At 74.6% G+C, this 55,520-nt stretch carries 52 protein-coding genes, 3 tRNA genes and 1 pseudogene (1 of these 56 running past the window's edge); 11 read left to right on the top strand and 45 right to left on the bottom strand.

The annotated features are described in order from the left end of the window. The 9 genes from lepB (ACYVO2_RS27475) to proS all read right to left on the bottom strand — a co-directional run. Positions 1 to 1,049, bottom strand: the 5' portion of a protein-coding gene (gene lepB / locus ACYVO2_RS27475) for a signal peptidase I (protein ID WP_461010700.1). It extends 139 nt beyond the left edge of the window; 1,049 of the gene's 1,188 nt are visible here — the first part of the coding sequence; it begins with the start codon at positions 1,047 to 1,049; the stop codon falls past the left edge of the window. Then, positions 1,042 to 1,854, bottom strand: a complete 813-nt coding sequence (gene lepB / locus ACYVO2_RS27470) for a signal peptidase I (protein ID WP_461010699.1) — start codon at positions 1,852 to 1,854, stop codon at positions 1,042 to 1,044. The genes lepB (ACYVO2_RS27475) and lepB (ACYVO2_RS27470) overlap by 8 nt, the downstream gene beginning before the upstream one ends. 55 nt (positions 1,855 to 1,909) lie before the next feature. After that, on the bottom strand, positions 1,910 to 2,257 hold the full coding sequence (rplS, locus tag ACYVO2_RS27465; protein ID WP_461010698.1) for a 50S ribosomal protein L19: 348 nt from the start codon (positions 2,255 to 2,257) through the stop codon (positions 1,910 to 1,912). Positions 2,258 to 2,458: 201 nt separating this feature from the next. Then, positions 2,459 to 3,274 (bottom strand): tRNA (guanosine(37)-N1)-methyltransferase TrmD, encoded by an 816-nt coding sequence (gene trmD / locus ACYVO2_RS27460; RefSeq protein ID WP_461010697.1) that lies wholly within the window; start codon positions 3,272 to 3,274, stop codon positions 2,459 to 2,461. 21 nt (positions 3,275 to 3,295) lie between these two features. Further along, positions 3,296 to 3,811: a ribosome maturation factor RimM gene (gene rimM, locus ACYVO2_RS27455; RefSeq protein WP_461010696.1), complete on the bottom strand. Its 516-nt coding sequence runs from the start codon at positions 3,809 to 3,811 to the stop codon at positions 3,296 to 3,298. Between the two features lie 126 nt (positions 3,812 to 3,937). After that, on the bottom strand, positions 3,938 to 4,177 hold the full coding sequence (locus ACYVO2_RS27450; protein WP_461010695.1) for an RNA-binding protein: 240 nt from the start codon (positions 4,175 to 4,177) through the stop codon (positions 3,938 to 3,940). Positions 4,178 to 4,179: 2 nt separating this feature from the next. Continuing rightward, a complete protein-coding gene (gene rpsP, locus ACYVO2_RS27445; protein ID WP_461010694.1) occupies positions 4,180 to 4,623 on the bottom strand; it encodes a 30S ribosomal protein S16 in 444 nt (147 codons plus the stop codon). 187 nt (positions 4,624 to 4,810) lie between these two features. Continuing rightward, positions 4,811 to 5,401: a hypothetical protein gene (locus tag ACYVO2_RS27440; RefSeq protein WP_461010693.1), complete on the bottom strand. Its 591-nt coding sequence runs from the start codon at positions 5,399 to 5,401 to the stop codon at positions 4,811 to 4,813. Positions 5,402 to 5,806: 405 nt separating this feature from the next. Continuing rightward, complete coding sequence (gene proS / locus ACYVO2_RS27435) at positions 5,807 to 7,219, bottom strand: proline--tRNA ligase (RefSeq protein ID WP_461010692.1); 1,413 nt, start codon at positions 7,217 to 7,219, stop codon at positions 5,807 to 5,809. A gap of 254 nt (positions 7,220 to 7,473) precedes the next feature. On the opposite strand from proS, the gene ACYVO2_RS27430 reads away from it, so the two are divergent. After that, the gene (locus ACYVO2_RS27430) at positions 7,474 to 8,358 is read left to right on the top strand and encodes a class I SAM-dependent methyltransferase (RefSeq protein WP_461010691.1); all 885 of its coding nucleotides are present in this window, start codon (positions 7,474 to 7,476) and stop codon (positions 8,356 to 8,358) included. A gap of 90 nt (positions 8,359 to 8,448) precedes the next feature. Here the strand turns inward: ACYVO2_RS27430 and ACYVO2_RS27425 are convergent, their stop codons facing one another. The 6 genes from ACYVO2_RS27425 to nsdA all read right to left on the bottom strand — a co-directional run bounded on the left by ACYVO2_RS27425 (position 8,449) and on the right by nsdA (position 16,809). Next, positions 8,449 to 8,964: a GNAT family N-acetyltransferase gene (locus tag ACYVO2_RS27425; RefSeq protein WP_461010690.1), complete on the bottom strand. Its 516-nt coding sequence runs from the start codon at positions 8,962 to 8,964 to the stop codon at positions 8,449 to 8,451. Between the two features lie 62 nt (positions 8,965 to 9,026). Next, the gene (gene ffh / locus ACYVO2_RS27420; RefSeq protein WP_461010689.1) at positions 9,027 to 10,577 is read right to left on the bottom strand and encodes a signal recognition particle protein; all 1,551 of its coding nucleotides are present in this window, start codon (positions 10,575 to 10,577) and stop codon (positions 9,027 to 9,029) included. Between the two features lie 118 nt (positions 10,578 to 10,695). Next, positions 10,696 to 13,143, bottom strand: a complete 2,448-nt coding sequence (locus ACYVO2_RS27415) for a [protein-PII] uridylyltransferase (protein ID WP_461010725.1) — start codon at positions 13,141 to 13,143, stop codon at positions 10,696 to 10,698. Between the two features lie 182 nt (positions 13,144 to 13,325). Then, on the bottom strand, positions 13,326 to 13,664 hold the full coding sequence (locus ACYVO2_RS27410) for a P-II family nitrogen regulator (RefSeq protein ID WP_461010688.1): 339 nt from the start codon (positions 13,662 to 13,664) through the stop codon (positions 13,326 to 13,328). Beyond that, complete coding sequence (locus tag ACYVO2_RS27405; protein ID WP_461010687.1) at positions 13,661 to 15,046, bottom strand: ammonium transporter; 1,386 nt, start codon at positions 15,044 to 15,046, stop codon at positions 13,661 to 13,663. Before ACYVO2_RS27405 ends, ACYVO2_RS27410 begins: the two co-directional genes overlap by 4 nt. A gap of 320 nt (positions 15,047 to 15,366) precedes the next feature. Further along, positions 15,367 to 16,809 (bottom strand): transcriptional repressor NsdA, encoded by a 1,443-nt coding sequence (gene nsdA / locus ACYVO2_RS27400; protein WP_461010686.1) that lies wholly within the window; start codon positions 16,807 to 16,809, stop codon positions 15,367 to 15,369. Positions 16,810 to 17,503: 694 nt separating this feature from the next. Between nsdA and ACYVO2_RS27395 the strand changes: the two genes are divergently transcribed. Continuing rightward, positions 17,504 to 18,184 (top strand): bifunctional DNA primase/polymerase, encoded by a 681-nt coding sequence (locus tag ACYVO2_RS27395; protein WP_461010685.1) that lies wholly within the window; start codon positions 17,504 to 17,506, stop codon positions 18,182 to 18,184. Positions 18,185 to 18,393: 209 nt separating this feature from the next. Here ACYVO2_RS27395 and ftsY read toward each other — a convergent pair whose 3' ends face one another. Next, positions 18,394 to 19,638: a signal recognition particle-docking protein FtsY gene (gene ftsY / locus ACYVO2_RS27390; RefSeq protein ID WP_461010684.1), complete on the bottom strand. Its 1,245-nt coding sequence runs from the start codon at positions 19,636 to 19,638 to the stop codon at positions 18,394 to 18,396. Positions 19,639 to 19,790: 152 nt separating this feature from the next. Between ftsY and ACYVO2_RS27385 the strand changes: the two genes are divergently transcribed. Beyond that, on the top strand, positions 19,791 to 20,789 hold the full coding sequence (locus ACYVO2_RS27385; protein ID WP_461010683.1) for an LLM class flavin-dependent oxidoreductase: 999 nt from the start codon (positions 19,791 to 19,793) through the stop codon (positions 20,787 to 20,789). A 27-nt stretch (positions 20,790 to 20,816) separates the two neighbouring features. On the opposite strand, the gene ACYVO2_RS27380 is transcribed toward ACYVO2_RS27385, so the two are convergent. Continuing rightward, entirely contained in the window at positions 20,817 to 21,602 is a 786-nt protein-coding gene (locus tag ACYVO2_RS27380; RefSeq protein WP_461010724.1) for an AraC family transcriptional regulator, read from the bottom strand. A 150-nt stretch (positions 21,603 to 21,752) separates the two neighbouring features. Between ACYVO2_RS27380 and ACYVO2_RS27375 the strand changes: the two genes are divergently transcribed. Continuing rightward, positions 21,753 to 22,163 (top strand): DUF2000 family protein, encoded by a 411-nt coding sequence (locus ACYVO2_RS27375; protein WP_461010682.1) that lies wholly within the window; start codon positions 21,753 to 21,755, stop codon positions 22,161 to 22,163. Positions 22,164 to 22,230: 67 nt separating this feature from the next. Here ACYVO2_RS27375 and ACYVO2_RS27370 read toward each other — a convergent pair whose 3' ends face one another. The 4 genes from ACYVO2_RS27370 to ACYVO2_RS27355 all read right to left on the bottom strand — a co-directional run bounded on the left by ACYVO2_RS27370 (position 22,231) and on the right by ACYVO2_RS27355 (position 28,818). Next, positions 22,231 to 23,658: a sugar porter family MFS transporter gene (locus ACYVO2_RS27370; RefSeq protein ID WP_461010681.1), complete on the bottom strand. Its 1,428-nt coding sequence runs from the start codon at positions 23,656 to 23,658 to the stop codon at positions 22,231 to 22,233. Positions 23,659 to 23,889: 231 nt separating this feature from the next. Further along, positions 23,890 to 27,450 (bottom strand): chromosome segregation protein SMC, encoded by a 3,561-nt coding sequence (gene smc / locus ACYVO2_RS27365; RefSeq protein ID WP_461010680.1) that lies wholly within the window; start codon positions 27,448 to 27,450, stop codon positions 23,890 to 23,892. A 486-nt stretch (positions 27,451 to 27,936) separates the two neighbouring features. Beyond that, positions 27,937 to 28,140, bottom strand: a complete 204-nt coding sequence (locus ACYVO2_RS27360; RefSeq protein WP_461010679.1) for a hypothetical protein — start codon at positions 28,138 to 28,140, stop codon at positions 27,937 to 27,939. A 399-nt stretch (positions 28,141 to 28,539) separates the two neighbouring features. Beyond that, the gene (locus ACYVO2_RS27355) at positions 28,540 to 28,818 is read right to left on the bottom strand and encodes an acylphosphatase (protein ID WP_461010678.1); all 279 of its coding nucleotides are present in this window, start codon (positions 28,816 to 28,818) and stop codon (positions 28,540 to 28,542) included. A 141-nt stretch (positions 28,819 to 28,959) separates the two neighbouring features. Between ACYVO2_RS27355 and ACYVO2_RS27350 the strand changes: the two genes are divergently transcribed. Continuing rightward, positions 28,960 to 29,868, top strand: a complete 909-nt coding sequence (locus ACYVO2_RS27350) for a CAP domain-containing protein (protein WP_461010677.1) — start codon at positions 28,960 to 28,962, stop codon at positions 29,866 to 29,868. 85 nt (positions 29,869 to 29,953) lie between these two features. Here ACYVO2_RS27350 and mutM read toward each other — a convergent pair whose 3' ends face one another. The 10 genes from mutM to ACYVO2_RS27300 all read right to left on the bottom strand — a co-directional run bounded on the left by mutM (position 29,954) and on the right by ACYVO2_RS27300 (position 40,073). Then, positions 29,954 to 30,817 carry a bifunctional DNA-formamidopyrimidine glycosylase/DNA-(apurinic or apyrimidinic site) lyase gene (mutM, locus tag ACYVO2_RS27345; protein ID WP_461010676.1) on the bottom strand — a complete coding sequence of 288 codons (864 nt, stop codon included), beginning with the start codon at positions 30,815 to 30,817 and terminating at the stop codon, positions 29,954 to 29,956. A gap of 3 nt (positions 30,818 to 30,820) precedes the next feature. Beyond that, positions 30,821 to 31,645 (bottom strand): ribonuclease III, encoded by an 825-nt coding sequence (rnc, locus tag ACYVO2_RS27340; protein ID WP_461010675.1) that lies wholly within the window; start codon positions 31,643 to 31,645, stop codon positions 30,821 to 30,823. A gap of 19 nt (positions 31,646 to 31,664) precedes the next feature. Next, the gene (gene rpmF / locus ACYVO2_RS27335; RefSeq protein WP_461010674.1) at positions 31,665 to 31,838 is read right to left on the bottom strand and encodes a 50S ribosomal protein L32; all 174 of its coding nucleotides are present in this window, start codon (positions 31,836 to 31,838) and stop codon (positions 31,665 to 31,667) included. 2 nt (positions 31,839 to 31,840) lie between these two features. Further along, a complete protein-coding gene (locus ACYVO2_RS27330; RefSeq protein ID WP_461010673.1) occupies positions 31,841 to 32,425 on the bottom strand; it encodes a YceD family protein in 585 nt (194 codons plus the stop codon). Between the two features lie 315 nt (positions 32,426 to 32,740). Beyond that, positions 32,741 to 33,895 carry a cell division initiation protein gene (locus ACYVO2_RS27325; RefSeq protein ID WP_461010672.1) on the bottom strand — a complete coding sequence of 385 codons (1,155 nt, stop codon included), beginning with the start codon at positions 33,893 to 33,895 and terminating at the stop codon, positions 32,741 to 32,743. A 182-nt stretch (positions 33,896 to 34,077) separates the two neighbouring features. After that, a complete protein-coding gene (gene coaD / locus ACYVO2_RS27320) occupies positions 34,078 to 34,557 on the bottom strand; it encodes a pantetheine-phosphate adenylyltransferase (protein ID WP_461010671.1) in 480 nt (159 codons plus the stop codon). 47 nt (positions 34,558 to 34,604) lie between these two features. Beyond that, positions 34,605 to 35,186: a 16S rRNA (guanine(966)-N(2))-methyltransferase RsmD gene (gene rsmD / locus ACYVO2_RS27315; RefSeq protein ID WP_461010723.1), complete on the bottom strand. Its 582-nt coding sequence runs from the start codon at positions 35,184 to 35,186 to the stop codon at positions 34,605 to 34,607. Between the two features lie 166 nt (positions 35,187 to 35,352). Next, positions 35,353 to 35,871, bottom strand: coding sequence for a hypothetical protein (locus ACYVO2_RS27310; RefSeq protein ID WP_461010670.1), 519 nt, complete (start codon positions 35,869 to 35,871; stop codon positions 35,353 to 35,355). 216 nt (positions 35,872 to 36,087) lie between these two features. Continuing rightward, complete coding sequence (gene recG / locus ACYVO2_RS27305; RefSeq protein WP_461010669.1) at positions 36,088 to 38,334, bottom strand: ATP-dependent DNA helicase RecG; 2,247 nt, start codon at positions 38,332 to 38,334, stop codon at positions 36,088 to 36,090. A 74-nt stretch (positions 38,335 to 38,408) separates the two neighbouring features. Next, a complete protein-coding gene (locus tag ACYVO2_RS27300; protein ID WP_461010668.1) occupies positions 38,409 to 40,073 on the bottom strand; it encodes a DAK2 domain-containing protein in 1,665 nt (554 codons plus the stop codon). A gap of 239 nt (positions 40,074 to 40,312) precedes the next feature. Between ACYVO2_RS27300 and rpmB the strand changes: the two genes are divergently transcribed. Further along, positions 40,313 to 40,498 (top strand): 50S ribosomal protein L28, encoded by a 186-nt coding sequence (rpmB, locus tag ACYVO2_RS27295; RefSeq protein ID WP_461010667.1) that lies wholly within the window; start codon positions 40,313 to 40,315, stop codon positions 40,496 to 40,498. Between the two features lie 171 nt (positions 40,499 to 40,669). On the opposite strand, the gene thiD is transcribed toward rpmB, so the two are convergent. Then, the gene (gene thiD, locus ACYVO2_RS27290; RefSeq protein WP_461010666.1) at positions 40,670 to 41,482 is read right to left on the bottom strand and encodes a bifunctional hydroxymethylpyrimidine kinase/phosphomethylpyrimidine kinase; all 813 of its coding nucleotides are present in this window, start codon (positions 41,480 to 41,482) and stop codon (positions 40,670 to 40,672) included. A gap of 47 nt (positions 41,483 to 41,529) precedes the next feature. Continuing rightward, entirely contained in the window at positions 41,530 to 42,489 is a 960-nt protein-coding gene (locus ACYVO2_RS27285; RefSeq protein ID WP_461010722.1) for a thiamine-phosphate kinase, read from the bottom strand. A gap of 143 nt (positions 42,490 to 42,632) precedes the next feature. On the opposite strand from ACYVO2_RS27285, the gene ACYVO2_RS27280 reads away from it, so the two are divergent. Beyond that, positions 42,633 to 42,866 (top strand): Lrp/AsnC ligand binding domain-containing protein, encoded by a 234-nt coding sequence (locus ACYVO2_RS27280; RefSeq protein ID WP_461010665.1) that lies wholly within the window; start codon positions 42,633 to 42,635, stop codon positions 42,864 to 42,866. A 140-nt stretch (positions 42,867 to 43,006) separates the two neighbouring features. Continuing rightward, positions 43,007 to 43,540, top strand: coding sequence for a DUF3515 domain-containing protein (locus tag ACYVO2_RS27275; RefSeq protein WP_461010664.1), 534 nt, complete (start codon positions 43,007 to 43,009; stop codon positions 43,538 to 43,540). A 19-nt stretch (positions 43,541 to 43,559) separates the two neighbouring features. Here the strand turns inward: ACYVO2_RS27275 and ACYVO2_RS27270 are convergent, their stop codons facing one another. The 3 genes and pseudogenes from ACYVO2_RS27270 to ACYVO2_RS27260 all read right to left on the bottom strand — a co-directional run. After that, a complete protein-coding gene (locus tag ACYVO2_RS27270; protein WP_461010663.1) occupies positions 43,560 to 44,711 on the bottom strand; it encodes a D-alanine--D-alanine ligase family protein in 1,152 nt (383 codons plus the stop codon). Positions 44,712 to 44,745: 34 nt separating this feature from the next. Further along, complete coding sequence (locus ACYVO2_RS27265; protein WP_461010662.1) at positions 44,746 to 45,747, bottom strand: NAD(P)H-dependent glycerol-3-phosphate dehydrogenase; 1,002 nt, start codon at positions 45,745 to 45,747, stop codon at positions 44,746 to 44,748. Between the two features lie 299 nt (positions 45,748 to 46,046). Beyond that, positions 46,047 to 46,757 (bottom strand): annotated as a pseudogene (locus ACYVO2_RS27260) (lysophospholipid acyltransferase family protein); the annotation flags it as partial. Positions 46,758 to 47,061: 304 nt separating this feature from the next. On the opposite strand from ACYVO2_RS27260, the gene cofC reads away from it, so the two are divergent. Together cofC and ACYVO2_RS27250 are read left to right on the top strand one after the other, a co-directional pair. Continuing rightward, on the top strand, positions 47,062 to 47,733 hold the full coding sequence (gene cofC, locus ACYVO2_RS27255) for a 2-phospho-L-lactate guanylyltransferase (protein ID WP_461010661.1): 672 nt from the start codon (positions 47,062 to 47,064) through the stop codon (positions 47,731 to 47,733). 10 nt (positions 47,734 to 47,743) lie between these two features. Beyond that, a complete protein-coding gene (locus ACYVO2_RS27250) occupies positions 47,744 to 47,965 on the top strand; it encodes a hypothetical protein (protein WP_461010660.1) in 222 nt (73 codons plus the stop codon). 85 nt (positions 47,966 to 48,050) lie between these two features. Here the strand turns inward: ACYVO2_RS27250 and ACYVO2_RS27245 are convergent, their stop codons facing one another. From ACYVO2_RS27245 to leuC, 4 genes are all read right to left on the bottom strand, one after another. Then, the gene (locus tag ACYVO2_RS27245) at positions 48,051 to 48,698 is read right to left on the bottom strand and encodes an HU family DNA-binding protein (RefSeq protein WP_461010659.1); all 648 of its coding nucleotides are present in this window, start codon (positions 48,696 to 48,698) and stop codon (positions 48,051 to 48,053) included. 125 nt (positions 48,699 to 48,823) lie between these two features. Beyond that, the gene (locus ACYVO2_RS27240) at positions 48,824 to 49,060 is read right to left on the bottom strand and encodes an SCO5555 family protein (RefSeq protein ID WP_461010658.1); all 237 of its coding nucleotides are present in this window, start codon (positions 49,058 to 49,060) and stop codon (positions 48,824 to 48,826) included. A gap of 257 nt (positions 49,061 to 49,317) precedes the next feature. Next, the gene (gene leuD / locus ACYVO2_RS27235) at positions 49,318 to 49,926 is read right to left on the bottom strand and encodes a 3-isopropylmalate dehydratase small subunit (protein ID WP_461010657.1); all 609 of its coding nucleotides are present in this window, start codon (positions 49,924 to 49,926) and stop codon (positions 49,318 to 49,320) included. Between the two features lie 6 nt (positions 49,927 to 49,932). Continuing rightward, positions 49,933 to 51,354, bottom strand: a complete 1,422-nt coding sequence (gene leuC / locus ACYVO2_RS27230) for a 3-isopropylmalate dehydratase large subunit (RefSeq protein ID WP_461010656.1) — start codon at positions 51,352 to 51,354, stop codon at positions 49,933 to 49,935. 175 nt (positions 51,355 to 51,529) lie between these two features. Here leuC and ndgR point away from each other — a divergent pair, with 175 nt between their 5' ends. Next, complete coding sequence (ndgR, locus tag ACYVO2_RS27225; protein WP_461010655.1) at positions 51,530 to 52,243, top strand: IclR family transcriptional regulator NdgR; 714 nt, start codon at positions 51,530 to 51,532, stop codon at positions 52,241 to 52,243. Positions 52,244 to 52,422: 179 nt separating this feature from the next. Here the strand turns inward: ndgR and ACYVO2_RS27220 are convergent. The 5 genes from ACYVO2_RS27220 to ACYVO2_RS27200 form a co-directional block, all read right to left on the bottom strand. Next, positions 52,423 to 52,498: transfer RNA gene (locus ACYVO2_RS27220), tRNA-Glu, on the bottom strand. Positions 52,499 to 52,565: 67 nt separating this feature from the next. Then, positions 52,566 to 52,638 (bottom strand) — tRNA-Glu (locus tag ACYVO2_RS27215). A gap of 81 nt (positions 52,639 to 52,719) precedes the next feature. Then, a tRNA-Gln gene (locus ACYVO2_RS27210) sits at positions 52,720 to 52,791 on the bottom strand. A 199-nt stretch (positions 52,792 to 52,990) separates the two neighbouring features. Next, a complete protein-coding gene (gltX, locus tag ACYVO2_RS27205) occupies positions 52,991 to 54,502 on the bottom strand; it encodes a glutamate--tRNA ligase (protein WP_461010654.1) in 1,512 nt (503 codons plus the stop codon). Continuing rightward, the gene (locus ACYVO2_RS27200) at positions 54,495 to 55,310 is read right to left on the bottom strand and encodes a fumarylacetoacetate hydrolase family protein (RefSeq protein ID WP_461010653.1); all 816 of its coding nucleotides are present in this window, start codon (positions 55,308 to 55,310) and stop codon (positions 54,495 to 54,497) included. Before ACYVO2_RS27200 ends, gltX begins: the two co-directional genes overlap by 8 nt. Positions 55,311 to 55,520 lie beyond the last annotated feature (210 nt).

Below are 55,520 nucleotides of genomic sequence, written 5' to 3'. Positions count from 1 at the left end.
TGCCCTCCGGCTCTCCCGACCCGGACCGTGCGCCGACCACCAGGTCCCCCACAGCATCTCCTCCCGCTTGTCGCCCCGCGCCCGCCAAGGGCGTCACGTCCTGCCGAGCGGGCCGCTCCCCTGCGCGTGAGCGCGCCCATCACTGTCATAACGATCGGGAGTTCCACGGGAACCGGGGGCACGGTCGATTCACGCGGATGGTTCGCGGGGCCGATGGCGGTGGTCGCGCCGTCGCGGTCCGGCACCGAAGCATAGATCTCCGGCTCGGACAGGCTGCGCCAGTGGCTGGTGGGCCAGGCGATGGCGAACGCGCGGCCCACCACCAGGTCCTCGGATATCGTGCCCTGTCCCGGCTCGTCCAAGTGCAGCCGGGAGTCGGCCGAGTTGGCGCGGTGATCCCCCATCACGAACAGCCGCCCGGGCGGCACCCGCACCCGGAACGGGATCGCCGACGGCTCGTTGCCGGCCCGCACGTACGACTCGTTGAGCGCGAACCCGTTGACGGTGACCCGCCCGCCGGCGTCGCAGCACTCCACGGTGTCGCCGCCGACCGCGACCACCCGCTTGATCAGGTCCTGCTCGTCGGCCGACGGCAGCAGCCCGATGAAGGTGAAGAAGGACTTGACCTGCTTCACCCCGGGCGGGTCCTCCTTCGGCCGGGGCTGGCCCTCCAGCCAGCCGCCCGGGTCCTTGAAGACCACCACGTCGCCGCGGGACGGCTTGGCGCCGAACCACGGGGTGAGCTTGTCCACCACGACCCGGTCGCCGACCCGGATGGTGTTCTCCATCGACCCGGAGGGGATGGAGAACGCCTGGAGCAGGAACGTCTTGAGCAGCAGCGCGATCAGCAGGGCCGCGCCGAGCAGGATGGGCAGCTCCTTGGCCAGCGACCTGCGCCGCCGCCGCTTGACGCGCTTGGCCACGCGCCGCCGCTCCGCCCGTCCGCCCTTCAGCCGCGGTCCCGGCGGCGGGCCCGCGTCCTCGGCGGGCCCCGGCGGCGGGGCCGGGGGCCGGGCGCGCCCGTGGCGGGGTTTGCCGCGGTTACCCATGGGCTCCGTCCGGGACGCGGTCGAAGGCGCCGGTCCGCTCCAGCCGCCCGATCCGGCCCGGCGGCCAGACGATCGCCTCGGCGCGCCCGATCACCTTGTCCACGGGGACCATGCCGCCTCCCGGTTCACCCAGATGGTCGCGCGAGTCGGAGGAGCGGCGGCGGTGGTCGCCGAGCACGAACAAGGTCCCCTCGGGGACCACGACGTCGAACGGCACCGACGAGGCCGCGTCGCCCGGGAACAGGTACGCCCGCTCGTCCAGCGCCACGCCGTTGACCGCTATGCGGCCCCGCCCGTCGCAGCAGGTCACCCTGTCACCGCCGACCCCGATCACCCGCTTGGTGTAGTCGGTCTCCCCGGGCCGGGCGAACCCCACCAGGCCCGCGGCCCCGCGGAGGAACTCCGCCACGGGGGCGGATCCGGTCTCCTGCCCCTCCCGGACGAAGGAGCCGGTCCCGTCGAAGACGATGACGTCGCCGCGCCGCACCTCGCCGCCGAAACGGTACGCCAGCTTGTTCACCACGATCCGGTCGCCGGAGCGCAGGGTGTGCTCCATCGAGCCGCTCGGCACCAGGAACGGCTGCGCGACGAGCGCGTTCACCGGCACCAGCGCCACCGCGCAGCAGGCGAACGTCCACAGCAGCCTGCCGAGCCTGCTGCCCGCGCCGGGCAGGGCGCGGGCCTGCGCGCGCAGTTCGGCCAGGGCGCGGGCGGCGGCAACGGCGAAGCGCGACCGCCGCCGCGGCTCCGGAGGGTCCGGGGCCGGGGCGCGGTCGCGCTCCGTGGTGAGATCGCCGGTGTCCATCGGGCCAGAGCCTATCCGGCCGCCCGCGGACACCTCGGCCGGTTGCGCGACGAGGTCAGTTGTCGCGCTTCTCCTTGATCTTGGCGGCCTTGCCGCGCAGCTCGCGCAGGTAGTACAGCTTGGCGCGGCGCACGTCACCGCGGGTGACGACCTCGATCTTCTCCACGATCGGGGTGTGCACCGGGAAGGTGCGCTCCACCCCGACGCCGAAGCTGACCTTGCGGACGGTGAACGTCTCACGCACCCCGGAGCCCTGGCGGCGGATGACGACGCCCTTGAACTGCTGCACACGGGAGCGGTTGCCCTCGATGACGCGCACGTGGACGTTCACCGTGTCGCCGGGGCGGAAGGCGGGGATGTCGTCGCGCAGCGAAGCGGCGTCAACGGTGTCGAGAAGGTGCATGACCGTCTGCTTTCCTCGCTGATGCCACAGGTCATCAGCGGTGTCGTGGCTGAGTTGGGTGCTGCCGGTTCCGGCCGGCGTCCGGCGTTCCCCCTGTGGCAGGGCGCCGGGCGCTGACGGGCCGAGTGCGCGCCGGGTGCGGTGAGGGCTCCGGCCGCTACGGCGTCCGAAGCTCGTTCGACGGCCCCGGACAGCAGCGGCCTATTCTTCCACAGCCGCCTGCGGGCGCCAAAACCGTCCCTCCGGGTCCGGTGACCAGCCCAGTTCGGCCAGCAGCGCGCGGTCGTGGCGGTCGAGGGCCGCCGGGTCGCAGCGCTCGATCAGGTCGGGGCGCACGGCGGCGGTGCGGCGCAACGCCTGGTCGCGCCGCCAGCGGGCGATGCGGCCGTGGTGGCCGGAGAGCAGCACCTCGGGGACCTCGCGGCCGCGCCAGGCGGGCGGCTTGGTGTAGACGGGGCCTTCGAGCAGGTGCGCCATGGGCCCGGGGGCGAAGGAGTCGTCGCGGTGGGACTCGGCGTTGCCGAGCACGCCGGGCAGCAGCCGGGCCACGGCCTCGACCATGACCAGCACGGCGGCCTCGCCGCCCGCGAGGACGTAGTCGCCGATGGACAGCTCCTCCACCGGCATGCGGGCGGCGGCGTCGTCCACCACGCGGCGGTCGATGCCCTCGTAGCGGGCGGGGGCGAACACCAGCCACGGCCGCTCGGACAGCTCGACGGCGGTGCCCTGGGTGAACGGGCGCCCGCTGGGCGTGGGCACCACCAGGGTGGGCGTGGCCGCGCCGGGGCCGTCCGCGACCACGGTGTCCAGCGCCTCGCCCCACGGCTCGGGCTTCATCACCATGCCGGGGCCGCCGCCGAACGGGGTGTCGTCCACGGTGCGGTGCCGGTCGTGGGTGAAGGCCCGCAGGTCGTGCAGGCGCACGTCGAGCAGGCCGCGGGCGCGCGCCTTGCCGACCAGGGAGACGTTCAGCGGCTCGAGGTACTCGGGGAAGATCGTGACGATGTCGATGCGCATGGCGGGGGTGGGCTCGGCTCCCTACTCGGCCTCGTCCAGCAGCCCGGGCGGCGGCGTGACGACGGCGCGCTGGGCCTCCAGGTCGATCTCGGGGACGATCTCGGCCACGAACGGGATGAGGGCCTCGCGCCCGTCGGGGCGGCGGACGATCAGCAGGTCCTGGTAGGGCAGGTGGGCGATGGACTCGATCCGCCCGACCTCGGTGCCGTCGGCGGTGACCACGTCCAGGTCGATGAGCTGGTGGTCGTAGAACTCCTCCGGGTCCTCGGGGAGCTCGTCGGGGTCCACCTCGGCGATGAGCAGGGTGTTGCGCAGGCCCTCGGCGGCGGTGCGGTCGTGCACGCCCTCGAAGCGCAGCAGCAGCCGCCCGCTGTGCACCCGGCCCGACGCGATGGTCAGGGGGCCGGTCGACGGCGGGTCGGTGGCCAGCACGGCGCCCGGGGCCAGCCGCAGCTCGGGCTCGTCGGTGCGCACCTCGACCGTGACCTCGCCCTTGATGCCGTGGGCGCGGCCGATCCGGCCTACTACGAGCTGCACGTGCTCATCTCTCCTCACGCTCGCGGTCGCCCTCCCGGGGCCCGTCGCCCGGGTGGAGGGCCGGTGACGCGGCGCGGGCCGGGCGGGAGCCAGGTCCCGCCCGGCCCGCGCCGGCGATCACTTCTGTCAGCGGACCTGGTCGACGTCCACGAGGTCGACCCGGACTCCGCGGCCGCCGAGCGCGCCCACGACCGTGCGCAGCGCCCGAGCGGTACGGCCGTTGCGGCCGATGACCTTCCCGAGGTCCTCCGGGTGCACCCGGACCTCGAGCACCCGTCCGCGGCGCAGGTCGCGGGATGCGACCGACACCTCGTCCGGGTTGTCCACGATGCCCTTCACCAAGTGCTCGAGGGCTTCCTCGAGCATGCTCAGGCCTCGGTGGAAGCGGTCTCGGCCGACTCGGCGGCGGCCTCGTCGTCCTTCTTGTCGCTCTTCTTGGCCTTGGGGGTGATGGCCTCACCCTTGGGCTCGTCACCGACGTCCTTGACGGCCGCCTCGAACAGGTGGCTCTTGTCGGCCTTGGGCTCCGGCATCTTCATCGGCTCGGGGGCGGGCAGGCCCTTGAACTTCTGCCAGTCGCCGGTCACCTTGAGGATGGCGAGCACGGGCTCGGTCGGCTGGGCGCCGACGCCGAGCCAGTACTGCACGCGCTCCGAGTTCACCTCGATGCGGGAGGGGTTCTGCACCGGGTGGTACAGGCCCAGCTCCTCGATCGCGCGACCGTCGCGGCGGGTGCGCGAGTCGGCGACGATGATGCGGTAGTGCGGGGACCGGATCTTGCCCAGACGCTTCAGCTTGATCTTGACTGCCACGGGAGTGGTGTCTCCTGGTTTCGGACGTGGTTGAGCACACGGGACACCACGTGGGGTTGTGGGAGCCGAGCGCTCGGATGGACGCGCCAACCGCAGGAGAGAGGGATCCGGTGCGGCAGCGAGTACTCAGCTCACCATTTTGCCACACGTCCGGGAGTGCGATGACCGGGCCGCGCCGCGCGGGCCGCTACCCGACCGCCACCGCCTCGGGAATGCGGAACGCCTGGCCGCACGCCCCGCACATGATCGGCGCCTGGGCGAGGACGGACGGGACCACGCGCACGTTGCGCCCGCACCCGCACACGGCCTTGACGCGTACACCGCCCCCGGAGGAGCCGTGGCGCGCGGCGGGGCCGCGGAAGGACTTGGCGGTGTCCGCGGTGGTGACCTTGGTGTGGGTGCCGAGCGCGCGGCGCAGCCGGTCGATGGTGGGCCGGTAGCGGCGCTTGGTCTCGGGGCGCATCACCACGAGCGAGAAGCCGCTGCTGGGGTGGGGCGGCTCGGGGTGCTCCAGGCCGAGTTCCGCGGCGATCGCGAGGAAGCGGCGGTTGTGGTAGCGGCCGGCGCGGGAGGTGTCGCGGACACCGCGCGCGGCGGCGATGCCGTGGACGGCCTCGTGCAGCAGGCGTTCGAAGGAGAGCTCGGTGCCGCAGGCGGACGAGGACTCTCCGATGAGCGATTCGGGCGAAGCCAGGTTGGGCAGCTCGGGGTGGTGGTGCTGGATGTCGGCCCACGCGGCTGCCAGTTCGGCGGCAAGAACAAATGGTGTCGTGCTCACGTCGTGACAACGAAACGGGGCGGCCCGGTGTTCCGATTCCGGGCCATCCCAAATAATTTGCGCGTACTAGTCAGTAGTGGCTCACCTCTCCGCCCCCAGGACCCCTGCGGACAACGGCGGACCCGGCGCTACCAGGCCCTGCCGCACCTGGCGTAGCACCCGTTACGCACGCGGCAGTGGACGCGGGGCGCACAAGGGGCGCATGAGTTCCGGGCAGGTCCGGACCAAGCCGGGAGAATTCCGGCGCGGCGACGGGCCGCGACAGGAGGCCGGGGGCGCGCCGACGGACCCGGTCCGACCTGGGTGGAAGGGCCGTGACGACGCCCGCCGCGGCCCCGGGGGCGGGGCCGCGGCGGGCGTCAGGCGCGAAGGGCAAGCCCACGGGGCCGTACGGGGCCCCGCTCCTTAGTACGCGCGGGCGACGATGGCAAGCGTTCCGGGCGCATCGTCACTGTCCGGAACCGAACCGTCCGGGCCGACCAGGCACCGCACTGTCACCGCCTGCTCGGCGAGCTTGGCCTCGCCCTCGGGGCCGAGGTCGGCCCAGGGGATGCGGGCCCAGCCGGTGGCGGCGGCCTCGACGGCCTCGCCGAGGGTGCTCACGTCCGCGGTCCGCGACTCGCGGAACTGCCGGGACTGCTCCAGCAGCAGCGCTTGGTCCTCCTCCAGGGCCGCGGCGACCGTCTCCGGCAGGGCGTCCAGGCGCACCGGCTCCTTGCCGCCGGGGATGCGGCGGGCCAGCATCGCGGTGCCGTTCTCCAGGTCCCGCGGGCCGATCTCGACGCGGACGGGGACGCCCTTGAGCTCCCAGTCCACGGCGCGGCGGCCGAACGGCACGTCGGCGCGGTCGTCCACCACGGCCCGCACCCCGGCCGCCTTCAGCCGCTCGGCGATCTCGCGCACCTTGGCCACCACCGCGTCGTCGCCCTTGATGGCGAGCACCACGGCCTGCACGGGCGCCAGGCGCGGCGGCACCCGCAGCCCGTTGTCGTCGCCGTGCGCCATGATCAGGCCGCCGACCATGCGGGTGGACACGCCCCACGAGGTCTGCCACGCGTACTCGCGCCCGCCGTCCGCGGCGAGGTACTGGGTGTTGAACGCCTTGGCGAAGTTCTGCCCGAGCTCGTGGCTGGTGCCCATCTGGAGGGCCTTGCCGTCGCGCATCATGCCCTCCAGGGTGAGGGTGTTGATGGCGCCGGCGAAGCGCTCCTTGGGAGTCTTGCGGCCGAGCACCACCGAGATGCCCAGGACGTCGACCATGAAGTCGGCGTACACCTCGTGCAGGATCCGCGCCGCGTAGTCGCGGGCGTCCTGCTGGGTGGCGTGGGCGGTGTGCCCCTCCTGCCACAGGAACTCCGTGGTGCGCAGGAACACCCGCGGCCGCAGCTCCCAGCGCACGACGTTGGCCCACTGGTTGATCAGCAGCGGCAGGTCGCGGTAGCTCTGCACCCACTTGGAGAAGTACTCGTTGATGATGGTCTCGGAGGTGGGGCGCACCACCACCGGCTCTTCGAGTTCCTTGCCGCCCGCGTGCGTGACCACGGCGAGCTCGGGGCTGAATCCCTCGACGTGCTCGGCCTCGCGAGTCAGGTAAGACTGGGGGATGAAGAGCGGGAAGTAGGCGTTGGAGGCGCCCGCGTCCTTGATCCGGGCGTCGAGACCCTGCTGCATCCGCTCCCACAGCGAGTAGCCGTACGGGCGGATGACCATGGTGCCGCGCACCGGCCCGTTGTCGGCCAGCTCGGCCTTGTTGATCAGGTCCTGGTACCAGCGCGGGAAGTCGTCCGCCTGGGGAGTGAGCACGGGAGCCTTTGCCATGGCGCAGATGGTACGGCGAACGCCGGTGCCACCGTGAATCGAAGCCCGGCGCGTGACGGCGCGTGGCGCGGCCCCGCAGGTGGGCGGCGCGCTCCGCCGAGGGCGGGGGCGGGCGGCGGAGGGGAGCCGTCCGAGTGGTGGAACCGCCCTCTGGACGCCGGGGCGAATCGGGGGTTCCCTGGCATGACGGGGGCGGGAAACGACGTGCAGATGGGGGCGGGGACCAGCGGCAACGCGATTGGGGCGGCTTGGAGATGGCTTCTGTTCTACTCGCAGACAGGCAGACGCGTTGGCGGCGCGCGGGCGGCACGAGGGACGCGCGCGCCAGGGCACGGGATTGGGCGGAGATCCAGGAGCGCATGCTCGTTCCGCTGTACGAGGCCGTCTACGCACGGCTCGACGTCGGGGCGGGCACGCGGCTGCTGGCCCTGCGGTGCGGCTCGGGGCTCGCGCTGCTGATGGCGGCGGCGCGCGGCGCGCGGGTCACGGGAGTGGAGGACGACGCCGACTGGCTGGCGCTGGCCCGGGAGCGGCTGCTTCCGGGGGACCGGGGCGGCGCGGCGGGGTCCATTCCACGCGTGGAGCGGCACGGGGCGGCGCCCGAGGAGCGGGGCGAGGTGCTGGCCGAGCTGCCGGGGACCGCCCCGGGCGCCCCGTACACGATGGTCACGGTGTTCGACGGGCTGCACGCGCTGGCGGAGCCGGAGCGGGTGCTGGCCGGGGTGGCGCGGCTCGCGGAGCGGGGTGCGCCGGTGGTGCTCGCGGGCTGGGGGCCGCCGGAGCGGTGCCGGACCGGGCAGGTGCTGCGGGCGGCGGGGCGGCTCGCCCACCCGGGGGCGCGGGGCGGGGCGGTGGACCCGTTCCGGCTGAGCGGCCCGGACGACCTGGAGCAGGTCGCGAAGCGGGCTGGGCTGCGCCCCGACGGCTCGGGCCGGGTGGCGTGCCCGTTCGCCTACCCGGACCTGGACAGCGCGGTGCGGGGGCTCACCTCGACCGGGCTGCTGGACGCGGCGGTGGAGGCCACCGACGCGGCGCGGGTGGAGAAGGAGCTGGCGGAGGCGCTGCGCGCCTTCCGGTTGCCCGACGGCGGCGTCCGGATGGACAACGTCTTCCGGTACACGATCGCCCGGACCCCCTGACCCCGGACTCCTGATCCCGCACTCCCCGGCCGCGGTTCCGGGGATCGGCGCGGCGGCCCCCGGCGGGACGGGGTTCGCCACCCGGGCGGGTCACAGACCGGGCCACTCCTCGGCGGTGAGGGCGAACCGCTCGTGGTCGCGCCAGGCGTCGTTGAGGTAGAGCATGCGCGGCGAGAAGCCCTCGTGGCGGAAGCCCAGGCGCTTGGCCATGGCGATGGAGCGTTCGTTGTCGGGCTGGACGTTGATCTCCAGGCGGTGCAGGCCGAGGCCCTCGGGATAGTCCTTGAAGCAGGTGTCCACGACCAGCCGCATGCCCTCGGTCATCCGGCCGGTGCCGGCGTAGGGCAGGTAGGAGTCGTAGCCCAGGGAGCCGTTGCGGAAGCGGGCGCGCACGATGTTGGCGACGTTGACCTTGCCGACGATGCCCCCGTCCGCGTCGTCGATGACGAGGTAGGAGCGCAGCGTGGGCCCCTGCCTGCGGATGAGTTCGTGCAGGCCGTTCGGATCCACGGGGTTCCACGGTCCGATGTGCTCGGCGGAGCGCAGCACGGCTGCGGCGTAGGCCTCGGCGTCGCTCGGCTGCGGGGGGCGGATGTGCACGCGCATGGGTCCATCATGGCAAGCCCCGGCGGGCGGCGGCCCGCGGCCCCTCGCGTGCCGCGCGCCGCCTACTGCATGAACTTCTTGAACTCCTCGGGCAGTTCGAAGTCCTGCGGGGTCTGCCCCGGGGCGGGCAGGCCGAAGGCCCCGGCGCCCGACGCCGCCCGCTCGGCGGCGGCCTTCTCCTCGGCGGCGCGCTTGGCGGGGTTGCCGCTGCGCTTGCGGCCCTTCTTCGGCTGGGCCTTGCCCTTCTTCTTCGCGCCCGCTCCGCCCATGCCCGGCATCCCCGGCATCCCGGGCATTCCCGGCATGCCGCCCTGGGCCATCTTGGACATCATCTTGCGCGCCTCGAAGAAGCGCTCCACCAGGTTGTTGACGGCGCTGACCTCGACGCCGGAGCCGCGGGCGATACGGGCGCGGCGCGAGCCGTTGATGATCTTCGGGTCCTCGCGCTCGGCCGGGGTCATCGACTTGATGATCGCCGCGACCCGGTCCACGTCCCGGTCGTCGAGGTTGTTGATCTGGTCCCTGATCTGGCCCATGCCCGGGAGCATCCCGAGCAGCTTGGAGATGGAGCCCATCTTGCGGACCTGCTCCATCTGCGCCAGGAAGTCGTCGAGGGTGAACTCCTTCGGCCCCCGCGCCAGCTTCTCGGCCATCTTCTGGGCCTCGGCCTGGCTGAAGGTCTGCTCCGCCTTCTCGATCAGGCTGAGCACGTCGCCCATGCCGAGGATGCGGGAGGCCATCCGGTCGGGGTGGAAGGCGTCGAAGTCGTCCAGCTTCTCGCCGTTGGAGGCGAACATGATCTGGCGGCCGGTGACCTGCGCGACCGACAGTGCGGCACCGCCGCGGGCGTCGCCGTCGAGCTTGGAGAGCACCACGCCGTCGAAGCCGACGCCGTCGAGGAACGCCTGCGCGGTGGTGACCGCGTCCTGGCCGATCATGGCGTCGACCACGAACAGGATCTCGTCGGGCCGGACCGCGTCGCGGATGTCGGCGGCCTGCTGCATCATCTCGGCGTCGATGCCGAGGCGGCCCGCGGTGTCGACGACCACCACGTCGTACTGCTTGCCGCGGGCGTACTCGATGGAGTCGCGGGCGACCTGGACGGGGTCGCCGACGCCGTTGCCCGGCTGCGGGGCGTACACGGCGACGCCCGCGCGCTCGGCGACGACGCTGAGCTGGTTGACCGCGTTCGGGCGCTGGAGGTCGCACGCCACCAGCAGCGGCGCGTGGCCCTGGGTCTTGAGCCACTTGCCGAGCTTGCCCGCGAGCGTGGTCTTGCCCGCGCCCTGGAGGCCGGCGAGCATGATCACCGTCGGCGGGGTCTTGGCGAACCGCAGGCGGCGGGTCTCGCCGCCGAGGATGCCGACGAGCTCCTCGTTGACGATCTTGATGACCTGCTGGGCCGGGTTCAGGGCCTGGGAGACCTCGGCGCCCAGCGCCCGCTCCTTGACCTGCCGGATGAACGCGCGCACGACGGGCAGCGCCACGTCCGCCTCGAGCAGGGCGATACGGATCTCGCGCGCGGTGGCGTCGATGTCCGCCTCGGACAGGCGGCCCCGGCTCCGGAGGTTCTTGAACGCCAGGCTCAGACGGTCAGAGAGGGTTTCGAACACGTCGCTCGCGGATCCTTCAGTGGCTCGGGGCGGTCGGGGGGCACGGAAACAGCCTCCAGGGTATCCGGCCCGGCAGCCGTGGTCTGCCCCGCCGCTCGCGCGGGCGGCGCCCCGGCCCTCAGGCCAGGGCGCGCTCCACCGTCCCGGCCACCTCCGCCGCCCGCACCTCGGGCAGCGGGGCGCCGTCGGGGCCCACGACGTAGAAGGCGTCCACCGCGTTGGCGCCCAGGGTGCTGATGCGCGCGGCCCGCACGTCCACCCCGGCCTCCTCCAGGGCCCGGCCGATGCGGTGCAGCAGCCCGGGGGCGTCCTGCGCCCGCACCTCGAGCACCGTCGCGGTGGAGGCGCCGTCCCGGGCCACCGTGACCCTGGGCGGCGGGGCGGGGCGCCACCGGCGGCGGGGGTGGGCGGCCTCCCGCTCGGCCAGGCGCCTGGCGATGTCCAGGGAGCCGTCCAGCGCGCGGGCGAGGTCCTGCCGCAGCCGGGAGGTCTCCGGCAGCCGGCCGAACTCGGCGTCCACCCGCCACCGCTGGAGCGCCACCGCGCCGATCCCGGCCGGGTCCGCCCCGGACAGGTCCGCGGCCCGCACGGTGAGCCGGTGCAGGGCCAGCACCCCGGCTGCCGCGGCGAGCAGGCCGGGGCGGTCGGGGACGGCGACGAGCAGCTCCACGCCGACGGGCTCGGGGTCCCCGGCGCCGTCGTCGGGCCCATCGGCGGGCTCGGCCGGCTCGACGGGCGGGCGCGTCCACATCGCCAGCACCGGTCCCCCGGTGCGCGCCGCCTCCACGGCCAGGCGCTCCTGCTCGGCCGTGGTGTGCGGCCGGAACGGCTCGGGCGCGGGCTCTCCGGCGAGCGCCGCGCCGACCCGCTTGACCAGGTCCGCGACCAGGGAGGCACGCCAGGTGCTCCACGCCGCGGGCCCGGTGGCCAGCGCGTCGGCCTCGGTGAGGGCGTGCAGCAGCTCCAGCGCCTCGGCTCCGCGCACCGCCTCGGCGACGCGCCGCACGGTCAGCGGGTCGTCCAGGTCGCGGCGGGTGGCGGTGTCCACGAGCAGCAGGTGGTGGCGGACCAGCAGCGCGATGGTGTCCACGTCCGCGCGGGCGAACCCGAGGCGGGCGGCGACGTCGCGGGCGATGACCTCGCCGGCCTCGCTGTGGTCGCCCGGCCAGCCCTTGCCGATGTCGTGCAGCAGGGCGGCGATCAGCAGCAGGTCGGGCCTCGCCACGCGCCGGGTGAGCCGGGAGGCCCGCACCGCGGTCTCCACCAGGTGCCGGTCGACGGTCCAGCGGTGCACGGGGTTGCGCTGCGGCCGGCAGCGCACCCGCTCCCAGTCCGGCAGCAGCCGGGTGACCAGCCCCTCGGCCTCCAGCGCCTCCCACACCGGCACGGTGCTCTCCCCCGCGCCGAGCAGGGTGAGCAGTTGCTCGCGGGCCTCGGCGGGCCAGGGCACGGGCAGCGGGCGGGCGGCGGCGGCCAGGCGGCGGGCGGCGTGCAGGGCCAGCGGCAGGCCGGCCTGGGCGGCCGCGGCGGCGGCGCGCAGCGGCAGCACCGGGTCCCGGTCGGGCCGGGCGGTGCGGGCCAGCACGGCCTCGCCCTCGTGCTCGACGACGCCCTCGGCGAGCGGGGTGCGCTCGGCGGTGTCCTCCCCGCGGCCGACGCCGAGCAGGCCGCGGCGGACGGCCCTGCGGGCGCGGCCCTCGCGGGAGCGCAGCACCCGGCCCACCTCGCGCCAGGTGACGTCGCCGGCGTAGCGGACGGTGCGGGCGGCCTCGTAGATCCGGCGCAGCAGGGTGTCGGCGTCGAGCAGGCCGAGCCGGGCGGCCACCTGGTCCTGCTCCTGGAGCATGAGCCGGTCGGTGGCGCGCCCGGTGACCAGGTGCAGCGCGTCGCGGGCGTCGAGCAGGATCCCGCGGGCCTCGTCCAGGCCCTCCCGGGGGGCGTCGGCGACCCAGGAGGCGGCGACCGCGCGCAGCACGGTGAGGTCCCGCAGCCCGCCGTGGGCCTCCTTCAGGTCGGGCTCCAGCAGGAACGACAGCTCGCCGTGCCGCTCGGCGCGCGCGGCGCACATCTCGCGCAGCTCGGGCAGCCGCTTGGGGGCGGAGGCCCGCCAGTCGGCCAGGACCGCGCCGCGCAGGGCCGCGGTGAGCGCCGGGTCGCCGGCGACGTGCCGGGCGTCGAGCAGGCCGAGCTGGACCTTCAGGTCGTCGGCCGCGGTCCTGCGGGCCTCGGCGGGGGTGCGCACGGAGTGGTCCAGGGCCAGGCCCAGGTCCCACACCGGGTACCACATGCGGTCGGCGAGCGCGGAGACCTGCTCGCCCTTCCACGCGCCGTCGTGCAGCAGCAGCAGGTCCAGGTCGCTGCGCGGGGACAGCTCGCCGCGGCCGTAGCCGCCGACGGCGACGAGCGCGACCGGGGGCAACTGCGCGGGGGTGCCGCCGGGCGCCCGCCGGGCGGCGGTGGCGGTGAGCGCCCCGGCGAGGAGCTCCCGCAGCCACCGGTCGGTGAGGTCCGCGAGCCCGGCACGGCGCGGCGGCCCGGGCCGCCCCTCCTCCTGGAGCAGGCGCAGCCGGGCCGCCGCGTAGCCGTCCTCGGCGGAGTCCGGGCGGCCGGGGGCGGGGCCGGCTCCCGGCTCCGCCCCGGCGGCCCTCCCCGGCCCGTCGTGGGCCGGGGAGGGCTGGTCGGTTCCGACGCGTCCTGTCACTCGGTCTCCTCGTGTCCCGTCCGGGCGGCCGTCCGCGTCGCGTTCCGTCACAGCGCGTCCGGCCCCCGCTCGCCGGTGCGGACCCGCACCACGGTCTCCACGGGGACGACCCACACCTTGCCGTCGCCGATCTTGCCGGTGCGGGCGGCCTTGACGACCACGTCGATCAACTGCTCGGCGTCGTCGTCCTCCACCAGCACCTCGACGCGCACCTTGGGCACCAGGTCCACGGTGTACTCGGCGCCGCGGTAGACCTCGGTGTGGCCGCGCTGGCGGCCGTAGCCGCTGGCCTCGGAGACGGTCAGACCGTGCACGCCGAAGGCCTGGAGGGCTTCCTTGATGTCGTCGAGCCGGTGGGTCTTGACGACGGCGGTGATCAGCTTCATGCGTCAACCTTCTTCTGCTCGGGCGCGGTACCCGCGGCGTCCTCCCGCGACGTTCCCACGGCGGCCGCGGCCCGGGCCGCGGAGCCGGCCAGGGACCCGCCGACGGCGCTGAAGTCGTAGGCGGTCTCGGCGTGGAACGCCTGGTCCACACCCGCGAGCTCCTCCTCGTCCGAGGCCCGGAAGCCGATGACCAGGTCGATGGCCTTGGCCAGGAGGAAGGAGACCACGAAGGAGTACGCCAGGACGGAGAACGCGCCGGCGGCCTGCTTGCCGAGCTGCTCGAACCCGCCGCCGTAGAACAGGCCCTGGGCCTTGCTCTGCACGCCGCCGGTGGCGAAGAAGCCGACCAGCAGGGACCCGGTGAGGCCGCCGACCAGGTGCACGCCGATGACGTCGAGCGAGTCGTCGTAGCCGAGCTTGTACTTCAGGCCCACCGCCCAGGCGCACAGCACACCGGCGATGGCGCCGACGGCGATCGCGCCGAGCGGGCTGACCGAGCCGCAGGCCGGGGTGATGGCGACCAGGCCGGCCACCGCGCCCGAGGCGGCGCCCAGGGTGGTGAAGGTGCCGTGGCGCAGCTTCTCGTAGGCGAGCCAGCCGAGCATGGCGGCGGCGGTGGCGATCTGGGTGTTGAGGAACGCCACGCCCGCGACGCCGTCGCCGGTGCCGAGCCAGGAGCCGGCGTTGAAGCCGAACCAGCCGAACCACAGCAGGCCCGCGCCGAGCATCACCAGCGGCAGGCTGTGCGGCCGCATCGGGTCCTTTTTGAATCCGATCCGCTTGCCGACGACGAGGATGGCGCCGAGCGCCGCGGCGCCCGCGTTGATGTGGACGGCGGTGCCGCCCGCGAAGTCGATGACGCCCATCTCGTACAGCCAGCCGCCGGCGCCCCACACCCAGTGCGCGACCGGGAAGTAGACGACCGTCACCCACAGGGCGACGAACAGCGCCCACGCGGTGAACTTCACCCGGTCCGCGAGCGCGCCGCTGATCAGGGCGGGGGTGATGACGGCGAACATCAACTGGAAGACGGCGAAGACGAACACGGGGATGGTGTAGCCGGGCCACACCTCCGCCACGCCGATGCCGCTGAGTCCGAGGTAGTCGCCCGAGGCTCCGATGATGCCGCCGCGGTCGTCGCCGAAGGCCAGGCTGAAGCCGAACAGGACCCACAGGATGGTGACGATTCCCAGGCTGATGAAGGACATCATCAGCATGTTCAGGGCGCTCTTGACCCGGACCATGCCGCCGTAGAAGAAGGCGAGTCCGGGGGTCATCAGCATCACGAGCGCGGCGCTGATGATCATGAACGCGGTGTTGCCCGTATCCAACTTGTCCGCGGCCAGGGACACGGTGTTCGCGGCGCTGAGGCCAGGCGGCATCGGCGGCTCCGATCTCTCGTACCGGCCCGTGCGGGTTGCGTCGGGCAAAGGTGGGCCGGTTTTCGCCATGAGGCTGGCGCACGGGGGTTTCAGCCGATGCGATCCGGTGTTTCACGACCGTGACGAACGTCAAGCCCGTGTTACGGGCGGATGAACCGCCCCACTGGAGGGCGCGCGTCCATTTACTCTGTACCCCCACACGGATCCGGCGCCGCGAAAGCTCCGGCCGCGGAGGGCCCCCTGCGACCGTGGCGTGGGGGAGCCGAAGTCGGGTGAACGAGGGGCCTTCCGCGGCCGGAAACCATGGGTGGGCGCCGTCCTCAGGCGGGCTCCGAGAGCTCGGGCAGCGCGCAGGCCAGGCGGTCGGACAGCTCGCGCACCGCGGGCACGTCGCCGTGCTCGCGCACCGCCTCCGCGGTGGTCCTGCGCAGCCGGGTGTTGACGCGCTCGGAGCGGATGCGGGCGGCGATGTCCACGGCCTGCCCGGCGTAGTGGGCGGCCTCCTCCGGGTTGCGCTGGAGCAGGTGGACGGTGGCCATGCCGACGAGGTTCAGGGCGCGGGTGCGCTGCTGCGCCGGGTCGTCGGCGAACAGCTCCACCGCCCGCTCCATGGCGGGGCGGGCCAGCGACGCGTAGGTGCGGCTGCGGCCGCCGACGTAGGCGAGGTCGCGGTAGGAGTGGGCGTTCTCGCCGTGCAGCTCGCCCTCGCTGAAGAAGGCGATCCAGTCCGGGTCCTCGCCCCCGCGCACCTCGCTGAAGGTGTCCTCGGCCATGCGCACCGCGCGGTGGCACTTGTTGACCTCGCCCATGTTGGCGTAGGCGCGGGCCTCGACCGCGTACAGCATGGCCTGGGTCCTGGCGGTCGCGGTCTCCCGGCTGCCGTACTGCGCGAGGTGCACCAGCTCGAGGCCGTCCTCCGGGCGGCCCAGGTGGATCATCTGGCGGGCCATGTCGGACAGGATCAGCGCGCCCAGCGGCCGGTCCCCCGCCTCCTTGGCGGCGTGCAGCGCCAGTACGAAGTACTTCTGCGCGCTGGGCTGCATGCCCACGTCGTAGGTCATCCAGCCCGCCAGGTGGGCCAGCTCGGCCGCCGTGGTGAACAGCCGCCGGGAGACCGCCTCCGGCTGCGTCTCGGACAGCAGCTCGGTCACCTCGTGGAGCTGGCCGACGACGGCCTTGCGGCGGAGCCCGCCGCCGCAGGAGGCGTCCCACTGGCGGAACATCACCGTGGTGGCCTCCAGCAGCTCGAGCTCCGGCTCGGACAGGCGACCGCCGGGGCGGCGCTGCTCGGCGGAGCGGGGCGGCTGGGCTGCGGCCGCGGAGCCGGGCACCAGCCAGCGCTGCATGGGCTCGACCAGGGCGGGCCCCGCGGCGAGGGCCAGCGAGGTGCCCAGGAAGCCGCGCCGGGCGAGCATCAGGTCGCTGCGGGAGAACTCGCTGATCAGGTGGACGGTCTGCGGGCCGGCCCAGGGCAGGTCGACGCCGACGCCGCGCGGCGGGCCGTTCGGGGAGCGCAGGCCCAGGTCCTCCACGGACACCACGCAGCCGAACCGCTCGGAGAACAGCTCCGACAGGATCCGCGGGATCGGCTCGCGGGGCTGCTCGCCGTCCAGCCACCGCCGCACCCGTGAGGTGTCGGTGCTGATGTGGTGGGCCCCGGCCTGCCGGGCCCTGCGGTTGACCTGGCGCGCCAACTCGCCCTTGGACCAGCCGCTGCGCTCGAACCACGAGCTCAACCGCGCGTTGGGCTGCTTGTCAGCCACCGGAACGCCCCCATCCCGGGTCTCCCCGCCTCGTCACCCGCCACGTGCGCGCCCCGCCGGGCCGGGCCGCCCCGCCGTCCGGGGCCGGCGGCCTCCGGCGCCCGGTGGCGCGGCCCGAGTCTCCCAGGTGCCGCGGACTCCCCGGAGCCCGCGTCCCGCGTGAGCCGGGGCGCCGTTCGCCACTCGGGCGTACGGTCCCCCGGCCCGCCTCGGCGGAGCCCCGCGGCCGGCGTTCCCGCCCGCGCGCTCGGGGCGCCGCGGGCCTCGCGCCTCCACCGTCCCCGCGTCCTCCACCGTCCCCGCGTCCGCGGGGTGGTCGCGGGGGCCCGCCGCCCTCCGTCGGGGCCACCGCGTTCCCGCGGCCCCTCGGCCTCCGCCCGGACGGCGACCGTGCCCGCGGCCCGACCGCCGGCACCGGCGCGTCGTCCCGGCTCGGGAACCGAAAGTAATCCCCCGATCACCGGACGGCGAGGGGCGGTTACAGAAACGCCACCATTCGCCACCCCCAGGGATGAACCTTTCCGTGATCCCACGCGATTGACTTGACAGGTGGTGGGTGGGGCTGGGACGGCCCGTGCCCACCGCGCCGCGTCGGTCCGCGCGCCGGGGGACGCCCGGGCGGCGTGCGCGTGCGACCATGGACGCAGCGTCACTGACCCGTAACCATGGGCTATCACGACCCGTTGGGGGTGACATGGGCATCACGTTCGGCGACTTCAGGACCGGCGTGCGCCGCCGCGCCCGGTCCACGGTGAGCGCCGCGGCGGCCGAGTACGCCGGGCGGTGGGGCTGGGTGGTCGCACCCGGCGCCCGCCTCCTGCGCGGCGACCGGTGCGGCTGCGGCGACCCCGGCTGCGCCGCCCCCGGCGCGCATCCGCTGCCCGGGGCGGAGGTGCTCGGCCCCGGCGCGGGCGCCGAGGAGGCGAGGGCCGCGTGGGAGCGGCACCCGGGGGCGCCGGTGCTGCTGCTGACGGGCTACGCGTTCGACGCCGTGGAGGTGGCGGAGCCCGCGGGCCGCCGGGCCATGCTCCGCCTGGAGCGGATGGGCACCCGGCTCGGCCCGGTGCTCGTCACCCCGCACGGGCGGGCGCAGTTCTTCGTGGCGCCGGGGGCCGCGGCGGAGCTGCCCGCGCTGCTGTACAAGATGGGCTGGGACGACGCCGGGCTCGACCTGCGCCCCCTGGGCCTGGGCGACCACGTGGTGGCGCCGCCGTCGGAGCTGGGCGCTCTCGGGCCGGTGCGCTGGCTGCGCCCGCCCACCCCGGAGTCGGCGGTGCACCCGCCGGAGGCCCGGCTCGTGCTGGGCACCCTCGCCTACGCCAGCCACCGGGAGCGCCGCCCCGCGGGCAGCGGCCCGTGGCTGGTGCCGTCCTGAACCGGGGCCGCCCTGATCCGCGGCCGTCCTGATCCGGTGCCACCCGATCCGCTCCCCCTGATCCGGTGCCTTCCTGTTCAGGCCCCTCCTGATCAGGCGCTCCTCTGGTCCACGGGACGCGGACGGCCGCCCCGCGCGCTCGATGCGCGGCGGGGCGGCCGTGGCCGGGCAGGCATATCGGGCCTGTTATTAATCGGACGATCGTATGGTCACTCCCCGATCAGCGCGTCCACGAACGCCTTCGGCTCGAACGGCGCCAGGTCGTCGGGCCCCTCGCCCAGGCCGATCAGCTTCACCGGCACGCCGAGCTCCCGCTGCACCGACACCACGATGCCGCCCTTGGCGGTGCCGTCGAGCTTGGTCAGGACGATGCCGGTGATGTCCACCACCTCGGCGAACACCCGCGCCTGCACCAGGCCGTTCTGCCCGGTCGTCGCGTCCAGCACCAGCAGCACCTCGTCCACCGGGCCGTGCTTCTCCACCACCCGCTTGACCTTGCCGAGCTCGTCCATCAGCCCGGTCTTGGTGTGCAGGCGGCCCGCGGTGTCCACCAGCACGGTGTCCACCCCCTCGGCGATGCCCTCCTTGACGGCGTCGAACGCCACCGAGGCGGGGTCGCCGCCCTCGGGCCCGCGGACCGTGTGGGCGCCGACGCGCTCCCCCCAGGTCTGGAGCTGGTCCGCGGCCGCGGCGCGGAAGGTGTCCGCGGCGCCGAGCACCACCTTGCGGCCGTCGGCCACCAGCACCCGGGCGAGCTTGCCCGTGGTGGTGGTCTTGCCGGTGCCGTTGACCCCGACCACCAGGACGACCGCGGGCCGCCCCGCCTCGTCGTGGCGGGCGGTGCGCAGCGAGCGGTCCAGGTCGGGGCCGACGAGCTGCACCAGCTCGTCGCGCAGCAGGCCGCGCAGCTCGGTGGGGGTGCGGGTGCCCAGCACCTTCACCCGGGTGCGCAGCCGCTCGACCAGCTCCTGGGTGGAGGCCACGCCCACGTCCGCGGTGAGCAGGGTGTCCTCGATCTCCTCCCAGGTGTCCTCGTCCAGGTGCTCGCGGGCGAGCAGGGCGAGCAGGCCCTGGCCCAGGGTGCTCTGGGAGCGGGAGAGCCGGGCGCGCAGCCGCACCAGGCGGCCCGCGGTGGGCTCGGGCACCTCGATCTCGGGGGTCGGCGGGACCTCGACGGTCTCCGGGACCTGGAGGATCTCGGGGGTCTGCGCCTGCGGGGCCTCGATGGTCCCGGGCTCGGTGATCACCACCGAGTCCGGCAGGTCCACGGACTCGATGGTGCGCCTCGGCGCCTCCCCGGCGCTCTCGGCGTCCTCGCCGACCTGCGGCTCGGGGGGCTGCTGCGGCCGCTCCGGCCGGGCGGGCGGGGCCGTGCGGCGCCGGCTGACGACCAGCCCGGCGAGCCCGCCGAGCACGACCACCGCGATGACTACGGCAAGGATGAGAATCTCCATAACAGGTCCAGTATCACGGACGCGGCGCGGGCGCCGAGCCCCCGGCGCGGCCCGGCGGCGGGCGGTGCCCGCGGTCGCGGGCACCGTTGTTGCCTGACGCTCCGTCAGTTACCGTGCGGGCATCCGGTCGGGCGACGAAGGGGCGCTGAGCCGTGGCGATCACCAATGTGCGTTTCAACCTGGTCCAGCCGGGTGGCGACCCGGCCGGCCTGTCCGGGCGCTACCGCGCCGCCGTCGAGATGGCCGCCTACGCGGACGAGCACGGCGTGGACGCGCTGACGCTGGAGGAGCACCACGGCGCCGAGGACGGCTGGCTGCCGTCCCCGCTGGCCATGGCCGGGGTGGTCCTGGGCCGCACCCGGCGGATCGGGGTGGTGGTCAGCGCCGTCATCGCCCCGCTGTACGACCCGCTGCGCCTGGCCGAGGACCTGGCGGTGCTCGACCTGGCCGGGGGCGGGCGGCTGATGACCGTCGCCGGGATCGGCTACCGCCGCGAGGAGTACGAGGCGCTGGGCCGGGACTGGGCGCGGCGCGGCGAGCTCCAGGACGAGGTGCTCGCCACGCTGCTGCGGGCGTGGACCGGCGAGCCGTTCCCCCACCGGGGCCGGACGGTGCGGGTCACGCCCCGCCCCGCCTCTCGGCCGCACCCGGTGCTGCTGGTCGGCGGGTCGTCGCGGGCGGCGGCACGGCGCGCGGCCCGGTTCGGGCTGCCCTTCTTCCCGTCCGCGCACCTGCCCGAGCTGGAGGAGTACTACCACGCGCGGCGCGCCGAGTACGGCACGGAGGGCTGGTGCCTGATGCCGCCCGCCACCACGGCGCTGCTGCACCTGACCGAGGACCCCGACCGCGCGTGGGAGCGGTACGGGCGGCACCTGCTGTACGAGGCGCGGGTCTACGCCCGGTGGGGCGCGTCGGGGCAGCGCCGCTCCGCGGTGGAGTCGCGGGCGGGCACCGTGGAGCAACTGCGCGCCGAGGGGGTGTACCGGATGGTGACGCCGCGGCAGTGCCTGGAGTTCGCCCGGGAGGAGGGGGACGGCGCCGCCCTGGTGCTGCACCCGCTGTGCGGGGGGATGCCGGTGGAGGAGGGGTGGCGCTCGCTGCGGCTGCTGTGCGAGGAGGTGCTGCCGGGGCTGAAGGCGGCCGCCGGGTGAGCGTCGCGGGCGGTCCCGGCGGCGGACTCAGGCCCGGCCGGCGCGCTGGAAGGTGCCCGGCGTGATGCCGTAGGAGCGGACGAACCAGCGGTGCAGATGGCTCTGGTCGGCGAACCCGGCGCGGGCCGCCGCCTCGGCGACGGAGCCGCCGCGCAGCAGCAGCCGCCTGGCCCGGCGCAGCCGCAACTGCCGCTGGTAGTCGCTCGGCGCCATGCCGTACTCGGCGCGGAACGCCCGGTACAGCGCGAAGCGGCTGCACCCGGCGGCCTCGGCCAGCTCGTCCGCGGTGATCTCCACCGGCCCGTCGTGGTCCAGCTCCCGCTCCAGGCGGGCCCCGGCCCGGCGGGCGGCCCCGGCGGCGGCCCCGCCGGCCAGGGTGCGCACCCGGTCGGGCCCGGTGGCGCCGCGGCGCACCATGGCGGTGACGGCCGCGGTGAGCCGCTCGTCGCGGACCAGCGGTCCCGCGCCGCCCATGAGCGCGGTGTGCAGGCGCAGCAGGGTGCGGAACAGTTGCGGGTCGCGGACGACGGGCTCGGCGAACAGCGGCATGGGCGCCCGGCGCAGCTCGGCGTCGTCCAGCACCGCCCGCACCAGCCCCGGGCCGAGGTGGACGATGCGGTAGGTGAAGCCCTGCTCGACCGCGGCCTCGCCGTCGTGCGGCTCGTCGGGGTTGAACGCCATCACCAGGCCGGCGCCGCCGATGCGCCGGGCGCCGCGGCAGCGGAAGCGCTGGGCCCCGCTCTCGGTGACCGCGAAGGAGTAGGCGTCGTGGCTGTGCGGGTGGAAGACGTGCCGCTCGAAGTGGGCGTGCATGGCCTCCAGCGGCTGGGCGGGGTCGCGCCAGTAGTCGGCCCAGTCCCCCGCGGCTCCCCCGGTCCCGGTGTCCCTCGCGCGTCCCACCGTCGCATTGTGCCCGCACCAGCGTTCAAGACGGGCGGGGCGGGGGCGGGCGAGGGTGCGGGCATGCGTTTCGACACCAAGATCGCCGTGGTGGTCCGGGAGGACCTCGCGGTGTGGCAGAAGCTCAACGTCACGGCGTTCCTCGGCAGCGGTGTGGCGCGCGCCGGGGAGGGCCTGCTCGGCGAGCCGTACCAGGACGCCTCGGGCAACGCGTACCTGCCGATGCTCCGGGAGCCCGTCGTCGTCTACGGCGCCGGCGCCGACGGGATGCGCCGCGCCCACGCCCGGGCGCTGTCCCGCGGGCTGACCGCGGCGGTGTACACCGAGGAGATGTTCGCCGAGGACGACGAGGAGGGCAACCGGGCGGCGGTGCGCGCGGTGGGGGCGGACGGCCTCGCGCTGGTGGGGCTCGCCGTGTACGGGCCGCGCGGCGCCGTGGACAAGGCGCTCAAGGGGCTGCGGCTGCACACGTGACGCACGCGCGCGGCGGCGCCCCGGAGCGGGGGCGCCGCCGCGCGTGCGTGCGGGGGGGGGGGAGGGCTCAGCCCATCTCCTCCAGCTTCTTGCCCTTGGTCTCGGGCACGAACCTCCACACGAAGAAGAAGGAGATCACGGCGAAGACCGCGTAGCCCCAGTAGGTGGTGGACAGGTTCCAGTCGGACAGGGTCGGGAAGCTGACGGTGATCGCCCAGTTCGCGATCCACTGCGCCGAGGCGGCGACGCCCAGCGCCGCGGCCCGGACCCGGTTGGGGAACATCTCGCCCAGGAAGACCCAGACCACCACGCCCCAGGAGAGGGCGAAGAACAGCACGAACACATGGGCGGCGACCAGCGCGACGGCGCCCTGGGTGTCCGGGATGGTGATGTCGTCGCCGGTACCGGACTTGTAGGAGAACGCCCAGGCGGCCACGGCCAGGGAGACGGCCATGCCGGCCGAGCCGACCAGGGCCAGCGGCTTGCGGCCGATCCGGTCCACCAGCGCGATGGCGATGAAGGTGCCGATCAGGTTGATGATCGAGGTGGACAGGCTGATCAGCAGCGAGTCGTCGGTGTCGATGCCCACGGACTGCCACAGCGCGGACGAGTAGTAGAAGATCACGTTGATGCCGACGAGCTGCTGGAAGACCGACAGCAGGATGCCGACCCAGACGATGGGCAGCAGCCCGTACCTGCGGTCGCGCAGGTCGGCGAAGCGCGGCTTGTGGTCGCTGCGCAGCGACTCGCGCACCTCGGCGATGCGCGCGTCCAGGTCCACGTGCGCGCCCTCGACGTCGGCGAGGACCTCACGGGCCTCGTTGGTGCGGCCGACGGAGATCAGGTAGCGGGGCGACTCCGGGATGGCCAGGGACATCACGCCGTAGAGCACGGCCGGGACGGCCATCACGCCGAGCATCCACTGCCAGGCCTGGAGCCCGAGCAGGTGGTTGGTGGTCTCGCCGCCCGCGGCCTGGGCGATGGCGTAGTTGGCGAGCTGGGAGACCACGATGCCGACGACGATGCCGAGTTGCTGGAGCGAACCGAGCCTGCCGCGGTAGGCGGGCGGGGCGACCTCGGCGATGTACGCCGGGGCGATGACGGAGGCCATGCCGACGCCGATGCCGCCGACGACCCGCCACAGGCCCAGGTCCCAGATGGAGAACGGGAACATGGAACCCACCGCGCTGAGGGTGAACAGCACCGCCGCGATCTGCATGGAGCGGATGCGGCCGATGTGGTCGGCCAGGCGCCCGGCGAAGGCGGCTCCGACGGCGCAGCCCAGCAGCGCGGAGGACACCACGAGTCCGGTCTCCCCGCTGCCCACCCCGAAGTGGTCGCGGATCCCGGTGACGGCGCCGTTGATGACGGAGCTGTCGTAACCGAAGAGGAAACCGCCCATGGCGGCGGCTGCGGTGATGAAGACGACGTGCCCGAGGTGCTCCTGCTGCGCCTTGCGGCTCCTGGGCTCCGTCGTCGGAGCTGTGCTGGTCAACGCTTACTCCTGGCGGCTCGACGTGACGCGAGCGAGTGTGCGGCTCGTGACCCCCGGTGAGGGGGCCCGCCCAGGAGCCCCACTACTCGAAGGTAAGTTCAGACTTAACGAGCCTATGACTTCAAGTCTCGAAGTCAATGTGCGGTGCACCACAGGTCATTTCGGGAATGACTGGAGCAAACTCGCAAAAGCCTCTCGCCCATCGTTCACTTATTGAAGATGTGAATCCGGTCATGTCAGCCGCTGACTAATGACCTTGGATACCCCGTCCCCCTGCATTGACACGCCGTAGAGCGCGTCGGCGACCTCCATCGTGCGCTTCTGATGGGTGATCACGATGAGCTGCGAGCTCTCCTGGAGCTCCCGCATGATGCCGATCAGCCGCTGGAGGTTGGTGTCGTCGAGCGCCGCCTCCACCTCGTCCATCACATAGAACGGGCTCGGGCGCGCCTTGAAGATCGCCACCAGCAGCGCCACGGCCGTCAGCGATCGCTCGCCGCCCGAGAGCAGCGACAGGCGCTTGACCTTCTTGCCCGGCGGGCGCGCCTCCACCTCCACCCCCGTGGCGAGCATGTCGTCCGGGTCGGTCAGCACCAGCCGGCCCTCACCGCCGGGGAAGAGCCGCGCGAAGACGCCCTCGAACTCGCGCGCGGTGTCCTCGTACGCCGAGGCGAACACCTGGCGCACCCGCTCGTCCACGTCCCGCACCACGTCCATCAGCCCGGCGCGGGTCTTCCTCAGGTCCTCCAACTGCTCGGTGAGGAACTTGTGCCGCTCCTCCAGCGCCGCGAACTCCTCCAGCGCCAGCGGGTTGACCTTGCCCAACTGCGCGTACGCCCGCTCCGCGGCCCTCAGCCGCTTCTCCTGCTCGGCGCGGACGAACGGCCGCGGGCGGTTCCGCGGGTGGTCCGGGTCCTCGGGCAGCTCCTCGCCCTCGGCGGGCGGCGACGGCGGCACGGGCACCCGCGGCCCGTACTCGGCGGCCAGCCCGTCCGCCTCGATCCCGTACTCCTCCAGCGCCTTGGTCTCCAGTTGCTCGATCCGCAGCCGCTTCTCCGCGCCCAGCACCTCGCCGCGGTGCACCGAGTCCGTCAGCTTGTCCAGCTCCGCCTTCAGGTCCCGGCCGCGGGAGCGCTGGACGCCGAGCTCCTGCTCCCGCTCGGCCCTGGCCCGCTGGGCCTGCTCCCGCTCCGCCTCGGCCCGGGCCAGGGACTCCTCCACGGCGGCCAGCAACCGCCGGGCGCCGGCGAGCACCGCCCCGGCCACGGCGGCCTCCCGCTCCAGCTTCGCCCTGCGCCGCGCCGCCGCGGCCCTGGCCTCCCGCTCGGCGCGGGCCGCCCGGTCCAGGCCGTCCGCCCGGCCGGCCAGGCCCCGCACCCGCTCCTCGTGGGTGCGCACCGCGAGCCGCGCCTCCATCTCGGCCTGCCGGGCGGCGGAGCCCTCGGCGGCCAGCCGGTCGCGCTGCCCGGTGTCCGGCTCGGCCTCGCCCGGCTCGTCCTCCTCCAGGTACGCCAGGCGCGCCGACAGCTCCTCCACCTGGTGCAGCGCCGCCAGGCGCGACTCCTCGGCCTTGGCCGCCGCCGCCGCGAGCCGCTCCGCCTCCCCGGCCGCGCCCCTGGCCTGCCCGCCGAGCCGCCCCAGCTCCCCGGCGACCGCCGACCGCTCCTTCTCCGCCGCGCGCCGCCGCCCCGCGACCTCCTCGACCCGGGCCCTGGCCGCCTCCCGCGCCCGCGCGGCCCGCTCCTGCCCCTCGGCGGCCCGCTCGCACCGGGTGTGCAGCGCCTCCAGTTCCGCCGCCGCCTCGTCCACCGCGGCCCGCGTCTCCAGCAGGCTGGGCGCGCCGGCGGAGCCGCCCCGCGCCAGGTGCCCGCCGAGCAGGTCGCCGTCGGCGGTGACCGCGGCCAGCGACGGATGGGCGCGCACCAGCTCCTCCGCGTCGTCCAGGGACCGCACCACGACGACGTCGCCGAGCAGCCGCCGCACGGCGCCGCGCAGCCCCTCGGGGGCGTCCACCAGGCCGTCCGCCCACCGGGCGCCCGCGGGCAGGCCGGGCCGCCCGCCGCGGTCCGGCTCCGGCGCCCCGTCCAGCAGCAACGCGGCCCGGCCCGCGTCCTCCTTGCGCAGCAGCCGCAGCGCCTCCGCGGCGGCGCGCGGCCCGGAGACCACCACCGCGTCCGCGGCGGCGCCCAGCGCGGCGGCGACCGGCACCTCGTACCCGGGGGACACCGACAGCATCCCGGCGGCGGGGCCGAGCACGCCGGTCAGCCGGTCGGACTCCAGCAGCGCGCCCGTCCCGTCCTTGCGCCGCAGGCCGAGCGCCAGCGCGTCGTGCCGGGCCTGCACGGCCGCGCGCTCCCGCTCCGCCGCCGTCCTCTCCTCCCGGGCCCGCGCCAGCTCCTCCTCGGCGAGGGCCAGCGCCTCGCGGGCGGCCTCGTGCTCCTCCTCAAGCCCGGCGTCGCCCTCCTCCAGGCCGTCCACCGCGGCCTTGAGCTCCTCGTACTCGCGCCGCGCCGCCTCCGCCCTGGCCGCCGCCTCCTCGCTCGCGGACGCCAGCCGCCCGACCTCGGCCTCGGCCGCGGCCGCTCTGCTGCGCGCGGCGCCCACCTGGCCCTGGAGCCTGGCCAGGCCCTCCCGCCGGTCCGCGATGGCGCGGGCGGCCGCCTTCAGGCGCTTGTCCTCCTCGGCGAGCTCCCGCTCCAGGCGGCCCCTGCGGTCCACGGCCTCCTCCAGCGCCAGGCGGGCCTCCTCCAGGGCCTCCTTCAGCTCCGCCTCCTGCTCGCGGACGCGGGCCGCCTCGCGCTCCAGGTCCTCCGGGTCCCGGCCGCGCCGCTCCTCGCCGCCGCCCTCGGTGGCGTGCCTGACCCGCTGCCCGGCGAGCCCGATGGTGCCGCGCACCCGCTCGGCGAGCTGGGACAGCCGGTACCAGGTCTCCTGCGCCTGGGCGACGGCCGGGGTGAGCGCGCGTACCTGCGCCTCCAGCGCGGACTCGGCGTCCTGGGCCGCGGCCAGCTCCTCCTCGACCGCCTCCTTGCGGGCCTTGAGCGCGGTCTCGTCGGCGATCTCGGCGCGCAGCGCCTCGCGCAGCCTCACCAGGTCGTCGGCGAGCAGCCGCAGCCGGGCGTCGCGCAGATCGGCCTGGATCACCGCGGCGCGGCGGGCCACCTGGGCCTGCCGGCCGAGCGGCTTGAGCTGGCGGCGCAGCTCGGCGGTGAGGTCCTGGACGCGGGCGAGGTTGCCCGCCATCGCGTCCAGCTTGCGCAGCGCCTTCTCCTTGCGCTTGCGGTGCTTGAGGACGCCCGCGGCCTCCTCGATGAAGGCGCGGCGCCCGGCCGGGTCGGCGTGCAGCACGGAGTCGAGCTGGCCCTGCCCGACGATGACGTGCATCTCGCGGCCGATGCCGGAGTCGGACAGCAGCTCCTGGATGTCCAGCAGGCGGCAGGTGTCCCCGTTGATCCGGTACTCGCTGCCGCCGTTGCGGAACATCGTCCGCGTGATCGTGACCTCGCTGTACTCGATCGGCAGCGCGCCGTCGGCGTTGTCGATGGTCAGGCTGACCTCGGCCCGGCCCAGCGGCGGGCGCCCGGTGGTGCCCGCGAAGATCACGTCCTCCATCTTGCCGCCGCGCAGCGACTTGGCGCCCTGCTCGCCCATGACCCAGGACAGGGCGTCCACGACGTTGGACTTGCCGGAGCCGTTGGGCCCGACCACGCAGGTGATGCCCGGTTCGAAGCGCAGCGTCGTCGCCGAGGCGAACGACTTGAAGCCTCGCAGGGTCAGACTCTTCAGGTGCACGTGTGCTCACCTCCTGCCGGTGCCCGGTACCGGCCCGTTTGGGGCATCAGGGCAGGACTCGGACTCTACCCGGCGGTCGGGCCCGCCCCGTGGTGGCGACAGGCGGTTTCGCCGTGGTGACCGGAGGGCACATCAACAGGCAAGGGTGAGGAGAACAAGGGGTGGACGAGCCGGCACGCCGGGGCGGGAGGCCGCGGAGCATCGTCAGTGCCGGGCACACGGAAGCCGCGCGGGACCCGGTGGGCGCCGGGTCGGGGCACGCGGCGGCGGCATCGGGAGGAACGGCATCGCCTGCGGCCTGGCGGCGGCGGCATCGACGGCATCGGGACCGGCGGAACCCACCGGCAACGGCGGCACCGGGAAACGGCATCGGTTACGAAGGGCACCACGGAGAACAAGGGCCACAACGACGAAGGGACGCCGAAGCGTCCCTTGCACATGCCAAGCGAGCGGCGACACAGTCCGACCGCCCCCAGACGGGGGAGATCAGGTGAGCGCAGGCTCCGCCTTGGATACGTCGATGCTGCGGAGCAGCGACTCTTCGCGCGATGCGGCGGAGAGCGCGTCGTTCTCGGCCTGGACTCGCACCAGCTCCGACTCCAGGTCCTGGACACGCTGCTGAAGCCTTCGCATCTCGGAGAGGAGCCGCGGGTCGGGACCGCCGACGTAACCGAGAAGCGCCTTTGCCATGATGGATGGTCCTCCACGCTGAGTGACCGACCGGGGTAAGCGGTTGGGTCGAGAAGGGGTCGCACCCGCTGTTTGCACGCCGTCACCCGTGGTTCCGAAGCAGCAGACAGCGGTATGCGCGGGCTTTCAGCGTCTCACCAAATGGTTTGAGGGTCAACACGATCACAGCCCGTCATTCGGGCGTGCCTCGGCTCCAAGGCCGGTGCCGGTCCCTCCGCGCACCCCCCATGTGAAGATCATGGAGAAGTGGTGAAGCCGCCCAGGGCTGCTCGGAGCCGTTCTCAGGGGCGGCGAGATCATCCTCAGGCCCGGAGTCAACCACGGCCGCCGGTGATTGGCAACCATGAAGGCGCCCCCGCGGGCCGCGGCCCGCGGGGGCGCCTCCACGCGCCGGCTTTTTCACCGGATGCTGAACGTCTCGTACCCGCCGCGCGGGTCCCCCCACAGGTCGGCGACGCCGTCCACCCGACCGGGCGTTCCGGCGCCCCGCAGCAGGTCGAGAAGGTGTTCGCAGTCCGCACGCGAGCCCTCGGCCACCACCTGGACCCTGCCGTCGGCGAGGTTCCCCGCGTAGCCGAGCAGGCCGATCTCCAGCGCCCGGGAGCGGGTCCACCACCGGAAGCCCACACCCTGAACCTGGCCACGCACCCAGGCGGTGAGCCGGACATTGTCGTTCATACCAGCACGCTAACCCGCTGAGTAGTCGTACTTCACTCCAGCACCGTCCGCGTTTGGTCTAGAGTCCCCGGCGAGAGACCCACTCACCCTTTCGAGTGATCTTCACTCGATCCTTACCGCCACATGTGACGGAGGCGACAGATGGGCCGCCACAGCCGCAACCGCGTCGCGCCCGCCCCTCGCGAGGCATCCGCCGCTCGAGCGGTGGCCGGCCGGCACCGGGGCAGCAGGCGCCGCCGCCACAGCACCGTCCGCACCGGCCTGCTCGCCTCCTCCGCCGCGCTCGCGGTGGGCGCGGTCGCCATGGGCGCGGGTGTGCTCCCCGGGCCCGCCAAGGACGGCCGCGACGTGGCCGCGGTCGGCCCCAACGCCAACACGGCCTTCCCCGTCCCCCCGGCCGGCCAGCCCGAGCCGGACGGGTCCACGGCCACGCCCGTGACGCCCCCCGAGCGCGAGTCGGTGCCGCCGAGCCGGGGCAGGCACCGCGGCACGCCCGACCCCTCGGAGTCGGTGACCGCGCCCGGCACCCCGCAGGCCCCGCGCTCCCCTGCGCCGCCGCGCACCAGCGAGCCCGCCGACCCGCCGCGGACCAGCGCCCCGCCCACGACACCGCCGCCGCCCACCACCCCCGCCCCCACCAGGCAGCCGGAGACCCCGGTCGGCAACGGCCAGGACAAGGCAGCGGCGGCCGCCGTGCTCGGGCTGGTCAACGCCGAGCGGGCCAAGGCCGGGTGCGACCCGGTGAAGAGCGACGAGCGCCTCGCCGAGCTGGCCGACTCCTTCAGCGAGGACATGGCGGAGCGGTCCTTCTTCGACCATGTGACGCCGGACGGGCTGGACCCGTGGGAGCGGGCGCAGCAGGCGGGGATAACGAACCTCGGCGGCGAGAACATAGCCCGCGGGCAGACCACGGCGCAGGCGGTCATGGACTCGTGGATGGAGAGCGAGGGCCACCGCGCCAACATCCTCAACTGCGAGTACCAGACCCTGGGCGTGGGCGTCCACTTCGCCGAGGGCGGCCCGTGGTGGACCCAGGACTTCGGCTTCTAGACGGGCCCCGGGGCGAGGGCGGCGGTGCACCGCGCCACGGGACGCGGACGCCGGCACACCGGACGCGCCGGCTCCCGCCGTGGCCTCACACGCCCCGCGGGGCGCGCTGGCACCTGGGGCAGAAGTAGCTCGAGCGGTTCATGAACGCGGTACGGCGGATCGGGGTGGCGCAGCGCCGGCACGGCCGGTCCTCGCGGCCGTACGCGTCCAGGGAGCGCTCGAACCAGCCGCTCTCGCCGTTGACGTTGACGTACAGGCTGTCGAAGCTGGTGCCGCCCGCGGCCAGGGCCGCCGTCATCACCTCGCGGACCGCGGTGAGCAGCTCCGCGGTGCGCGGGCGGGTCATGGTGGAGGTGGGCCGGTCGAAGTGCAGCCGGGCCCGCCACAGCGCCTCGTCGGCGTAGATGTTGCCCACCCCGCTGATCAGCGACTGGTCGAGCAGGGCCCGTTTGAGGCCGGTGCGGCGGCGGCGCAGCGCGGCGTGGAAAGCGTCGTCGTCGAAGGCCGGGTCCAGCGGGTCGCGGGCGATGTGCGCGATCACCAGCGGCGTGGTGTCCTGGTCGCCGGGCGTGCCGTCGTGCACCGACAGGCCGCCGAACGTCCGCTGGTCCACGAAGCGCAGCTCGGTGCCGCCGTCCTCGAAGGCGACGCGGATCCGCAGGTGGGTCTCGTCGGGCGCGTCCACGGGCCGCACCAGCAACTGCCCGCTCATCCCCAGGTGGCCGAGCACGGCGCTGCCGGTGCCCGCCAGCGGCAGCCACAGGTACTTGCCCCTGCGGTGCGCCGCCTCGAAGCGGCGGCCGAGCAGCCTGGCGGTGAAGTCGGCGGCCCCGGCCGGGTGGCGGCGCACCGCGCGCGGGTGCAGCACCTCGGCCTTGGCCACGGTGCGGCCGGTGACCCAGCGCGCGAGACCGCGCCGGACCACCTCGACCTCGGGCAGCTCGGGCACCGGTCAGTCCGCCGTCTCGGCGGCGCCGGCGGGGCCGGAGCCGTTCACGGGCGGCTTGGAGGTGCCGTCACCGGTCTCCCCGTGGGCCTCGCGGATCGCGTGCCAGGCGGTCTGCGCCGCCTTCTGCTCGGCTTCCTTCTTGCTGCGCCCCGTGCCGGACCCGTAGTCCGTGCCGCCCACCCGCGCGGTGGCGGTGAACGTCTTCTCGTGGTCGGGGCCCTCTTCGGTCACGATGTACTCGGGCACGCCGATCCCGGCCATCGCCGTGAGCTCCTGGAGGCTGGTCTTCCAGTCCAGGCCGGCGCCGAGGTTGGACGACGCCTCGATCAGCGGGTCGAACAGCCGGTGGATGAGTTCGGACGCCGCGTCCAGGCCCCGGTCGATGTAGACCGCGCCGATGACGGCCTCCAGGGTGTCGGCCAGGATCGAGTTCTTGTCCCGGCCGCCGGTCCCCTCCTCGCCCCGCCCGAGCTGGATGAACCTGCCCAGCTCCAGGGTGCGTGCCACGCCCGCGAGCGCCCGCGAGTTGACCACCGCGGCCCGCAGCTTGGCGAGCTGCCCCTCGGGCAGGTCCGGGTGGACCCGGTAGAGGGTGTCCGTGACGACCAGGCCGAGAACGGAGTCCCCGAGGAACTCCAGGCGCTCGTTGGTGGGCAGCCCGCCGTTCTCGTACGCGTAGGAGCGGTGCGTCAGCGCACGCACCAGAAGGGCGGGCTCGAGCGAGTACCCGAGCCGCCCTTCCAGGAGTGCGTGGGACGAGGCCTTCTTGTCCGGCGGTTCCCCGTTGACGCGGGGAGGACGCTTCGACGGCGGTGTGCCGTCCGACATTGAGCCTGTCACCCGCCGTTCAGACCTCGAGGACCTGACGGCGGTTGTAGGTGCCGCAGCTTGGGCACGCGATGTGCGGCAGCTTGGGCTCACGGCAGCGGTCGCACGCCACGAGCGACGGGACCGCAGCCTTCCACTGCGCACGGCGGTGACGCGTGTTGCTGCGCGACATCCTTCGCTTCGGAACGGCCACGGCTACTTCTCCTGGTTCTCATCGGCGCCGGTTCCGGCGCCGCTGCTGTGTCCTTCGTGATCGTCGTTCTCGGACGAGACGACGAGGTCCTGCAAAGCCGCCCACCGGGCGTCGACGGACTCGTGGTGGTGCTCCGGGTCGTCCGCGAACCGCGCCCCGCACTGGGGGCACAGTCCCGGGCAGTCCTCCCGGCACACCGGTTGCAGCGGCAGTGCGAGCACCACCGCGTCGCGCAGCACCGGCTCGAGGTCGAGCAGTTCGGCCTCGAGCGTCAGCGTCTCCTCCTCGTCGTCGTCCTCGGACTCGCCGCGGTCGACGTCGGGGTAGGAGTACAGCTCCTGGAAGCCCACTTCGAGCTCCTGCTCGAGCGGCTCCAGGCACCGTACGCATTCTCCCTCAAGAGGTGCGCGGGCAGTACCCGTGACGAGCACGCCCTCCATCACCGCCTCGAGGCGCAGCTCCAGCTCCACGGTCGCGTTCACCGGGACGCCGATCACCTCGATGCCGAGGCCCTCGGGAGCCGGGACGGAGCGGGTCAGCCGCTTGAGCGAACCAGGACGCCGGCCCAGCTCGCGTGTGTCGAACACGAGCGGGTTGCGGTGGTCTGGGCGGTTCAGGGCTTTCCTGCTCTCGTGTGGCACTCCCCGCGGAGACGGGGAGGCGGCTTCCTTACGGGCTGCGACGGCCCCGGACTGTGCACGAGCCGAGAGGCACGAGTTCACACCTCGTACGCCTGGGCCCCGCACATGCCGGGATTCGGGGCAGCCGACAACACCGGCGCTGCGGCCGGAGCAGTCAGGATACTGGACGAGGTCACCGACTCCCAACTCGGCGCCGTCCGCGCCCGCCGCCCCGCGGCCCCGCCTGCCCGCCGGTCCCCCGGCGGGCAGGCGGGGCCGCGCTCAGGAGCCGCCCTCCAGCTCGCGCAGCCGCTGCACGTCGATCATCGAGGTGTCGAAGAAGCTGGTCTCGTCCAGGCTGCCGCCGCCCCCGTGGCCGGGCTGCCGCTGGTGGTCCTGCGGCGGCGGCGGGGGCAGCGGCGGGTAGCCCTCGGCGCCGCCCTGGCCGTAGCCCTGGTCCCAGCCGTAGGCGCCGTCGTAGCCGGACGGCGGGCCGAAGCCGTCCTGGCCCTGCCCGTACGGCCGGTCCTGGGCGGCCGGCGGGTAGCCGTCCTGCGGGTGGCCGTAGCCGTACCCGCCGCCGTCCCAGCCGCCCTCCTGGTAGCCGCCCGCGTCCCCGTACCCGGCGGCCGGGGCGTAGCCGGGCTGGGGCGGCTGCTGGGGCGGCGCCTCGGGCCGCTGCGGGGCGGACGGCGCGGACGGCTGCTCCGGCACGCGCCCGGCCAGCATGGCGACGTAGTCCGCGTCGCTCTGCCCGATGGGGATCTCCTGCTGGTCGGCCAGGGCCGCGTAGTCGGCCAGGTCGTCGGTGGGCCTGCGGCCGAGCAGCTTCGCGCGGCCCCTGCCGACGGCCTCCAGGGTCTTGCCCAGCACCGCCTCGAAGCTGGCCAGCTTCGCGTCCACGTACGCGTCGGCGCGGCGGCGCAGCTCCTCCGGGTCGCTGGAGCGCTCGGGGGCGTCGGCGTCCGGCCGGCCGTTCTCGTCGATGCCGGGGCCCCGGCCGAGCAGCTTCTCGCGCCCGCGGTCCACCGCGCCGAGGGTCTTGGTGAGCACCACCTCGAAGTTGGCGAGCTTGCTGTCCACGTAGTCGTCGGCCTCGGCGCGGATCTCCTCCGCCTCGCGGCGGGCCTCGGCCAGGATCCGGTCCGCCTCGTCCCTCGACTCGCGGGCGACCTGGGTGCCGGCGATCAGCGAACCCCGCTCGTCGTGCGCCGACTTCAGGATCCGCTGGGCCTCCTCGCGGGCCTCGGCGAGCACCCGCTCGCGGTCGCCGAGCACCTCGTGGGCCTGCGCGAGGGAGCCGGGCAGGGCCTCGCGCACCTCCCCGAGCATCGCGAGCAGCTCGGCGCGGTTGACCACGCAGGACGCGGACATCGGCATGGAACGGGCGCTGCGCACCGCCGCGACGATCTCGTCGAGCTTCTTCTGCACGTCCACCTGGGCTCAAGTCTCTCCTCGGGCCCCCGCCGACCGGGCGGGAGCGCCTCCCCCGGCCGGGACCGGCCGGGGCACGGAACGACTCTACGACTCGGCCGCCCGTCACCCCGTCCGCCCGCCGCCCCCACCACCCCGGGGCGAGCCGGTGACAGGGGCGGGCGAGCCCGTGCCCGCGGGTGCGCTCAGCGCGCCCGCAGGCGCTCGGTGAGCGCGCCGAGGACGGTGGGCGGCACCAGGTGGGAGACGTCGCCGCCCCACGCGGCGACCTCCTTGACCAGGGAGGAGGACAGGAAGCTGTAGGTGGGGTTGGTGGGGATGAACAGGGTCTCCACTCCCGACAGGCCGTTGTTCATCTGGGCCATCTGGAGCTCGTAGTCGAAGTCGCTGACCGCGCGCAGGCCCTTGACGATGGCCGGGATCTCGCGCTGCTTGCAGAAGTCGACCAGCAGCCCGTGGAAGGACTCGACGACGACGTTGCCGTACTCGGCGGTGACGCCCTCGATCAGCGAGATCCGCTCCTCCACCGTGAACAGACCCTGCTTCGACTTGTTGATCATCACGGCGACGTAGACGACGTCGTACAGCCTGGACGCCCGCGCGATGATGTCGAGGTGGCCGTTGGTGATCGGGTCGAACGAACCCGGGCATACGGCTCGGCGCACTGGTGGTCCCTCGCTTTCCCGCGTGTGGAAGCGGCCCGCACCGCCCTTCACGCGGCGCGACCGTACCAAAGCGTTCCCTCGCCGTAGCGACGGGCCCGCAGCCCCTCGAAGCCGGGCGGCCAGCGGAACTCCCCGCCCCTCGTCCTGCGTTCCACCGTGGCCAGCGCGCCTTCCCCGATCCACCCTCCGGAGCGGAGTGTGAGAAGGATCTCCCGCACCGTGTCGTCGGTGACGTCGTACGGCGGGTCGAGGAAGACCACGTCGTAGGGGTGCTCGGGGGCGGGCTCCGCGACGACCCGCTCGGCCCGGCCCGCCCTGACCTCGGCGCCGGGCAGCCCCACCGCGCGGACGTTCTCCCGGATGGTGCGGGCGGCCTTGGCGTCGGCCTCCACCAGCAGGGCGTGCGCCGCGCCGCGGGAGAGCGCCTCAAGGCCGACGGCTCCCGAGCCGCCGTACAGGTCGAGCACCCGGGCCCCGGTGAGCCCGCCGCGCAGCGCCTCCAGGGTGGAGAACAGCCCCTCGCGCGCCCGGTCGGAGGTGGGGCGGGTGCCCTGCCCTGGCGGCACGGCCAGGCGGCGGCCGCCCGCCGCCCCGGCGATCACGCGGGTCATGGGTGCTTCCTTCGACAGCCGTCGGCGACGGGGCGGGGAGCAGCCCGCCTCCGTCCGTACGCCGGTCCATTATCGGACTCCCCGGCGCCGGGGAGCGCTCCGGCGTGGCCGTTTCCGGCCGGGCGGGACCGGGCGGCGCCGGGGCGGGCGGGGCCGGCCGCCCGCGCCGGCGCGCCCGGGGCGCTCAGCCCTCGGCGGACTCCCGCGCCGACCCCAGCAGGGCCGGGGAGGCGTAGCGGGACCACGACAGGCAGCCGTCGGGCGGGCAGTACTCGGGGCGGCGCGGGTCGTGGCCGAGCTCGCGCAGCTTGGTGCGGACCGAGTCGGGCGTGCGCCCGAAGCGGGCGGCTATCCGGGCGACGGTCTCCCCCTCGTGGAAGCGGCGCAGCAGCTCCTCCTCGTGCTGCGGCACCCACGGCGCCCCGTGGCCGGGGAACAGCTCGCGCAGCACGTCGCGGTCCGGGATGGGCTCGGCGACCTCGGCGACGATGGCCAGGGCGCGCAGGGCGCGGTTGAGCGCGATGCGCAGCGCGGCCACGTCCTGCATGGGCAGGCGCAGCTCGCCGGAGGCGATGGGCTCCTCGGCGGCGCCCTCCAGCCACCCGGTCAGCGTGAGGGTCACCGTGCTGTCGTCGTCGCTGGCGAGCTCGATCCGGAAGACCTTGTCGCCCAGCGGCAGTTCGTTGAGATGACGAAACGCCATGATGCAGCCCCCAAGGGTCCAAGTGGGCCGATCCTTCCCGGATCGGCTCGGACTGGGTCCATTCTCTCGTGGGGGTCTGACAGTGACGCTCCGTGACGTACCGGCCGGAGCAGGGGCGGGAAGGGCGGGTCCGGCGCGCATCCGGGCAGGGCGCGGCGTCCGCGGCGGCGGGCGGAGAAGCCGGGGCGGTCCGCGCGCCGCTCCCCCGGCCCGTCGTCACCCCTTGTCGAGGTACTCCGCCCGCTCCGCGTCCAGCAGGCTGTCCAGGGCGGCGCGCAGGTCGGGGTGGCGGGTCAGGTCGGGGTCCTCGGCGACCAGGGCGGCGGCCTCCTCGCGGGCGGCCTCGATCACGTCCTCGTCCTGGATCACGGCGAGCATGCGCAGCGACGAGCGGGCCCCGGACTGGGCCTGGCCGAGCACGTCGCCCTCGCGGCGCTGCTCCAGGTCGATGCGGGACAGCTCGAAGCCGTCCAGCGTCGCGGCGACCGCGTCGAGCCGCTGCCTGGCCTGGGTGCCCGCGGGCATCTCGCTGACCAGCAGGCACAGGCCGGGAGCGCTGCCGCGGCCCACCCGGCCGCGCAACTGGTGGAGCTGGGAGACGCCGAACCGGTCCGCGTCCATGATCACCATCGCGGTGGCGTTGGGCACGTTGACGCCGACCTCGACGACGGTGGTGGCGACGAGCACGTCCACCTCGCCGGAGGCGAAGCGGCGCATCACCTCGTCCTTGGCGTCCGGGGCCATCCTGCCGTGCAGGACCTCCACCCGCAGGCCGCGCAGCGGGCCGTCGCGCAGTTGCGCCGCGATGTCGAGCACGGCCAGCGGCGGGCGGCGCTCCTCGGCGTCCGCCCCGGCGTCGTCCACCTCGTCGTCGGCCGGGGCGGGGCCGCGCTTGCGCCGGCCGGCCGCGGGCTGCTCCTCCTCGTCGCCGATGCGCGGGCAGACGACGTACGCCTGGTGGCCGCCCTCCACCTCCTCGCGCACCCGGTCCCAGGCGCGGGCCAGGAAGTGCGGCTTCTCCTGCGCGGGCACCACGTGGGTGGCGATCGGGGAGCGGCCGGCGGGCAACTGGTCGAGGACGGAGGTCTCCAGGTCGCCGAAGACCGTCATGGCGACCGTGCGCGGGATGGGGGTGGCGGTCATCACCAGCAGGTGCGGGGGCCGCTCCGCCTTGGCGCGCAGGGCGTCGCGCTGCTCCACGCCGAAGCGGTGCTGCTCGTCGACCACGACCAGGCCCAGGTCGTGGAAGCGCACCTTGTCCTCGATCAGGGCGTGGGTGCCCACCACGATCCCGGCCTCGCCCACGGCCAGGTCGAGCAGGGCCTGCCTGCGGGCGGCGGCGCCCATGGAGCCGGTGAGCAGCACCACCTTGGTGCCGTCGGCCGAGCCGCCGAGCATGCCCTGCTCGGCGAGCGGGCCCAGCATCTCCACGATGGAGCGGTGGTGCTGCTGGGCGAGCACCTCGGTGGGGGCGAGCATGGCCGCCTGTCCCCCGGCGTCCACCACGGTGAGCATGGCGCGCAGGGCCACCATGGTCTTGCCGCTGCCGACCTCGCCCTGGAGCAGCCGGTGCATGGGGTGTTCGTCCGCGAGGTCGGCGAAGATCTCGGCGGCGACCCGCCGCTGGCCCTCGGTGAGGGTGAACGGCAGCCTGGCGTCGAACGCGTCCAGCAGGCCGCCCTCCCGCCGGGGCCTGGGCACGGCGGGCAGGCCGGCGTCGGCGAGGCGGCGGCGGGCCAGCGCGACCTGGAGGACGAACGCCTCGTCCCACTTCAGCCGGGCTCTGGCCGCCTCCACGTCGGCCCGGGCGCGCGGCCGGTGGACCTTCTCCAGCGCCTCGGGCAGCGGCAGCAGCCCCCGGGAGGCGCGCAGGGACGGCGGCAGCGGGTCGCCCACGCCCGCCCAGGAGGAGGCGGCCAGGGAGTCGAGGGCGACCTCGACGCACTGGGCGACCTTCCAGGACTGCATCTTCGCGGCGGCGGGGTAGACCGGGATGAGCCGGTTCGCCCACTCCTTGGCCGTGCCCGCGCCCGCCTCCTCGTCCATCAACTGGTAGTCGGGGTGGGCGAGCTGGCGGACGCGGTTGAACACGGTGACCTTGCCCGCGAACAGGCCGCGGAGGCCGGGCCGCAGCTCGCGCTCCCGCCAGGACTGGTTGAAGAAGACCAGGGTGAGCGAGCCGCGCCCGTCGGTGACGACGACGTCGAGCCGGTCGCCCCTGCGGCCGCGGAACGGCACCTTGGTGACCTTGGCGATGCGGGCGACGACCGTGACGTGCTCGTCGATGACGAGGTCGTCCAGGCTGGTCAGCTCGCCGCGCTCGGCGTACCGGCGCGGGTAGTGGTGCAGCAGGTCGCCGACGGTGCGCAGGCCGAGGGCGTCGGCGAGGACCTTGGCGGTGCGGTCGCCGACGAGCCTGCCCAGTGGCTGGTCCAGCAGCGTGGACCCGTGCAGCGCGTCCATGGTGATGCCATTCCACACCATCGGTGCGACAACGGCACGGCGCGGGCCCGCGTGCCGCGGCCGGCGCCGGGCGGCTACTCGACGCCGATGAGCAGCGGGGAGGTGTGCTGCTCGCCGCGGTGGACGACGATGTCCACGGCCAGGTGGTGCTCGCGCACGTGCGCCCGGAGGCGGCGGGCGAGCCCGGGCGGGGCGTCCGCGCCCAGGACCAGGGTGACCAGCTCACCGCCCGCGGCGAGCATCCGGTCCAGGACCGCGCGGGCGGTCTCCTCCACGTCGCGGCCGATCACGGCGACATCGCCGTCGATCAGGCCCAGGGCGTCCCCGGCCTGGCACACCCCGGCCATGGTCCACGACCTGCTCTCGGCGACGGCGAGCTCGGCGCAGCGGGTGGCGCCCGCGGCCGCGGTCATGGCGACCACGTCCTGGTCGAAGCGGTGCGCCGGCTCGTGCACGGCCAGCGCGGCCAGGCCCTGCACCACGGAGCGGGTGGGGATCAGCGCGACCCGGGTGCCGTCCTGGCGGGCGCGCTCGGCCGCGGCCCCCGCGGCGGTGCGCAGCGCCTCGTCGTTGGGCAGCAGGACCACCTCGTGGGCGCGGGTGCCGCGGACGGCGGCGGCGATCTCGGCGCTGGAGGGCGGTTCGCCCGGCGGGACGCGCAGCACGGTGGCGCCCGCCCGCGCGCACAGCTCGGCCAGGCCCTCGCCCCGGACGACGGCGAGCACCGCGCGCCCGGCGGGCCCGTCCTGGGCGCCGTCGGGGGGCGGGGCGGCGCCGAAGTGGGTGATGCGGATGCGGTGCGGGCGGCCCGCCTCCACCCCGGCCTCGACGGCGGCGCCCGCGTCGTCCACGTGGACGTGCACGTTCCACAGGCCGTCGCCGCCGACGACGACCAGGGAGTCGCCGAGCCGGTCCAGGCGGGCCCGCAGCCTGGGCACGGCGGAGTCGGGGGCGTCGAGCAGGTAGACGACCTCGAACGAGGGGCCGCCGGGCACGGCGTGCGGGTCTCCCGCGGCGCAGCCGGCGGGGGACACCGGGTGGGCCGGCGGGCGGGCGTGGGCGAGCGGGCCCATGGGGGCGTTGCCGGTGACCGCGTCGGCCAGCGCGGCCAGCACGGTGACCAGGCCGTAGCCGCCCGCGTCCACCACCCCGGCCTCGCGCAGCGCCGCCAGGCGGCCGGGGGTCTGCTCCAGGGCGGCCCTGGCGCCCTCCACCGCGGCGTGCGCGACCGCGCCGAGCCCGCCCGCCTCGCGCCGGGCGGCGTCCGCGGCGGCGGCGGCGACGGTGAGGACGGTGCCCTCCACCGGCCGGGCCACGGCCTCGTAGGCGGAGGAGGCGGCCCGCTCCAGGGCCAGGCGCAGCAGCTCGGCGTCGTCGGGGCGCGGGTCCTGCCGGGGCGGCCCCTCGGGGGCGAGCACCTCGCTCATGCCGCGCAGCAACTGGGCGAGGATGACCCCGGAGTTGCCGCGGGCGCCGATGAGGGCGCCGTGGGCCATGGCGCGGACGGTGTCGGGCAGGGCGGGCCCGCGGGAGGCGGCGGGTCCGGTCCCGTGCGCGGTGAAGACGGCCTCCACGGCCTGGGCGGCCGACTCGACGGTGAGGTAGAGGTTGGTGCCGGTGTCCCCGTCGGGCACGGGGTAGACGTTGATCGCGTCGATCTCCTCGCGGGCCTGCCCGAGCGCCTCCAGGGCGAGCCGGCACCAGGCGCGCACGGCGGGGGCGGCGAGCGTGTCGGGCACCGTCTCCTCCTGATCGGCCGCGTGGGCTCGTGATCGGCCGGGCCGATGGTAGCCGCAGGTCCGCGGGCTGCCGGAAGGGCGAGCCGGACATGGTAGTTTCGTGGGGCGGGAGCGGCCGTTGTATGCTGCTCCGGTTGCCCGACCCAGATCGGGCCCTCATCGCTCGGTACTGCCGGTCGCGTCGTCGGACGTCAGGGCCTTGCCGGGAATTCACCGTAAGTGATCTTTTGGAGTGACCCGTGGCTGCCAACTGCGACATCTGCGGCAAGGGGCCGGGCTTCGGCAACAGCATCTCGCACTCGCACCGCCGTACCCGCCGTCGCTGGAACCCGAACATCCAGCGGGTGCGTGCCGTGGTGGGCCGGACGCCGAAGCGGCTCAATGTCTGCACCTCGTGCATCAAGGCCGGTAAGGTCACGCGCTAGACACGCGTGGCGCCCGTGCCCGCGCGCGGGCACGGCCGGTCCCGCCGAACCTCGGAGCCGGTCCTCCCCTCGGGGGCGGACCGGCTCGTTGGCGTGTCCGCGCGCCTCGTCGGGCGCGTGCCGCGGCCGGGGCGGGCGCCGGCGCCGTGCCGGGCCCGCCCCGCCGCGGGGTCACTCCCCCGGTCGTGCCGTGTCCTCGCGCCGGCGCCACCCGTGGTCGACGGGGCCGATGCCGCCGCCGAGGGGGAAGCCGTGCTCGATCGCGCCGGTGACGAACTCCTTGGCCGCGGCGACGGCCCGCGGCGGCTCCTCGCCGAGCGCGAGGTACGAGGCGAGGGCGCTGGCCAGGGTGCAGCCGGTGCCGTGGGTATGCGCGTTGTCGCGCCGCGCGGAGCGGAACCAGTACTCCTCGCGCCCGTCGAACAGCAGGTCGGCGGCCTCTCCCTCCAGGTGCCCGCCCTTGATCAGCGCCCAGGCCGGGCCGTGTTCGAGCACCGCCTCGGCGGCCTGGCGCATCTGGGACTCGCGGGTGACCCGCACCCCGGTGAGCTGCTCGACCTCGTACAGGTTGGGGGTGACGACGGTGGCGACGGGCAGCAGCCGGGACCTGACGGTGGCCACGGCCTCCTCGGCGAGCAGGGAGTCGCCGTGCTTGGACACCCCGACGGGGTCCACCACGACGGGCACCCCGACGTCGCCGAGCAGTTCGGCCACCGTCTCCACCAGCTCCACCGAGGCCAGCATCCCGGTCTTGACCGCCTGCACCCCGATGTCGTCCACGACGCTGCGGAACTGGCGGCGCACCGCCTCGGCGGGCAGCTCCCAGTAGCCCTGCACGCCCAGCGAGTTCTGGGCGGTGACCGCGGTGATCACGCTCATGCCGTGGACGCCGAGGGCCAGCATGGTCTTCAGGTCGGCCTGGATGCCCGCACCGCCGCCGGAGTCGGAGCCGGCGACGGTGAGGACACGCGGTGGTGTGTTCATGTCCGGAAATCTAGCCCGGAGCCGGGCCGGGGTCCGCGCGGGACGGCTCACTGGCCGCCGAAGTGGTCCCAGCCCCCGGCGGCCTCCCACGGCGCACCGTCCACGGTGACCTGGGGGCGGCCGGCGGGGCCGCGCACCTCGCCGATGACCCGCCAGCGCGCGGGCAGCTTCGTCTCGGAGGGGAACGTGGCCACCAGCGCGTGGTCCTCGCCGCCGGAGAGCACCCATTGCAGCGGGTCCACGCCGACGGCCTGGCCGATGTCGGCCATCTGCGCGGGGATGTCGAAGTCCGCCGACTTCAGGTCGATGCGCACGTCGCTGGCCTCGGCGATGTGCCGCAGGTCGGCCACCAGGCCGTCGCTGACGTCGGTCATCGCGGTGGCGCCGAGCCCGGCGGCGGCCGGGCCCGCGTGGTAGGGCGGCTCGGGCCTGCGGTGCGCCTCGACGAAGGCCCGCGGGGAGCGGAAGCCGCGGGAGAGCACGGCGTGCCCGGCGGCCGACCAGCCGAGCCAGCCGGTGACGGCCACCACGTCCCCCGGCCTGGCCCCGGCGCGGGTGACGGGCCGCCCGCCGCGCAGGTCGCCGAGCGCGGTGATGGCGACGGTGATGGTCTCGCCGCGCACCACGTCGCCCCCGGCCACGGCCGCGCCCGCGACCGTGCACTCGTCGCGGATGCCGTCCACCAGCTCCAGCGCCCAGGTCGCGGACAGGTCGGACGGCACCACCAGGCCCAGCAGCAGCGCGGTCGGCACCGCGCCCATGGCGGCGATGTCGGCCAGGTTCTGCGCCGCCGCCTTGCGGCCGACGTCGTAGGCGGTGGACCAGTCCCTGCGGAAGTGCCTGCCCTCCACCAGGACGTCCGTGGTGGCGACCACGCGCCGGTCGGGGGCCGCGACCACGGCGGCGTCGTCCCCGGGGCCGAGTTCGACCGCGGGCGTGAGCGGCAGCCGGGAGGTCAGCTCCCGGATCAGCCCGAACTCGCCCAGCTCCCCGACGGTGCCCTTCATGTCCATGCCTCTCCCGAGTTTCCTGTGCGGGCGGCACGCCGGGCGCCGTCCGCGGCGCGAGGTCTCCCCGCCCCAATCCGTGACGCGGTACGGTTGCGTCCCCACCCGCATGATCCCCGTATCCGCCCGCCTGGAGGTCGTCCGTGGTACAGGCATACATCCTGATCCAGACGGAGGTCGGCAAGGCGTCGGCAGTGGCCGACACCATCGCCAAGATCAATGGCGTGCTCACGGCGGAGGACGTGACCGGGCCCTACGACGTGATCGTGCGCGCCCAGGCCGAGACGGTGGACGAGCTGGGGCGGATGGTCGTCGCCAGGGTGCAGCAGGTGGAGGGGATCACCCGCACCCTGACGTGCCCGGTGGTCCACCTGTGAACCGCTGCCCGCGCCGGGCGGTGTGCTCGTGTCGATCTCCGTGGTCCTCGCGCTGACGCCCGGCCGGTGCTGACGGCCGCGCGCACCGGATCCCCCGGCCCGGCGGGATCCGCGCGCGCGGCCGCTCGTATGCTCGGCTGGTGAGACACCGACTCCCCCGCTTCCGGTTCCGCCGTCCCGCGGTCCGCCTGGTGCCGCTGGTGCTGCTGGTGCTGCCCGCCGCCGCCTGCACCGGCTCGGACGCGGGCCCGGTCCGCCTCGGCCCGCCCTCGCCCCCGCCCGAGGGCGCCGACGCGCGGATGTGCCGGGCCCTGCACGAGGCCCTGCCCGACAGGCTGGACGGGCGCGGCGCCCGGGACACCGACCCCGACTCCCCGTTCACCGCGGCCTGGGGCGACCCGGCCGTGCTGCTGGGCTGCGGCACGGCCACGCCGGCCAAGCTCGTCCGGGGCTCGGCGGAGTACGACCCGACGGCGCCGTCCGTCACGGCCGACGGCGTGGAGTGGCTGCCCGAGCAGGAGGCGGACGGCATCCGGTTCACCACCGTGGGGCGGAAGGTGAACGTGCAGGTGTGGGTGCCGGTCGCCCGGGACGCCGGCCCCTCGGACGCGGCCGTGGCCCCGCTGGTCGACCTCGCCGACGCGGTGGAGCGCGCCGTGCCCCGCCGGCTGTGAGGACGGGCCGGCCGCGGCCTCAGCGCAACCCGGTGGACCGCCGCAGCGCCGCGCTGATCAGCCGGTCGATCAGCTCCGGGTAGGGCACGCCGCTGGCCTGCCACATCCGCGGGTACATGGAGATCGGGGTGAACCCGGGCATGGTGTTGATCTCGTTGATGACGAACTCGCCGGACTCCAGCAGGAAGAAGTCGGCGCGCACCAGGCCCTCGCAGGAGGCGGCCTCGAACGCGGCCACGGCCAGCTCCCGCACCCGCGCGGTCTGCTCCTCGGTGAGCGGCGCGGGCACCAGGCCCTGGGCGGAGTCGATGTACTTCGCCTCGAAGTCGTAGAAGTCGTGGGCTTCGGCCGGGGGGATCTCCGCGGGCACGCTGGCGCGGGGGCCGTCCTCGAACTCCAGCACCCCGCACTCGATCTCGCGCCCGCGCACCGCCGCCTCCACGATCACCTTCGGGTCGTGGCGGCGGGCCTCCTCCAGGGCCGCGTCGAGCCCGTCGAGGCCCTCCACCTTGCTGATGCCGATGCTGGACCCGGCGCGGGCGGGCTTGACGAAGACCGGCCAGCCGTGGTCCGCGGCGAAGCCGACGACCCTGGCGCGGGCCGCCGCCGGTTCGCGCTCCCACTCCCGGGGACGGACCACCGTGTACGGGCCGACCGGCAGCCCGTAGGACACGAAGATCCGCTTCATGTACTCCTTGTCCATGCCGACCGCGCTGGACAGCACGCCGGAGCCCACATAGGGCACGCCGGACAGCTCCAGCAGCCCCTGGAGGGTGCCGTCCTCGCCGTAGGGGCCGTGCAGCACGGGGAAGACCACGTCCACCTCGCCGAGCGCCTTGGGCATCGCGCCGGGCTCGGAGTACACCACCTCGCGGCTGGCCGGGTCGACGGGCAGCGCGACCGCGCCCTCGCCGTCGGCGACGTCCTCGACGCTGGGCACGCGCCCCGCGGTGATCGCCATGCGCTCGGGCGCGTCGGCCGTCAGCGCCCAGCGGCCGTCCGCGGTGATGCCGATCGGCAGCACGTCGTACTTCGACCGGTCGATCGCCTTCAGGACGCTCGCCGCGGTGGCGACGGACACGCCGTGCTCGGAACTGCGCCCGCCGAACACGATGGCGACGCGGGGCTTGCGGTGCCCGCCGGGGCTCTGGGGAGTGGGCTGGTTGCTCATGTCGCGACGAGACTACCGCCTGCCCCCGGCAGCGTCAGCGCCGCTCCGCCTTGGCGGAACGGGACATCAACTCTTTCAGACCTGTCAGCGGCGGCTTGCCGTGGTGCACGATGTCCACCACGGTCTCGGTGATCGGCATCTCCACGCCGTGGCGGCACGCCAGGTCGAGCACCGACTGGCAGGACTTGACGCCCTCCGCGGTCTGCCGCGTCGCCGCGACGGCCTGGGGCAGCGTCATGCCGCGGCCCAGGTTGGTGCCGAAGGTGTGATTGCGCGACAGCGGCGAGGAGCACGTCGCCACCAGGTCGCCCATGCCGGCCAGGCCGGAGAACGTCAGCGGGTCGGCGCCCATGGCCACGCCCAGGCGGGTGGTCTCGGCGAGCCCGCGGGTGATCAGCGACGCCTTGGCGTTGTCGCCGAGGTCCATCCCGTCGGCGATGCCCACGGCCAGCGCGATGACGTTCTTCACCGCGCCGCCGAGCTCGCACCCCACCACGTCGGTGTTGGTGTACGGGCGGAAGTACCAGGTGTGGCAGGACTCCTGGAGCCGCCGCGCCACCTCCTCCGCTCGGCAGGCGACGACGCTGGCGGCGGGCCGCTTGCCGGCGATCTCCTTGGCGAGGTTGGGGCCGCTGAGGACGGCCACCCGCTCCGGTCCTGCCCCGGTGACCTCGGCGACGACCTCGCTCATGCGCTTGGCGGTGCCCAGTTCGATGCCCTTCATCAGGGAGACCAGCACCGTCTCCGGGGGCAGGAGGGGCGCCCACGCGGCGAGGTTGCCGCGCAGGGTCTGCGAGGGCACGGCCAGCACCGTGAACGCGGCGCCCTCGGCGGCGGCGGCCGGGTCGGTGGTGGCGCGCACCCGCTCGGGCAGCTCGACGCCGGGCAGGTAGTCGGGGTTGACGCGGGTGGCGTTGACGGCGTCCACGAGTTCGGCGCGACGGCCCCAAAGGGTCACCTCGCAGCCCGCGTCGGCGAGGACGGCGGCGAAGGCCGTCCCCCAGGATCCGGTGCCGTACACCGCCACACGCGTCACTGCTTCTCCTCGTTGCTCACTTGCCGCTCCTCGGGCGCCCGCCCGCACCGGGAGCCGCGGCCCACCGGCGCGGGAATCCACGCCCGCAGCCCGTGTGCCCGCGACCGGGACACCCCGAACCCCCGGCGCGGCCAGGGGCGGTGCGCCCTCGGACGGGCCCAGCGGCGGCCCGGGCGCGCCGTCTCGGGGTGCGGGGCCTCGGGGTGCGGAGCCTCGGGGCGCGCCGTCTCGGGGTGCGCCGTCTCGGGGTGCGGGGCCTCGGTGCCCGTCGCCGCGGGGCGGGCGCCGGGCGGGGTGCGCCGGGCGCGGCGCGGTCCGTGGCGCGGGGCGGGCACCGGCTCCTCGCGCACCTCGGCGAGGAGCCGGGTCAGCGCGTCCATGATCGTGTCGGTGGCGGCGCGGAGCACTTCGGCGGTGGGCTCCCTGTCGTAGTACGGCGACAGGTCCACCGGCTCCCCCGCCCGCACCCTCAGGGTGGTGCGCGGGAACAGGCGGACCCTGGGGCACCTGGCGTACGGCGGCAGGAACTCGTGCGCGCCCCACTGGGCGACGGGGATCACGGGGGCCCGCGTGCTCAGCGCCATCCGCGCGGCACCGGTCTTGCCCGCCATGGGCCACAGACCCGGGTCGCGGGTCAGGGTGCCCTCAGGATAGACGGCCACGCACTCCCCCGCCCGGACGGCGGTGACGGCGTCGCGCAGGGCGTCCCCCGCCTCGACGGAGCCGCGGTGGACGGGGATCTGGCCGCTGCCGCGCAGAATCGTTCCGACAACGGGCACGCGGAAAAGCGGCTCCTTGGCGAGGAAACGCGGGACCCGACCGGTGTTGTACTGAAAGTGACCGAAGGAGAGCGGATCGAGATACGAGTTGTGATTCACCACGACGATGAATCCGCCCTCGGCGGGAATGTGCTCGGTGCCCCGCCAGTCCCGCCGGAACAGGAGCACCAGCGGCGGTTTGGCGATCGCCGCCGCCAGGCGGTACCAGAAGCCGATTCTGCGGCGGGGCACGGTCACGTCCTCCTTGTCTGTCCGCGGGTTCGGCGCCCCACCCTGGTGCGGAGGCGACGACGGGGCGGCCGGGCACGTGTGGTGCCGGCTCCGCGGGGCCGAGAGGAGCCACGGTAACCCGAAGGGACGAAACGCCCCGCACCGGGACACCCCCCGCGGCGATGCGGGAAATCGTGGACGCCCCAGGCACGGCGCGCAAGGCCCGGACCCGGGCCGAACCGCGGGTGACCGGCCGGTGACCGCCTCCGCGGCCCACCGCCGGGCGGGCGCGGGGGCCGGCGGGGGCGCGGGGACAATGGTGGGGATGTCCAGGGATCCAGCCCACGCGGGAGCGGCCGGGTGGGCGCTCATACTGCCCCTCAAGCCCCTGTGGCGGGCCAAGAGCAGGCTGCTGCCGGTCGCGGGCGCGATGCGGCCGGGGCTCGCCCTGGCGTTCGCGCAGGACACCGTGGCCGCGGCGCTCGACTGCCCGGCGGTGCGGTGCGTGACGGTGGTCACGGACGACCCCGAGGCGGCGGGGGCGCTGGCCGCGCTCGGCGCCCGCGTCGTGCCCGACCTGCCCGGCGCGGGGCTCAACGCCGCGCTCGCGCACGGCGCCGCCCGGGTGCGGGCCGCGCACCCCGAGGCCGCGGTGGCGGCGCTGTCGGCGGACCTGCCCGCGCTGCGCCCGGGGGAGTTGGCCCGGGTGCTGGCCGCGGCCCGCGGCGGCGGGCGGGCGTTCCTCGCGGACGCGGCCGGGATCGGCACGACGCTGCTCGCGGCGGAGCCGGGGCACGAGCTGCGCCCGGCGTTCGGCGGGCCGTCCCGGCAGCGGCACCTGGCGTCGGGGGCGCGGGAGATCCTGCTGGCCGGCGTGGACTCGGTGCGCCGGGACGTGGACACCGGCGAGGACCTGCGCGCGGCCCTGGCGCTGGGGACGGGTCCGCGCACCCGCGCCGCGGCGGCCGCGCTGACCGCCGGCGGGGCGAGCCCGTAGGCTGGCGGGCATGCAGGCCACGGCTTACACGTTCGCCCCCGAGACCCGCTCCGGCAGCGTGCTGCTCGACGACGGCACCCCGCTGCCGTTCGACGCGGCGGCGTTCGACGCCGGGGGCCTGCGGCTGCTGCGGCCCGGGCAGCGGGTGCGGATCCGGGTGGAGGGCGAGGGGGACGCCCGGCGCGTGGTGTTCCTCACCCTCCAGACCTTCCCCGACCCGGCCGAGGGCTGAGGGCGGAGGACCGGGCGGCGCCACGCGCCGCGGGCCGGACACCCGTGCGGGAGGTCCGGCCCGAAGACGGCGGTCGTGGTGGGGGTCAGCCCGCGGCGCCGCGGGAGGCGGTCCTGCGCGAGGTGCTCCTGCCCGGGGCCTTCTTGGCCGCGGTCCGCTTCGCGGGGGCGCCGGCCGTCGCTTTCTTGGTGGGCGCCTTCTTGGCGGTGGTCTTCTTGGCGCCGCCCGCGGACTTCTTGGCCGCGCCCTTCTTCGCCGTGGTGGCCTTCTTGGCGCCGGTGGTCTTGGCCGCGGTGGCCTTGGCCGGGGCGGCCTTCGCTGCGGTGGCCTTGGCCGGGGCCCGCTTCGCGGTGGCCTTCTTCGCCGCGGCCTTGGCGGTGGTCCTGGTGGTGGAAGCGCCGCCGCTGAGGCTGCCCTTGGGGGCCTTCTTCACCGAGGGGCCGGTCTTCGGCAGCTTCTTGGTACCGCTGACCAGGTCCTTGAAGCCCTGCCCGGCGCGGAAGCGCGGCACGGACGTCTTCCGCACCCGCACCCGCTCGCCGGTCTGCGGGTTGCGCGCGTAGCGGGCCGGGCGGTCGACCTTCTCGAACGAGCCGAACCCGGTGACGGAGACCCGTTCGCCCGCGACCACCGCGCGCACGATGGTGTCGAGGACGGCATCGACCGCGTCCGCGGCGGCCTTTCGGCCGCCCACCTTAACGGCCACCGCTTCAACAAGCTGCGCCTTGTTCACGTCTTCCCCTTCAGAAACCTGGCCAGAACAATGTTGTTCAAGCTTTTCGCACGTTAGGCAGATATAAACGCGCAAATCAATTACTTATGGGGCGAATCACCCTACTGCCGCAACGGATTCGGCTGTCAGGGACTTCGCGGGTCTCGGGGGGCGCCGCCGTCGAGATCGGCCATCAGCCGTTCCAGACGCCGCGCGGCGTCGGCGAGATCGTGTTTCGCGGCCGCCGTGATGACGAGCAGCTTTCTGGCGAGGGCCACGGAGACCTCGGCCGGGACGTCCAACGCCCGCACGCGCGCGTGCGCCTGCTTCAGCCGGGCGGCGACCGTCGCGTAGAGCTCCAGATCGTCCTCGCCAGGGTTCATGCGTTGATTGTGACAGATCGGGCGAGTTGTCCAATGCTCCGCTCCGGCGCGGCGGCCGCGACCGTGCCCTCGGCCACGACGGCGGGGCACCCCTGGGGCGTCAGGGACTTAAGAAGCGGGAGAGCCGGACGGGCACCGCGGCGGCCCGGCCGCGGCGCGGCGGCCCGGGGCGGCGGGCACGCACGAAGCGCCCCGCCGTGGGGCGGGGCGCTTCGCGGTGGTTCATGTCGTTCGCCTCGTCGTGCTCGTCTCCGGGGCTAGGACACCAGCGTCCTGGGCTTGAACGACGGGCGGCGCGCCTCGTACGCCGTGATCGCCTCCTCCTCGCGGAGGGTGAGGCTGATGTCGTCGAGCCCTTCCAGCAGCCGGGTCCTGGCGTTCTCGTCCAGCTCGAAGCCCGCGGTGACCTCGTCCCCGCCGGCGGAGACCGCGCGCACCCGGCGCTCCACCAGGTCCACGGTCACCTCCGCCCGGGGGTCGGCCTCCACCAGGCTCCACAGGCGCTCCACCGTATCCTGCGGAAGGATCACTGTCAGCAGGCCGTTCTTCAGCGAGTTGCCGCGGAAGATGTCGGCGTACCGCGAGGAGATCACGGCCTTGAAGCCGTAGTTCTGCAACGCCCACACCGCGTGCTCGCGGGAGGAGCCGGTGCCGAAGTCGGGCCCGGCGACCAGCACGGTGGCCCCGGCGTACTCGGGGCGGTTGAGCACGAACTCCGGGTCCTTGCGCCACGCCTCGAACAGCCCGTCCTCGAAGCCGGAGCGGGTGACCTTCTTCAGCCAGTGGGCGGGGATGATCTGGTCGGTGTCGACGTTGCTGCGGCGCAGGGGCACGGCCCGGCCGGTGTGCGTGGTGAATGCTTCCATGGCGGTTCAGGCCTCCACAGGGGTGCGGGCGTCGAGGTCGGCGGGCGAGGCCAGGTGGCCGAGGACGGCCGTGGCGGCGGCGACCTGCGGCGACACCAGGTGGGTGCGCCCGCCCTTGCCCTGGCGCCCCTCGAAGTTGCGGTTGGAGGTGGACGCGGAGCGCTCGCCCGGCGCGAGCTGGTCGGGGTTCATGCCCAGGCACATCGAGCAGCCGGCGTGCCGCCACTCGGCGCCCGCCGCGGTGAAGACCTTGTCCAGGCCCTCCTCCACGGCCTGGAGCGCCACGCGCACCGAGCCGGGCACGACCAGCATGCGCACGCCGTCGGCCACCGCGCGGCCGCGCAGCACCTCGGCGGCGGCCCGCAGGTCCTCGATGCGGCCGTTGGTGCACGAGCCGACGAAGACGGTGTCCACCCGGATCTCGCCCAGCGGCTGACCGGGTGTCAGGTCCATGTACTCCAGCGCCTTCTGCGCCGCCAGCCGCTCGCTGGGGTCGGCGAAGGAGGCCGGGTCCGGCACGGCGGAGCCCAGCGGCGCGCCCTGTCCGGGGTTGGTGCCCCAGGTGACGAACGGCGACAGCTCGGCCGCGTCGATGTACACCTCGTGGTCGAAGACCGCGTCGTCGTCGGTGCGCAGGGTGCGCCAGTAGGCGACCGCGGCGTCCCAGTCCGCGCCGGCGGGGGCGTGCGGGCGGTCCTTGAGGTAGGCGAACGTGGTCTCGTCCGGGGCGATCATCCCGGCTCGGGCGCCCGCCTCGATGGACATGTTGCACACGGTCATCCGGGCCTCCATCGAGAGTTTCTCCACGGCCGAGCCGCGGTACTCGATGACATAGCCCTGGCCGCCGCCGGTGCCGATGCGGGCGATGATCGCCAGGATGAGGTCCTTGGCGGTGACGCCGTCGGGCAGCTCGCCGTCCACGGTGATCGCCATGGTCCTGAACGGCGCCATCGGCAGGGTCTGGGTGGCCAGCACGTGCTCGACCTGGCTGGTGCCGATGCCGAAGGCCAGGGCGCCGAACGCGCCGTGCGTGGAGGTGTGGCTGTCGCCGCAGACCACGGTCATGCCCGGCTGGGTCAGCCCGAGCTGCGGGCCCACCACGTGGACCACGCCCTGCTCGACGTCGCCCAGCGGGTGCAGGCGGACCCCGAACTCCGCGCAGTTGCGGCGCAGCGTCTCCAGTTGGATCCGCGAGACGGGGTCGGCGATCGGCTTGTCGATGTCGAGGGTGGGGGTGTTGTGGTCCTCGGTGGCGATGGTCAGGTCGGTGCGGCGCACCGTCCGCCCGCTCAGCCGCAGCCCGTCGAACGCCTGGGGGCTGGTGACCTCGTGGAGGAGGTGGAGGTCGATGTACAGGAGGTCGGGCTCGCCCTCGGCGCGCCGTACGACGTGGTCTTCCCAGACCTTCTCCGCGAGTGTCCTACCCATCGCTTTCCCTCCGGCCGGCGTCGCTGCCGGCCCTGCTCGTGTGTGTGCCCCGGGGCGAGGTCGCCGCCGCGCGGCGGCGGGTTCTCCGGGTGTTCCCCTGGCCGTCTCCCCAGATTGACGGGTCCGCCGGAAAATTGAACTTGCGTTTCACGATGTGAGACTTCAGTATCGTCTCATGGACAACTCTAGCGGCGTCGGAGTTCTCGACAAGGCTGCCCTCGTGCTGGCGGCCCTCGAATCCGGCCCGGCCACCCTGGCCGGGCTGGTCGCCGCGACCGGTCTCGCCCGTCCGACGGCGCACCGGCTCGCGGTCGCCCTCGAGCACCACCGGCTGGTGGCGCGGGACATGCAGGGGCGGTTCATCCTCGGGCCCAGGCTCGCCGAGCTGGCCGCGGCGGCGGGCGAGGACCGCCTGCTCGCGGCGGCCGGCCCGGTGCTGACCCATCTGCGGGACGTCACCGGCGAGAGCGCCCAGCTCTACCGGCGGCAGGGCGACATGCGCATCTGCGTGGCCGCGGCCGAGCGGCTCTCCGGCCTGCGGGACACGGTGCCCGTGGGCAGCACCCTGCCGATGAAGGCCGGCTCCGCGGCGCAGGTGCTGCTGGCCTGGGAGGAGCCGGAGCGGCTGCACCGGGGGCTTCAGGGCGCCCGCTTCACGGCGACGGCCCTGTCCGGGGTGCGGCGGCGCGGGTGGGCCCAGTCGATCGGGGAGCGGGAGCCGGGGGTGGCGTCGGTGTCGGCGCCGGTGCGGGGGCCGTCGAACCGGGTGGTGGCGGCCGTGTCCGTCTCCGGCCCGATCGAGCGGCTGACCCGCCACCCGGGGCGGATGCACGCCCAGGCCGTGATGGACGCCGCCATGCGGCTGACGGAGGCGCTGCGCCGCTCCTGAGGCGGAGGCCTCGCCGGGCCGGAGCGTCATCCGTGCGCGCCGGGGAGGGGGCGGTGACGGTCCGCCGGGCCGCCCCTCCCCCGCACGGCGGACCGCCCCGGCCGGGACGGTTTCCGGGCATACGTGAAGGAGCCCGAACGCCCCTGCCCTGAGCAGGGATGTTCGGGCTCCTCCAGTGGTGGTACCCCCGACCGGATTCGAACCGGCGCTACTGCCTTGAGAGGGCAGCGTGCTAGGCCGCTACACAACGGGGGCCCTGGGCGATCCCGCGCTCATCGCCTCCGGGATGAAGACTTCCGGATGGTGACAGGGTGAGGATCTGTACCCCCGACCGGATTCGAACCGGCGCTACTGCCTTGAGAGGGCAGCGTGCTAGGCCGCTACACAACGGGGGCTTCACCACAGAGAACCTTCACCGATCGGCCCAGCCGTCTCCCTGCGGAGCCGACTACGGCGATGACCAGCGAGAACTCTCGCTGGGGTACCAGGACTCGAACCTAGACTAACGGAGCCAGAATCCGTCGGGCTGCCAATTACCCCATACCCCATCGCTCCGCCCCGTCAGGTCTGACCCTGTGGGACTTCGCTTGGCTAGCGCCTCCCGCTCCGGCCTCTCGGCCCTCCCGGGCGGCGCAGAAAGAACATTACCCGATCCGGTGCGGGGCACCAAAATCGAATAGCGCCGCGGCTCCGGCGCCCCGTCTGCGCAGGTCGCGGGACCGCGCGGGGACGGGGCGCCGCGCCGGCTCAGCGCTCCAGCGCCAGGCGCAGCCGCCGCAGGGTCTCCTCGCGGCCCAGCAGCTCCATGGACTCGAACAGCGGCGGGGACACCCGGCGGCCGGTGACGGCCACGCGCAGCGGCGTGAACGCGACCTTCGGCTTGAGCCCGAGGCCGTCCACCAGCGCCTCGCGCAGCGCCGTCTGGATGGGCTCGGCCGCGAAGTCCTCCAGCGCCTCCAGCGCCTTCAGGCCCGCCTCCAGCACCGGCCGGGCGCCCTCGCCGAGCACCTTGGCCGCGTCGGCCTCGTCCGGCGCGAACCGCTCCGGGGAGACGAACAGGAAGCCGAGCATCCCGACGACCTCGCCGAGCACGACCATGCGCTCCTGCACCAGCGGCGCGGCCCGGCGCAGCAGCTCCAGCCGCTCCTCGTCCGGCTCCGCCGGGAGCAGGTCGGCCGCCCGCAGGTGCGGCACCAGCCGCTCGGCGAACTCCTCCGCGGGCAGTTCCCGCAGGTGGTGGGCGTTGATGGCCTCGCACTTCTTCAGGTCGAAGCGCGCCGGGTTGGCGTTGACGTCGGCGATGTCGAACGCGGCCACCATCTCGTCCATGGTGAACAGGTCCCGGTCCTCGGCCAGGGACCAGCCGAGCAGCGACAGGTAGTTCAGCAGGCCCTCGGGCAGGAAACCCCGCTCGCGGTAGGTGTTCAGCGAGGACTGCGGGTCCCGCTTGGACAGCTTCTTGTTGCCCTCGCCCATCACATACGGCAGGTGCCCGAACAGCGGGGGCTCGCCGCCGGAGACGCCGATCTCGCCGAGCGCCCGGTGCAGGGCGATCTGCCGCGGGGTGGAGGAGAGCAGGTCCTCGCCGCGCAGCACGTGCGTGATCCGCATCAGCGCGTCGTCCACCGGGTTGACCAGCGTGTACAGCGGCCTGCCGTTGGCGCGCAGCAGCGCGTAGTCGGGCACGTGCTCGGCGTCGAAGCTCAGCTCGCCGCGGACCAGGTCGGTGAAGGTGATCGAGGTGTCCGGCATGCGGAAACGCAGCACCCGCTCGCGGCCCTCGGCCTCGTACCCGGCGACCCGCTCGGGGGCGAGGTCGCGGCAGTGCCCGTCGTACCCGGAGGGGCGGCCGGCCCTGCGGGCCTCCTCGCGGCGGGCGTCGAGCTCCTCGGTGGTGCAGTAGCAGTAGTAGGCGTGCCCGGCCTCGTGCAGCCTGCGGGCGACGTCCGCGTACAGGTCCATGCGCTGCGACTGCCGGTAGGGGCCGTACGGCCCGACGGGCCCGGCCCCGGCGGAGGCCTCGAACGGCGCGGGGCCCTCGTCCCAGTCCAGGCCGAGCCAGCGCATCGCGCCCAGCAACTGCTCGTAGGACTCCTCGGAGTCGCGGGCCGCGTCGGTGTCCTCGATGCGGAAGACCAGGGTGCCGCCGTGGTGGCGGGCGAACGCCCAGTTGAACAGCGCCGTGCGGACCAGACCCACGTGCGGGTTGCCAGTCGGCGACGGGCAGAAGCGGACACGGACGTCAGAGCTGCTAGCCACGCGAGATCACCCTGTTGGTGAGAGTGCCGATGCCTTCGATGGAGACGGCGACCTCGTCGCCGACGGTGACGGGTCCGACCCCCGCCGGGGTGCCGGTGAGGACGACGTCGCCGGGCAGCAGCGTCATGGCCTCGGTGATGTGCACGATCAGCTCGGTGACGGAGCGGACCATGTCGGCGGTGCGCCCGGCCTGGCGCAGCTCGCCGTTGACGGTGCAGGTGATCGCCAGGTCGGCGGGGTCGAGGTCGGTCTCGACCCACGGGCCGAGCGGGCAGGAGCCGTCGAAGCCCTTGGCCCTGCCCCACTGCACCTCGGCGCGCTGGGCGTCCCGGGCGGTGATGTCGTTGGCGCAGGTGTAGCCGAGGATCACGTCCGGCACCCGCTCCGGCGGCACCTCCCGGCACATCCGCCCGATGACCACGGCGAGCTCGGCCTCGTGGTGCACCTCGGAGGAGAACGGCGGGTAGGCGACCGGGTCGCCGGGGCCGATCACGGAGGTGGACGGCTTGAGGAAGACGACGGGCAGCTCGGGGACCTCGTGGCCCAGCTCGTCCGCGTGCGCGGCGTAGTTGCGCCCGACGGCGACGACCTTGCTGGGGAGCACGGGCGGCAGGAGGCGGACCTTGTCCAGGGGCACCTTCTGCCCCGAGGTCTCGAACTCGCCGAAGGGGTGGCCCTTGATGATGTCGAGGACGAGGGATTCCGTTGCCGCCGGAGACCCGGCGGCCTCCGGCGCCCCGGCGGCCGGGTCGCCCTCGACGACCCCGAAACCGACGTTCCCGTCGATGGAGAACCTGGCGATGCGCACGACTGGCTGCTGCCCCTTAACGTTCGGTGCCCGTCGCAGGACGGCCCCTCGCCCGGCTTCGGGCGCGGGGAGCCTTCCGCCCGTCCTGGCGGTCTTCTGTTCTGAACAGCCAGGTTAACGCGCGGGGGGCGTCGGGGCCGCGCGCGGCGAGACGGCGGGGGCGGACGGACGCGGGGCGCGGCGCCCGCGGGGGCGGCGCGCCGCCCGCGG

It is taken from the genome of Streptomyces capparidis, from assembly GCF_054782095.1.
This window is presented reverse-complemented; position numbering and strand designations above follow the sequence as displayed.

What these genes read in the sequence shown, in the direction of transcription:
- lepB (WP_461010699.1), bottom strand. Translation starts at nt 1,854, where the DNA reads ATGGACACCGGCGATCTCACCACGGAGCGCGACCGCGCCCCGGCCCCG.
- rplS (WP_461010698.1), bottom strand. Translation starts at nt 2,257, where the DNA reads ATGCACCTTCTCGACACCGTTGACGCCGCTTCGCTGCGCGACGACATC.
- trmD (WP_461010697.1), bottom strand. Translation starts at nt 3,274, where the DNA reads ATGCGCATCGACATCGTCACGATCTTCCCCGAGTACCTCGAGCCGCTG.
- ACYVO2_RS27450 (WP_461010695.1), bottom strand. Translation starts at nt 4,177, where the DNA reads ATGCTCGAGGAAGCCCTCGAGCACTTGGTGAAGGGCATCGTGGACAAC.
- proS (WP_461010692.1), bottom strand. Translation starts at nt 7,219, where the DNA reads ATGGCAAAGGCTCCCGTGCTCACTCCCCAGGCGGACGACTTCCCGCGC.
- ACYVO2_RS27430 (WP_461010691.1), top strand. Translation starts at nt 7,474, where the DNA reads ATGGCTTCTGTTCTACTCGCAGACAGGCAGACGCGTTGGCGGCGCGCG.
- ACYVO2_RS27425 (WP_461010690.1), bottom strand. Translation starts at nt 8,964, where the DNA reads ATGCGCGTGCACATCCGCCCCCCGCAGCCGAGCGACGCCGAGGCCTAC.
- ACYVO2_RS27410 (WP_461010688.1), bottom strand. Translation starts at nt 13,664, where the DNA reads ATGAAGCTGATCACCGCCGTCGTCAAGACCCACCGGCTCGACGACATC.
- ACYVO2_RS27405 (WP_461010687.1), bottom strand. Translation starts at nt 15,046, where the DNA reads ATGCCGCCTGGCCTCAGCGCCGCGAACACCGTGTCCCTGGCCGCGGAC.
- ACYVO2_RS27395 (WP_461010685.1), top strand. Translation starts at nt 17,504, where the DNA reads ATGGGCATCACGTTCGGCGACTTCAGGACCGGCGTGCGCCGCCGCGCC.
- ftsY (WP_461010684.1), bottom strand. Translation starts at nt 19,638, where the DNA reads ATGGAGATTCTCATCCTTGCCGTAGTCATCGCGGTGGTCGTGCTCGGC.
- ACYVO2_RS27380 (WP_461010724.1), bottom strand. Translation starts at nt 21,602, where the DNA reads ATGCACGCCCACTTCGAGCGGCACGTCTTCCACCCGCACAGCCACGAC.
- ACYVO2_RS27375 (WP_461010682.1), top strand. Translation starts at nt 21,753, where the DNA reads ATGCGTTTCGACACCAAGATCGCCGTGGTGGTCCGGGAGGACCTCGCG.
- ACYVO2_RS27360 (WP_461010679.1), bottom strand. Translation starts at nt 28,140, where the DNA reads ATGGCAAAGGCGCTTCTCGGTTACGTCGGCGGTCCCGACCCGCGGCTC.
- ACYVO2_RS27355 (WP_461010678.1), bottom strand. Translation starts at nt 28,818, where the DNA reads ATGAACGACAATGTCCGGCTCACCGCCTGGGTGCGTGGCCAGGTTCAG.
- ACYVO2_RS27350 (WP_461010677.1), top strand. Translation starts at nt 28,960, where the DNA reads ATGGGCCGCCACAGCCGCAACCGCGTCGCGCCCGCCCCTCGCGAGGCA.
- rnc (WP_461010675.1), bottom strand. Translation starts at nt 31,645, where the DNA reads ATGTCGGACGGCACACCGCCGTCGAAGCGTCCTCCCCGCGTCAACGGG.
- ACYVO2_RS27310 (WP_461010670.1), bottom strand. Translation starts at nt 35,871, where the DNA reads ATGGCGTTTCGTCATCTCAACGAACTGCCGCTGGGCGACAAGGTCTTC.
- recG (WP_461010669.1), bottom strand. Translation starts at nt 38,334, where the DNA reads ATGGACGCGCTGCACGGGTCCACGCTGCTGGACCAGCCACTGGGCAGG.
- thiD (WP_461010666.1), bottom strand. Translation starts at nt 41,482, where the DNA reads ATGAACACACCACCGCGTGTCCTCACCGTCGCCGGCTCCGACTCCGGC.
- ACYVO2_RS27285 (WP_461010722.1), bottom strand. Translation starts at nt 42,489, where the DNA reads ATGAAGGGCACCGTCGGGGAGCTGGGCGAGTTCGGGCTGATCCGGGAG.
- ACYVO2_RS27270 (WP_461010663.1), bottom strand. Translation starts at nt 44,711, where the DNA reads ATGAGCAACCAGCCCACTCCCCAGAGCCCCGGCGGGCACCGCAAGCCC.
- cofC (WP_461010661.1), top strand. Translation starts at nt 47,062, where the DNA reads ATGTCCAGGGATCCAGCCCACGCGGGAGCGGCCGGGTGGGCGCTCATA.
- ACYVO2_RS27250 (WP_461010660.1), top strand. Translation starts at nt 47,744, where the DNA reads ATGCAGGCCACGGCTTACACGTTCGCCCCCGAGACCCGCTCCGGCAGC.
- ACYVO2_RS27240 (WP_461010658.1), bottom strand. Translation starts at nt 49,060, where the DNA reads ATGAACCCTGGCGAGGACGATCTGGAGCTCTACGCGACGGTCGCCGCC.
- leuD (WP_461010657.1), bottom strand. Translation starts at nt 49,926, where the DNA reads ATGGAAGCATTCACCACGCACACCGGCCGGGCCGTGCCCCTGCGCCGC.
- leuC (WP_461010656.1), bottom strand. Translation starts at nt 51,354, where the DNA reads ATGGGTAGGACACTCGCGGAGAAGGTCTGGGAAGACCACGTCGTACGG.
- ndgR (WP_461010655.1), top strand. Translation starts at nt 51,530, where the DNA reads ATGGACAACTCTAGCGGCGTCGGAGTTCTCGACAAGGCTGCCCTCGTG.